We start from the raw sequence: 56,591 nt of genomic DNA, 5'->3' as shown, positions 1-56,591 counted from the left end.
GCACCGGCCGATCTCGATGTACTCGACGATCCCGACTCCCTCGCATCGCATCCACCCCTCGATGCAATCGTCGACGACTTCGCCCGCTATCACCTGGCGATGGCGGTGATCGCCGGCATACTCACCGTCGCGATGGTCGTCATCACGATCGTGTGGTGGCGCATCCTGGGCCCCGGCACCGAAGGCCTTCGACGGCGTGACCGGCTCATCGGTCTCGCGGCGGCCGTGGTGATGATCGGCTGCCTACTCGTCGTCACCATCGCCAACGTCAGCACCGCCGTCGCACCGGCCGGAGCACTCGCATCCTTCTTCGGAGCGGGCTGACAAGGACCGTAGCCTGCTCAGCATGCGCTCGCTCTCCCGCGGCATGGCGCTCCCTGCGCATACGAGGTCCGGTGCGAGCGCGGAGACGAAGTAGGTCGGCGCGTCACGGTCGTACCGGATGTCGACCACATTGGCGAATCGTTGTGCCGCTTCGGTATCCATGTCCGAGAATGCGGGGATACCCGTGACCACCCACGTCGGGTAACGGTCGGTCAGCCACAGATAGTCGCTCGGCGCGGTCGCGGCCGTGCACAGGTCGGCGAAGTCGATCCAGAGGCGACCGTCACGGTGCCACGCCACGACCTCGTGCGTGGACGGTCGCAATGACACCCGGTCCGACGCACTCGGGCGCGGTATACCCAGATGCGCCAACTGAGTACACGTACCGGGCGCGATCCAGGCGCCTGCGGTGAATCCGGGTTCCGTCCGACGCGGGTCGGAGGACTGGCGGTAATCCCGTGGGCCGTTCACGGCGACCACCCGCATCGATGCCTCGATCTTCGCGATGGTCGGCAGGAAACCACTGTGGAACAACGGATTCGGCATGAGCTCCGACGGCGGATGATTCGATGTCACGATCAGTCGGCACGGGCGCGCGAACAATGTCGTGAGCACGCGGTCGATGAAGATCCCGTCGGCCGGATCGTGCACGTGGAACTCGTCGAAGCAGATGACCTCGGCGTCCCCGAGCAGATCGTCGAGCGCAGCGTGCAGATCGGCCCGGTGGACGATGATCGCGTCATGGAGGTCACGGAAGAATTCGTGGAAATGCGTCCGGACCTTCCGGCGGGTCGGCACCGCGTCGAAATACGTTGCCATGAGCCAACTCTTGCCGCGGCCGACCGGTCCCCACAGGTAGAGGTGATCGACACCGTGGGCGAGAAGGTCCGCCGCGGCGGCCTGGGCGTCGTCCAGCACGAAACCGTCAGACGCCGCGGCGTCGTCGAAGACCGGGCGTTCGACCCGGCAGCTTGCGCGTCGCCTCCTCAACATGACTTGACTCTAACATCGTAGAGGGATGATGATTGCCGGTGTGACCGGACGAACATCGCGACGCGAGGTGATCTGCGACGCCGCCATCGAGTTGGCGTCGGAGGGAGGCAATCATGCGATCACCCATCAGGCCATCGATGCGCGTCTCGGACTGGCCCGTGGGTCCACCTCGTACTACTACCGAACCCGCCGGGCGTTGCTGTCGGCCGCGATTCGGCGACTGACCGAGAGATCTCGCGCAGCCCTCATGGGCGCCCTACCCGATCCCGAAGCGCCGCCCGCCACGGTGGCCGATGCCGCAGACATCATTGCGGGTCAGGTGGAACTGCTCCTTGGCGCCCGTCGCGCCGACGTGCGAGCACGCTACGCACTCATAGCGGACACCGGGGACGACGATGAACTCCGCAAAGGTCTCGCCACCTGCCTCTTCTCACTGCCGCTGGCAGGCGATCTGATGACATCGCTCGGTGCCGACGAACCCGCCACGGCCGCAGCCGATCTGATCAGTCTCCTGGAAGGGCTGGTGTTCGATCACACCTACGGACACCGGTCGCTGACCGAAGATCCCGCGGTGCGGGAAGCCGACCTTCGGCGGACCATCGAACGATGGCTGGACTCCGTCATCTCGCAGAGACCCTGATCAGGCGAGGCGGGTGATCTCCACGACGACGTCGAGATCCGTTGCGCCACCGCCGGTATAGATGCCCTTCAGCGGCGACACGTCCGAGTAGTCACGCCCCACACCCACGGACACATGTTGTTCGGTGATGTCGGTGGCGTTCGTCGGGTCATATCCCCACCAACTGCCCGTCCAGACCTCGATCCACGCGTGGCTCTGCCCCTCGACCACTGCATCGACCTCGGCATCCGGTCGCGGATGAAGATAGCCGGACACGTACCGGGCCGGAATCCCCAAGCTGCGCAACATGAGCAACGACAGATGCGCGTAGTCCTGACAGACGCCCTTGCGCTCATTCCAGGCGTCCACGGCCGTCGTGTGCACGCCGGTCGTGCCGGGCACGTAGTGCATCTCGTCGTGCACATAGCTGCACACCGCGTCCACCGCCTCGACCGGCGACAGATCCTTCGACAGCCGTCGTGCGGTGGCGGCGAGCTGACGATTCCTCGGCACGTACTCGGTCCGCGACAGCATCTCGTCGTAGCGGTCCTCGACGTACTCGCTCCGCAATTCGTCCCAGCTCAGCTGTTCCTCGGGCTCGGGGCGCGCACCGGCCTCGGTCTCCACCACCGACATACCGGTCACCTCGAGTTCTTCATGCGGCGCATGTAGATCGAAGGCGGTCACCGCCGTGCCCCAGTAGTCGGTGTACCGATACGAACGGGTCGCCGGGATGGTCTCCACACGATTCACGATGACGTTCTGCCGTGCATCGCTGCGCGGCGTCAGCCGGGCCTCGTTGTAGGAGGAGGTGACCGGACTCTTGTAGGCGAAGCCCGTGGAATGCACGACCCGCAATCGCCAGCTCACAGTTCACTCTCCTCGATCACGTGGTCTTCGGCATCGCTCACCCGGGCGTCCGCCCACGAAACATACGGCGACACATGGAAATACTGAGCTGTGACGGCCTCGTTCACGGCCCGGCAGGTGTCCTGCAGATCGAGCAGACGGTCCTGCAGGCCGTCGAGCAGGGTGCCCGGCTCCAGGAACTCCAGCGAGGATCGTGCCCGGCCCAGCAACAGTGGCGCCTCCGCACGCAGACCGACGCGGCTCGGCCGGTTCTCCAGGTCGGCGAGATTCGCCTCCGCGACACTCAACGCATGGAAGACCGATCGCGGGAACAGCCGGTCGAGCAGCATGAACTCGACGATGTTCTCCGCGTTCAGGACGCCGCGGTAGGTACGCAGGAACGTGTCGTGCGCACCCGCCGACACCAGGACATTCACCCAGGCGGGCGAGGAGACGCGATCTCCCGCGCGGGACAACAGCATCCGGATGGTCATGTCCACCCGCTCCACCGAGCGGCCCACGAGCAGATACCGGTATCCGTCATCGTGACTCAACGTGGCGTCGGCGAGGCCGGCGAACATCGCCGCACGATTCTTCACGAAGGACAGGAACTCGTGGGGTCCGAGCCGCCGGGCGCGGCGTTCGGCATCGGCGAGCCCGTTGTAGGTGGCGTTGAGACACTCCCACATCTCACTGGACGTGACCTCGCGCGCACCGCGGGCGTTCTCCCGCGCCGAGCGGACCAGGTCGACGATCGATCCGACCGAATCCTTGTCGTAGGCAACACGTTCGGTGAGCGACCAGACATCCATCTCCTCGTCGGGATCCGGCGCCTCGAGCCCGAGGACCTGGATGACGAGCCGTGCCTGACGGTCGACGTCGACGGTCGCGTCCTCCAGCAATTGGTGGATCGCGACATCCAGGATGCGTGCCATGTCGTCGGCGCGCTCGACGTAGCGACCGATCCAATACAGCGATTCCGCGTTACGGGCGAGCATCATCGCGCGTCACCCCCACTCTGCTGTTGCTGCTCCTGTTGTTGGGTCTGACTGTGCAACAACGTGTCCGGCGCATTCTCCGCGGGCCGCGCCGCCGCGACCCCCGATGCATCGACGACCTCGTCGCCAGCGAGCTCACGATCCTCCTCCGACGCCCGGGAGGCCAGCACCCAGGTGTCCTTGGAGCCGCCGCCCTGGCTGGAGTTCACCACCAGCGAACCCTCCGGCAGCGCGACGCGGGTCAGTCCGCCGGGCAGCACCCACACCGACTCACCGTCATTGACCGCGAACGGCCGGAGATCGACATGTCGCGGACGCACCGCCTCACCGATCTTCGTGGGCACCGTGGAGAGCTGAACCACGGGCTGCGCAATCCATCCGCGCGGATCGTGGCGCACCTTGCGCATCAGCGTGTCGAGTTCGGCCTTGGTGGCCTCCGGACCGAACACGATGCCGTAACCACCCGATCCCTCAACGGGTTTCACCACCAGCTCGTCGATGCGGTCGAGCACCTCTTCGCACTCGTCGTCGAGCCAGCAGCGCAGGGTGTCCACATTCTGCAGGGTCGGCTTCTCACCGAGGTAGTACTTGATGATCTCCGGAACGTAGGTGTAGATCAGCTTGTCGTCGCCGACGCCGTTGCCCACGGCACTGGAGATCACCACGTTGCCCGCACGTGCGGCGTTCAGCAGCCCGGCGACGCCGAGCATCGAATCCGGCCGGAACTGCATGGGATCCAGGTAGTCGTCGTCGATGCGCCGGTAGATCACGTCGACGCGTTGCTCACCCTCCGTGGTGCGCATGTAGACCACGTTGTCACGACAGAACAGGTCGCGTCCCTCGACAAGCTCGACACCCATCTGTCGGGCCAGCAACGAATGCTCGAAGTACGCGGAGTTCGCCACACCCGGGGTGAGCACGACGATCGTCGGGTCGGCCTCGTTGAAGGCGGCCGAGGCCCGCAGTGCGCGCAACAGATGGCTCGGATAGTCGCCGACGGCGCGAACGCGGTGCGAGGAGAACAGATCCGGGAACACCCGGGCCATCGTCCGACGGTTCTCCATGACGTACGACACACCGGAGGGCGACCTGAGGTTGTCCTCGAGGACCCGGAAGTCGCCCTTCTCGTCGCGGATCAGGTCGATGCCCGCGACATGGATCCGGACACCGTTGGGCGGCCGGATATGTGCGGCCTGACGATGAAAATGCTCGCAGGAGTGGACAAGTCGCTTCGGCAGCACACCGTCGCGGAGGATCTCCTGTTCGCCGTAGATGTCGTCGAGAAACATCTCGAGGGCCTGAACACGTTGTGTGATACCGGCTTCGAGCTTGCTCCACTCGCTCGCGGAGATCACGCGGGGCACGACATCGAGCGGGAACGGGCGTTCGGTGCCGGACAGGGAGAATGTCACACCCTGATCGATGAACGCACGGCCGAGCGCGTCCACGCGCACATCGAGATCGGCGCGATCGTAGGTGGACATCGCCTTGAAGATGCCCCGGTACGCGGGCCGCACCTCACCGTCGGTGTCGAACATCTCGTCGAAGGCGTTGCGGTAGCGGCCCTTCGAGTACCCACCGAAGATCGTGTCGTCGATCGACGGGCCGCGCGCAGCGGGCTTGCGCGACCGTGTCTGCCGCTGCGACTGCGTCTGCCTGGTCGTCTTGGCGGCGCCCTTCGCCGGGTTCTTGCTCGCCGCAGACTTCTTCGCCGCCCCCTGTTTGGTGGGACTTCGTTTACCGGCTGCGGAGGATGTCGACGCGGGTGTCATAAGTGAACATGGTGCTACAAAAAGAGGAAGTCGGCAGATGGAATGTCATCGCGAGAGTCGCAAACCGAGAAGCCGGCGACGAGCGCGGCGCACATAGTTCATGCCGCGGGTACGCCATCGCGGGCCGACCTTCGGCAGCGGCGCTGCCTGCACCATCGCCGCCATCGTGTCGAGCGCGACGTCGAGCACGTCGCTCTCCGTCGGCGGCTGCGCGTCGCTGCTCGCGGTACGGATCACGGCCAGATCGTCGAGGTCGCCGGAGACCCGATATCCGGCGTGTCGCACGGCCTCCACCATCTCGGCGGCCTTGTCCGCAGCCCACTCACGATGTGCTGTGGACAGTCCCTGCGGAACACCCGACGGCGCCTCGAAGAGGATCTCGCCGATGATCTGTCCCTTGATGATGCGTTCGTATCGTCGCCATTCGATGTCATCCGGCTGCAGACGGGTGTTGAGGCGCCGCAGGAATTCGGTCTGGGCCGCCGAGAGCGACGAGTTGAGACTGGGGACCGGAACGGTGAGCCGCGATGCATCGACCTCGAGCACCCGCAGGAATCGCTCCCACAACGAGTCGCCGTCCACGGTGTCGTGCCGTCGGGGCACCGGCACCACGTGGACGCGGTCGGGGCCCACGACCTGCGCCCAGTTGTCGAGGATCCGGACGTAGTCCTGGAATTCCCAGAACGGCTCCTCCTCCATCGCCGGCTCGGCTCCCGGAGTGCTGTGCGCATGCACCGAGTCGACGAACTCGTCGAGGCTGGCGCGGCGCTGGTTCTTCACGTTCTCCTGCCACACCGACGGCAGCTGGCGGGCAAGGTCCCGCACGGTGGCGACCACATGCACCTCGTCGGCGAAGGACAGATCGGCCATCAACCGGGAGATGTGCTCGGGAGTCGCGGTGCTGAACAGCTCGTGCGAGACCAGTGACTTCTGCGGCCAGGCCCTCATCTGCGCGACCATCGTCGGCCACGTCGCGGCGAAGGCCGGATCCACCCAGTCCAGGTACCGCTCGGGCTGCAGATGCACGGCGGCGTGGAAATGGTCGGAGATCACGTTGCCCGGGTACAGCAGACCCGACGACCGTAAGGCCAGGTCACGGTTACGCCAGAGGCGATCCTGCAGGTGGGTGGTCCCGGATTTGGGCAGGCCGATATGCACGTAAACGACAGACATGATGGGATCGAGCCTAGTTGTCCGTTCTCAGCGGCTTCCGGCTCATTGCGCGATTTGGGACGCACGCGGGCCCACTGGTAAAGTGGACCGCTGTTGCAGTCGGCTCGATCCTGTCGGAGCCGATCGCCCCAGACCACTGGATATTCCAGACCAGCCGAGATCACGAGCAAGAGGTAGACACGCGTGGCAAACATCAAGTCGCAGATCAAGCGGATTCGCACCAACGAGGCGGCCCGTCGTCGTAACCAGTCGGTGAAGTCGGCTCTGCGTACCTCCATCCGCAGCTTCCGTGAGGCCGTCGACGCCGGCGACAAGGACAAGGCTGCCGAGCTGGGCAAGGCCGCGAGCCAGAAGCTCGACAAGGCTGCCAGCAAGGGTGTCATCCACCGCAATCAGGCCGCCAACAAGAAGTCGGCCATCTCCATCGCGGTCAACAAGCTCTGATCTGATTCTTTCCGCTTCACCCCGGTGACGACCACGCGGTCACCGGGGTGACGTGCGTTCAGCCGCGCGACGGACGCAGGTCCGCCACCCGGCCCACGGCGTATTCGAGACTGAAGTCGGCGTCGGCCGCCTGCCCTTTCACATCCCCGTTCAGCTGCGCGACGATCTGTACCGCGCGCGCGATGGAATCCGAATCCCATGCCCGGGCCTGCGCCTGCACCTTCTTGACGCGGCGCGGCGGCATCCCGAGTTCGGAGGCTGCCGCGTACTGATCAGCTCCACCCATGGCCCGCACCCGCGCGATGGCGTGCACTGCCTCGGCGAGCGCATCGGCCAGCAGGACGCGGGGCACGCCGTGGTGCTCGGCCCATGCCAGCGACTCGAGTGCCCCGGCACGATCACCGGTGACCGCCTTGTCGGCGACCTCGAATCCGGTGACCTCCGGGCGTCCCTGGTAGTACATCGCCACCGCGTCACGCGTGATGGTGCCGCCCGTGTCGGCGACCAATTGATGGCACGCCGCGGCGAGCTCGCGCAGTTCGGAGCCGACCGATTCGACGACCTGCTCCACCACATCGTTGCCCACCTTGACCTTGAGGCGACGGAACTCCTTGCGCACGAAGTCGATTCGCTCCGAGGGCCACTTCGGTGCGGCACAATCGTGTTCGATCGCGCCGGCCTTCTTGAGGGCAGGCACCAACGACTTCGCGCGACCGCCGCCGGTGTGCACCACCATGAGCGTGATGCCGTCGGGCAGTGACTTCGCGGCCTCGCCGATCAGTGCCACGGGATCCTTGCCGGCATCGGCCGCCGACTCGACGACGACGATCCGGTCTTCGGCGAACAGCGACGGGCTGAGGAGTTCGGCGAGTTCGGGTCCGGTGACGTCACCGGCGCGCACACGGGTGACCGGGACGTCGGTGCCGGACGCCGCCGATTGCTCGGCCACCACCGCGGAGATCACCCGCCCGGTCAGGAAGTCATCGTCCCCGAGTAGCAGATGCAGGCGTTCGCTCACGGCGACCATGCTGCCAGACGGCACCGACGGCGACTCGCCGACCGCCCGGTGCGAGGCACACGACGACTCGGCGTGCGGAGAATGGTCAGCGAACCTCCTGTCCCGCCACCGGTGAATCTTCGGCCCGAGAGTGGTCGTACCAGGTACGACCACTACTAGGTACGACGGCATCGAGCCGCCTGCCTCGACCACCCGACGCAGAACCCGACGAAGGAGCGACGATCATGACCGAGCCAACACCACTGGACATCACCTTCACTGCCCGGCTGGGGAAAGTCCGCCCCGGCGACACCTGGACCTGTGTGCAGTTGCCGGACTCGGCCGGCATCTTCGGCACCAAAGGGCTGGTGAAGGTCTCGGGAACCGTCGACGGGCATCCGTTCACCGGCGCGTTCATGGCGCTCGGCGACGGCACCCACAAGCTGCCCGTCGCCGCAGCCACCCGCAAGGCCATCGGCAAGACCGACGGCGACGATGTCGAAGTGCACCTCGACCGCCGCCTCAACTGAGCGGTTCGGCGGGTGATCGGCGCGGAACGGGTCCGCCGCCGGGCCGCTCCCTCCCGGCAAGGACGACGGCGAGCGCGACGGTCGGTACTGCGACCACAACCGCACCCCACAACCCGGACGGCACGGGCAACGCGGCCCATGTCAGCCCGCCGAGGTGATCGGCACACGTCAGCATCCACCACAGTTCCGGCCCGAGAGCGCGCAGGATCAACTCCGCACACGCGACGCCAGGGCCGTCATCGCCGCCCCAGCCCCCGACCAACGCCGCGACCGTGCCCGCCACCGCGATCACGCCGACAACCGGCGCCACGAGCACATTCGCGAGCACCGCGATCAGACTGAACCGCCCACTCAGCACCGCGATCAACGGCGCCGTCACCAACTGTGCCGCGATCGCCATCGCCAGCACCTCCGCGAGCCCGGCCGGAACACGATGTGCCCGAAGCCAGTCCCGCAACCCACCGGACCAGAGCACCAGCCCGGCAGTCGCAATAACAGACAGCGCGAACCCCGGTGACACCGACAGCTCCGGCCACACCAGCACACCGATCATCGTTGCCGCACCCAGCGCGGGCATCGCCTGCGAACGCCGCGACGTCGCCAGCGCCAACAACCCGACCGCGCCCATCATCGCCGCACGCACCACGCTCGGCGACGGCCGGACCAGCACCACGAACACCGCGAGCAGGACCATCCCGACGGCCACGGTCACCCGTGGGGAGCCACCGAGCAACTGCACCAACAGAATTCCGGCACCGCACACCAGCGCGATGTTGGCGCCGGACACTGCGGTGAGGTGTGTCAGCCCGGCGGCCGTGAAGTCGTCACGCACCTCGTCATCGAGCATGCTGGTGTCACCGAGCACGAGGCCGGGCAACAATCCTGCCGCCCGGGGCCCGAGTGCCCGCGCCGCCGACTCCCGTAGGCGCGCTCGCACCACACCAGCAAACCGCTGATGCGGCGGCGGACGCCCGAGGAGCGTCGGGTCGCCGACCGAGGTGAGGCGCGCGACGGCCAGATCCCCTCCACGCGGTGCGCGCACCCGCACCAGGGTGGAAACCTTCTGTCCGGGAAGCAGTTCCGACCAGTCCGCCGCGGTACCGACGAGTTCCGCCACGCCACCGGACACTCCCACCCGAACACGCACCTGGCCGCGTTCGGCGGGTCCGAGCCGCACGGGATCGTCGCGCACCGACACGACGATTCGTGTCTTGCCGCTCCGTTGCGCCAGCGGATGGGCGTCACGAGCCTCCATCCGGAACGCCAATGCGGCAACAGCGGGCACCGCCACCGACATCGCGACGGCAACGGTCATCGCCCTGGTGGCCACGGCACCCTCCCCCAGCTTTCGTTTCGCCCCGAACGCGACGGCGCCCACGAGCGCGGCCCCGACGATTACCGGTATGCCGACCACGACCGGATGCCACAGGCCGAGCGCCGTCACCAGCCACACCGAGATCGCCGGAACCACCAGCCGATAGTCACCGGCCGGAATCAGTGCACCGACAATCCGTTTCGTCCGCATGCGACTACACCGAGACGAGTGGCCGCAGCCGTGCCAGGCGTGCCGGCCCGATACCGTCCACCTCACCGAGCTGGTCGACCGAGGCGAACCTTCCGTGCTGGTCCCGCCACGCGATGATGGCTTTCGCGGTGACCGGTCCGACGCCCGGAAGTTCGTCGAGTTGCGCCTCGGTCGCCGTGTTGAGATTGACCGTCGACGACGCACCGCCAGCCGCGCTCGTCGGACCACCGGGCGCCTGCCTACCGGAGCCCGGATCGCCTGCGGGTGCACCACTCGCACCGACGATCGCGCTGCGCAGCGCCGGCCTGCCGCCACCACCGGCGTAGCCGACGAGTATCTGATCGCCGTCGTTGAGTCTCTGTGCCATGTTGAGCGACAACAGGTCCGCGCCCTCGCGGGCACCGCCGGCGCGATCCAGGGCATCGGCGACACGTGACTGCTCCGGCAGCCGCACCAGTCCCGGTTTGCGCACCAGGCCGACCACACTCACGACCAACTCCGATGCGCCCTTCGGAGCCGCCTGCGACGACGCGCCGGTCGTTCCGGATTCCCCGGCCGTTGCTTCTCCAGCTGTCGTCGGCCCCGCGGACTCCGGAAACGCCACCGGCGTGGTCGGCTCCGAGTTGCCGTGCAGCACCGAGATTCCCGCGATGACGACCGCGATCACCCCGACGAGAATCAGCGCGATGGCGGCCGGCGGTGCCACCGCGATCCGACGCCGCGGCTCAGGTTCGTCCTCGGGTTCCTCCTCCCCGAAACGTTCGCTGATCCACGTCGGCACACCGGTGACGCCCCAGCCATCGGATATGTCGTTACCGACAGGGTCCGGCGGCACCCGGGGACGATCCGGCGGTTGTGGTTCCGGTGGCGCGGCAAGGCGATCCAGCGATGTGGCGGCGGCGGGACGACTCCTCATGTCCGCAGACCCTACGAACGCGAAACGACCCGATCAGTCGTCAGCGCTCGCCGGAGCGCGAATCTGTGGATGGACATCGGGTTGTGTACAACCCAGGCATCACTCCGAAGGTTCGGCTCCCTCGATCGGTTCCAGATGTGTGGCGATGACCGTGCCGATCGCTCCGGGGCCGACATGTGAGCCGAGGATCGGGCCGAGGTCGACGATCAGTTCCGACGTCACCACTCGCAGTCGGCTCGTCAGTTGATCGGCCAGTTCGCGCGCCAGATCCGGTGCGGCACAGTGCTGTATGCCGACGGTCACGGGGCGTCCGGCGGCGCTGTCGACGGCGGCGTCCACCATCTTGGCAACAGCCTTCGAGAAGGTCCGGTGGCGTTCCTTGAGGGTGAGTAAACCGTCGGACATGTGCAGGATCGGCTTGATCGACAGCGCCGAGCCGAGCAGTTTTCCTGTCGCGCTGATACGACCGCTGTTCCGCAGGTTCTCCAGATTTTGCACGCAGATCATGGAGTCGACGGTGGCGGCCTGTCGTATCGCGGACTCGTAGACACGATCGCGGTCGGCCCCGGAGGCGGCGGCCTGCGCGGCACCGATGGCGGTGAAGCCGACGGCCAGCCCGACCGAGCGGGAATCGACGATGCGAACCTGCCCCGGAAAGTTCTCGGCGGCCAGGCGCGCGGCACCCCACGTTCCGGACAGCCTGCGCGACATCAGTACCGCGACGACCCCGTCGCCGTCGCTGGCGGCCACCGCCTCCTCGAAGGCCGCACTCAGCTCGTGCGGGTTCGCACCCGAGGTGGTGACTCCGGGCCGGGAGACGACGTCCTCGGGGATGTCGTCGACGCCCTCGCGATAGTCCGTGCCGTCCAGGTTGAGATGCAACGGGATCTGGCGGATGCCGTAGTGATCGGCAATCGACCCCGGCAACCGCGACGACGAATCTGTGACGACGACGACAGGCACGGCGTCTACGTTAGCGGGTCACCGTTGACGGGCCGACGCGCCCGGCAACACACTGTCGACGACGGGTGCGGTAACCGTGGCGATCGCGGTGTGACAGTCGAACCCCCAGTGGATGCCGTCGGGATTCATCTCGCCCGGTGTCTCGGTGAAGGCATGCGCGGTCGCCGGATAGAAGTCGACGGTGGGGACGTCGTGCGCACGCGCCCATCGCGCCATCGCGGCGGTCGTCGGTATGCGTCCGGCGTGCACGTAGCCGTAGTACGGGCTGGCATGCGTCGGCGGCAGGCACAGCACGATCGGGAGGTCCGGACGCAGCTGCACCAGCGCATCCCGGATCTTGTCCAGGTACTCGACCGTCACCGACGGCGGCAGAGCCATCGGCCAGCCGGTCCTCGACAGCCGCGGCTGCAGCCACGAGTACGAATCCCGGACGACCTGCCGGAGGCGGTTGGGACGGAGGTACCGGATCTGTTCGCGCAGGGCGGTGGGCAGCGGCGACGGCAGGCTGTCCATGCCGCCGAACGCCAGCACCACGACCTCCGCGTCGGGTACGGCCGCCCAGATGTTCGGATCCTGGGTGAGCGCCCACCAGACGTCGCGGCTCGTCCAGCCGATGCGACCGAACAGCCGGACGTCCCGGTCGACGAGTTCGCCGAGCTGATTGGGCCAGATCCGCGGATCGTCGGCGGCCAGCCCACCGGCCGGCCCGTAGTATGCGAGCGAATCCGACAGGATCAGGATCGTCATTGGACACCCGCGTCGGCGCTCTCCGCCGACGCGTTCCACACATCGAGCCGCCAGCGCGGCGCATCGCCGGGCATGCCGTGCCCGGACAACTGCACCCAGCTGGTGTTCGCCAGGCCACCGAAGACCGTCCACGACTGCTCGGGCAGGCCGAGCAGCGCGGCCGTCAGCGCCGCGATCACCCCGCCGTGCGCGACGAGCACCACGGGCGCCTCCGGACGGTCACCGCTGCCCCACTCGTCCAGGCCCGCGACCAGGTCGTCGACGACCGGCAGCGCACGCCGTGCCACATCGATCCGGCTCTCGCCGTTCGGCGGCGCCCACGACGGGTCGTCCCGCCAGATCCGGCGTGCATCCGGCATCAGGTCGTCGACCTCGTGGTGCGTGAGTCCCTGCCAGTCCCCGAGATGGGTCTCCCGCAGGCGCGGATCGGTGTCGACCGTCAAGCCGGTGCGGTCGGCCAGGGCCTGTGCGGTGTCGAAAGCGCGCCGGAGGTCCGACGACCGCAAATACATCGGCACCCGGCGTGCGAGCGCGGACGCCGCGGTGACCGCCTGACGTTCACCCACCGGCGACAGATCGGTGTCGAGCTGACCCTGCATGCGACTGGCCGCGTTGTACTCGGTCTGGCCGTGCCGCAACAGGATCAGGCGGCGCACCACAGGGGTGAGACGTTCGACGCTCGTGTCGTGATCGTCCGGGGTGTCATGCGGAAAAGCATTGTCGCGCTGGTCGGACGGTGCGGTCACGTGAGTCCGTCCACCTCGACGATCGGGCAGTCCTTCCACAGACGCTCGAGTGCGTAGTACTCCCGCTCCTCGCCGTGCAGGATGTGCACCACGATGTCCGCGTAGTCGAGGAGCGCCCAGCGTCCCTCACGCGTGCCCTCCCGCCGCACCGGCTTGTATCCGGCGTCGCGCAGCTTGTCCTCCACCTCGTCGACGATCGAGTTGACCTGCCGCTCGTTGTCCGCGGACGCGATCACGAACACATCGGTGATCACCAACTGCTCGGACACGTCGATGACCGTGACGTCATGGGCGAGCTTGTCGGCGGCGGCCTGGGCCGCGATGGTGGCCATCTGCAGCGCTTCGGCTGAGGCAGTCACAGGAAAGTCCTTCCGTCAGGAGGTCGCCTCGACCACCGGGGCCGAGACACCGGGCGAGGATGCGCGGGGCGCGCGATACAGCTTGCGTTTGGCGATGTACTGCACGACGCCGTCGGGTACCAGGTACCAGACCGGCCGGCCGCGCGCCGCTCGCGTTCGGCATTCCGTGGAGGATATGGCCAGGGCCGGGATCTCCAACATCTGCAGGGTATCCGGCGGCAGCGTTTCCAGCCTCTTGGCCAGATGGGTGGCGTCGAGTTCGTATCCCGGCCTGCTCACGCCGACGAAATTGGCGAGTTCGAACAATTCCTCCCAATCCTGCCAGGACAGGATGGAATCGAGGGCGTCGGCGCCGGTGATGAAGTACAGCTCGGCGTCGGGCAGGATCTTTCGCAGGTCACGCAGGGTGTCCACGGTGTAGGTGTTGCCCTCGCGCTCGATGTCGACCCGACTCACCGAGAACCGCGGATTGGATGCCGTCGCGATGACGGTCATCAGATAGCGGTCCTCGGCCGGGCTCACCGACGGTTTCGCGGCCGCACCGGGTTTGTGCTCGTCGTCCTCGACCTTCTGCCAGGGCCGGCCCGTCGGCACGAAGATCACCTCGTCGAGGCCGAATCGATGGGCCACCTCGCTCGCGGCCACCAGGTGCCCGTTGTGGATCGGGTCGAATGTGCCGCCCATGATGCCGATTCGGCGCGCACGGGGTTCCCGTGCGGGGCGCTCGGAGGTCGGCGTGGGGTCGGTGGCCATGACGGGTCAGTGTACGCCTGGTCACACGGGCAGCAGATCGGCGATGGCCTTCGCCAGCTGGGTCGCGTTGCGGCACTCGAACATCTCGATGGCCTCGGCATACGAGGTGGCCGCGGAGTCGCCGGTCCCCCACACCTGTTCGGCCTCCGGATTCAGCCAGTAGGCGTGCCGCGCGCGATCGACCAGTTCCCGCAACGCATCGACACGGGGATCGTGATAATTCGTGCGGCCGTCACCGAGAATCAGCAGTGCGCCGCGATGAGTCAGGGTGTCGGAGTACTCCTCCACGAACCCTTTCAGCATGTGACCGTAATCCGAATGTCCGTCCCGGGTGATAACGCGGGCCTCCATGATCATCCGGTGCATCGCGGCCCCGAAGTCCTCCTCGTCGGAACCGGTGTCGAAGTAGTCGGTGACCTCGTCCACGGTGTCGACGAACGCGAACACCCGGACCTTCGAGAACTGTTGGCGCAGCGCGTACACCAATCGCAGGGTGAACTGTGAGAACCCCGCGACCGATCCGGAGACATCGCAGATGATGATCAGTTCCGGACGACCCGGCCGCGGTTTGCGACGCTTCAGTTCGATGGGCACCCCGCCCGTGGACATCGAGGTGCGCAACGTCTGCCGCACGTCCACCGCACCGTGATGCGCACGGCGCCGCCGGGTCTCGAGCTTGGAGGCGAGCAGACGCGCCAAAGGCTCGACGGTGCGGCGGATCTCGGCCAGCTCACTCGCACCCGCGGTGAGGAAGTTGATGTTCTCCGGCAACGTGGGAACCGCGTACTCCGCCACCCGCTCCCGGCCGTTGCGAGCGGCCATCCGACGCTGGGTTTCCGCCTCGATCCCCGCGCGTAGGTCCGCGGCACGCGCCCGCGCGGCCTGGCGGTAGAGCGGTTCGGTGCCCGGACGATTGCCCAGACCACCCGCGCCGTCACCACCGGCGCCCGCACCGGCCATGGCCGCCGCGATACTCGCGATCAGGGTTTGCGGATTCACCGAACTCATCGCCTGATACGCGGAAAAGGCCTCGCCCCTGGTGGATTCGTATCGGCCCAGCTGATCGACGATCATCGCGATCAGTTGGTCGAGCCGTCCGTCGGTCGCCGCCGAATCGTCGGCCAGCAGTTCGGCCGTCAACTCACGGAGCGCCTCCACGTCGACCTCGCCGTCGGGATCGCGCGGCAGTTCGGTCACCGAACTGCGCGCGCCGTCACCGAGCGGGAACCACAGATCGAAGACGGAATCGAACACCCCGCGGTGGAGCTGATCGTCGATCAGGGTGGCGGCCAACCCTTCTCGGAGACTCCGGCGATCGAGCAGATCGAGTACTTCGACGGCGCGCGCCGCGTCGATCAACTCCGACGGGCCGACGACGATACCTCGGCGCCGGAGCTCGTCGACGAAGCTCGTCAGGTGATCGACGAACGGCATCCGGTCGACCGACCCGGCACTCGGGCGCGCCGCCATCAGCCCAGTTTGAGTTCTTTGAGTGCGGTCTTCACGTCGGGGCGGTGTTTGAGCACCACACCGAGCGTGCGGGCGATCAGACCGTCGTCGAGAGTGCCCTTCTTGCCGCCCGACTCCTCCCCCGCGCCGAGCGCCAGAAGGGTATTGGCCCAGTCGATGGTCTCGGCGACCGACGGCTTCTTGCGGATGTCGAGCGTACGCAGCACACCGACGACCCGAACCAGTTCGGCGGCAAGGGCATCCGGCAGCTCGGGCACGCGCGATTCCAGGATCTCCCGCTCGCGCACGGCATCCGGGAAATCGATGTAGAGGTAGAGGCAGCGCCGCTTGAGCGCCTCCGACAGCTCCCGGGTGGCGTTGGAGGTCAGGATCACGATCGGACGCCGCGGGGCGACCACGGTGCCCATCTCGGGGATGGTGATCGCGAAGTCGCTCAGGACCTCCAGGAGCAGACCTTCGATGTCGACGTCGGCCTTGTCCACCTCGTCGATCAGCAGCACCGTCGGCTCGGACCGCGAGATCGCCTTGAGAAGCGGACGCGGAAGCAGGAATTCGTCGGAGAAGATGTCGCTCTTGGCCTCGGCCCAGTCCCGGGTGCCGGTGGACTGGATGTGCAGGATCTGCTTCGCGTGATTCCACTCGTACAGAGCGCGTGCCTCGTCGATGCCCTCGTAGCACTGCAGCCGGATCAGTTCGGCTCCGGTGGCGGTTGCGATGGATCGCGACAGCTCGGTCTTGCCGACACCCGCGGGGCCCTCCACGAGAAGCGGCTTGCCGAGCCGGTCCGCCAGGTAGGTGGACGTCGCGGTGGCATCGTCGGCGAGGTAGCCGGTATCGCGCAGGCGCGCAACGACATCCGGCACGCTCTCGAAGGACGGCACGGTCGCGGGTCCGCGCGTTTCGGTGTTCGGTGTGGTCATCTCGTTCTCGTCGTGTCGTCGGTGGTGTCAGGCAGGCCGGATGTGGCCGTCGCCCCACACGGTCCACTTGGTGGACGTGAGTTCGGGCAGTCCCATCGGCCCGCGCGCGTGCAGTTTCTGGGTGGAAATACCGATCTCGGCTCCGAAGCCGAACTGTTCCCCGTCGGTGAAGGCGGTCGAGGCGTTCACCATGACCGCGGCCGCGTCGACTCGCGTCGTGAACTCCCGCGCGGCTGCGAGGTCCGTAGTGACGATGGCCTCGGTATGACCGGTGCCGTATGTATCGATATGGGCGACCGCGGCATCGAGGTCGTCGACGATCTTCATCGCGATGTCCAGGGACAGATATTCGTCCGACCAGTCGGCCTCGGTGGCCGGCTCCATGCCGGACTCGTCGCCGTGGATCACCACGCCCTGCGCCTGCAGGGCCTGCATGATCTTCGGCATCGCATCGGCAGCGACCGCACGATCGATGAGCACCGTCTCGACGGTGTTGCAGACACTCGGCCTGCGCGTCTTCGAATTGAGGATGACCCGGGTCGCGATGTCGACATCGGCGAGCGCGTGGACGTAGACGTGGCAGTTGCCCGTGCCGGTCTCGATGGTCGGCACCGTCGCATCTGCCACCACGGCGTTGATCAGGCCCGCGCCGCCGCGCGGAATGACGACATCGACGAGCCCGCGGGCACGGATGAGTGCGGTCACGCTGGACCGGTCGTCACTCGGCAGGAGTGCGACGGCATCGGGGTTGACCTTCTTGTCCTCGAGGACCTCGCGCAGCACGCGGACGAGTTCGGCATTGGAACTCGCTGCCGACGACGATCCACGCAGCAGGACCGCGTTGCCCGACTTGAAGGCGATGCCGAAGGCGTCGACCGTGACGTTGGGCCTGGCCTCGTAGACCATGCCGATCACGCCGAGCGGTACCCGCAACTGCCGCAGTTCCAGCCCGTTCGGAAGCGTCTTGCCCGAGACCACCTCACCGATCGGATCCGGTAGGGCGGCCACCTGACGAAGCCCTCCCGCGATCCCGGCCACCCGCTCGGGCGTCAGACGCAGACGGTCGATCAGACTCGCCTCCGTCCCGTCGGCATCGGCGCGCTGCACATCCTCGGCATTGGCCGCGAGGATCGAGTCCGCGGCGGCCTCGACGGCATCGGCGGCGGCCAGCAACGTCTCGTTCTTGGTGGCCGTCGTCATTTGGGCGAGCGCTCTCGACGCGACGCGTGCCGACGTGGCGAGACCGGCGACTACCTGCTCGATCTCGGCGGTGGGTGCACTCATGGATCCTCGCTTCACCTCGGTGCTGATGATCCCAGGGTAACGGTGGGCAGGAGACGGTCTCCGAGGTCGGTGGCCATTCGGTCAGCAGCGCGTCAACGCCCGGCGCAGCACGTCTCGGGATGCCCTGTCGATGTCGAGACGGTAGGTGCGGACCACGATCACGAATTGCGCGGCATATTGACAGTGGAAACCACGGTCCGGAGGCATCCACCGTGCGGGTTCTTTGTCTCCTTTGTCCTGGTTGGAACCGCCGTCCACGGCGACCAGATTGGCCGGGTCGTTCGCGAATTGTGTGCGGGTCGTCGGCGACCAGTGCCACGCCCCCATGTCCCAGGCATACGCCAGCGGAACAATGTGATCGATCTGCACGGACGCCGCGCGGCGATCCCGCCGGAAGACGATGAATCGCCCGGTATAGGGACTGTGGAGTTCGCCCGACATGACGGCGTGCGGACATGACGCGATCGCCGCCGGACGGACATCGACGAGATCACGAGTGAGGATGTCGTTCCGGGTGTCACAGCCGTTTCCGCCGCCGTGCACGGACACGCCGTCCGTCCACGGCGAACCGAATGCCGAACGCTCGTAGTCCTGCCGCGAAAGTCGTTGCGGCACCGTGTGAATTGTCGGCAGGGTGGACATCGCGACGCGCACCCGGGTCGGGACTGGCCCGTCTCGCCCCCGCGGAACGATCACAACTCCGACGGCGACGATCACCGCGCTGCCCACACACAGCATCGTCACCAGCCACCACCGCAGCGGCCAATCGCCCAGCATCCGGATCACCCCCGTCCCCGTCGGATATCCATCGGATCAATGATTCGACGCCCGACGAGCACCGCCGGTTCCCCCGACAACCGATGTGCACCTCGGTGAATAGCGACGACAAATGTCGTCCGAATTGCGGACACAAATGACGGATGTGGCTGATGTAATATCCGGCGCACACACCTGGCAACCGTTGGATACCCTCACCACCGGAACCCATCTGTTACGTTTAGCCGGCGGCGTCTGCCACTATGACGTAATACCCGGGGGGATACGAATGTGAGTTCGGTTTTTCGGCTGATACTCCGGACCTCTCCGGTCATTGTCCTGTTGTGGCTCATTGCCGCGGCCGCAGGCACACTGATGGTTCCTCAGCTCGAAACCGTCGCCCACGACCACTCACAGGGTTTCCTCCCGGCGCGCGCGTCGGTAAATGACGCGAGCAAACAAATCGGCCGGCTCTTCGGCGACGGCAACGGCGCCAATCTGAACTACCTCGTCCTCGAGAGCGATCGTCCTCTCGGCCCCGCGGACAAGGCCTACCACGAGAACCTGGTCACCAAGATCCGCGACGACCGCGCACATGTCGAGTCGGTCGTCGATCTCTGGGCCGATCCGCTGACCGCCCCCGGCGCCATCAGCGCCGACGGCAAGGCCGCGCACACCATGCTCCGTCTGAACGGCGAACTCGGCGCGGCGACGGCCAATTCCGCACTCACCTCGGTCCGGTCGATCGTCGACGGGCAGCCGCGCCCGGACGGCCTGCACGTCTACGTCACCGGCCCCGGGGCGATCATCGCCGACGAATTCACCGCCATCGACCGGCAGATGCTCGTCATCACCGGCATCACGGTCGCCTTGATCGCGGCACTGCTGTTCCTCGTCTACCGGCGACTCGCCACGGTCGCGATCACCCTCATGACCGTCGGCCTCACCCTTGCCGTCGCTCGCGCGCTGGTCGCCGTCGGCGGCCGCGACGAGTTGTTCGAGGTGTCCCTGTTCTAGGTCACCCTGCTGGCTGCCATGATCCTCGGCGCGGTCACCGACTACGCCATCTTCATGCTCGGCCGCTATCACGAGCAACGCCGAGCAGGTGTCGATCATCGTGCGGCACTCCGAGCCGCCTACCGATCCGTGGCGCCGGTCATCGTCGCATCCGCGCTGACCATCGCGGTGGCGCTGGCCTGCCTGTCGTTCGCCGAGGTCGGACTCTTCCGCAGCGCCGGATTGCCGTGTGCCATCGGCATCCTCACCGGAATGGTGGCATCGCTGACCCTGCTGCCCTCCCTGATCCATCTCGCGGGCAGCCGGGGGCTGGCACAGCCGCGTCCCCGGCGCAGACATCCTCGCGGATGGCGGACCATCGGCCTCACCGTGACCCGCTGGCCGGGTATCGTGCTGGCGGCGAGCATCTGCGTTCTGCTGGTCTGTGCACTACCTGCGGCGACCACCCGGATCGGTTTCGACGAGCTGGCCGCGCAACCCGAATCCACGCAGGCGGTCCAGGGTTTCGCGGCGGCCGACCGGCATTTCCCGCCCAACCAATTGCTGCCCGAGACCGTGGTGGTGGAGGCCGATCACGACATGCGGAATCCGGCAGGCGTCATCGCCATCGAACGGGTCACGCAGCAGCTCATGACGATTCCGGGAGTCCGCATGGTGCAATCGGTCTCGCGTCCGGCGGGTACGGTGCCCGAGCAGGCCACCCTCGCGGGGCAGTCCGGCACGATCGGCGATCAACTCGATGCCGGCATCGCCACCCTCACCGATCGTCTCGGCGCGGTCGACCGCCTCTCGCCCACCATCGACCAGTTCGCCACAGCCATCGCCGAACTCCAGTCCGGGCTCGCCCGCGGTGCCCGGGGCTTCGATCGGCTCGGTGGTTCCGCCGAACAGATGCGGGCGGGCATGCAGCAACTCTCGGCGCAGGCCCAGCAGGTCGCCGGTTACGTCGACCCTCTTCGGACCATTGCCCGGACGACCCCCGGGTGCGCGCAGAACCCGGCCTGCTCGGTGATCAAACAGATCGTCGATCCCGTCGACTCCATCGTCGCCGCAACACAATCGCTGACCGCGGGGGCCAGTGGCCTGGGTCCGGCGACCACTGACGCAGCGGCCACTTTTGCCGGTGCGCAACAGTCGATCTCGTTGATGAACGGGGCCCTGACACAACTGCGCACGGTGACGGGCACCCTCGGTGGTGCCATCTCGGAGACCCGAACCATGTTCGCGGGGCTGACCGAATATCTGCGCGGCATCCGCACCGACTTCCGCGGCAGCGGTTCCGGTGGCTTCTACATGCCGCTGCAGGCCTGGGAAAACCCGGACTTCCAGCGCGCCACCGACAACTACTTCTCCCGCGACGGGCGCGCCACCCGGCTCATCGTGTACGGGACCGGCAGTGCGTTCGGCTCCGACGGCGCGGACCGTTCCGCCGCCCTCCGGTCCGCCGTCACCGAGGCCACCAAGGAGGGCACGCTCACGCCCCGGAACATTCTCGTGGCCGGGTTCGGCACCGGCACCGCCGAATTGCGCGATTATGTCCGCGACGACTTCATCCTGCTCGTGTCGCTGGCCTTGACGATGGTCTTCCTCATCGTCCACATCATGGTGCGCAGTCCGATCGCGGCGATCGTCGTCGTCGGCACGGTCATCGTCTCGTACGTGTCCGCGATCGGCGTCAGCACACTGATCTGGCAGCATCTGCTCGGCATCGACCTGCACTGGGCGGTCCCCTCGATCTCGCTGATCGCCCTGGTCGCGGTCGGCGCCGACTACAACCTGCTGTTCACCCTCCGGCTCCGGGAAGAACGTGCAGTGTCGCCGGGCCCCAACACCGCACTCATCCGGACCTTCGCCGGCACCGGTGGAGTGGTGACCACCGCCGGAATCGTCTTCGGTATCACCATGTTCGCGATGCTCAGCAGCAGCGTGCTCAGCGTCGCACAGGTCGGCTGCACCATCGGCATCGGTCTGATGATCGACACAGTGATCATCCGGGCGCTCGTGGTGCCGAGCATCGCACAACTACTGGGCCGATGGTTCTGGTGGAATCCCGCGCATTATGTCCGGGCTGTCCGCCGGACCGTCACACGCTGATGGCCGCACCGTCGATCAGGCGACGGTCTCCTCGTCCGTGACGGTCTCGGCTGAGCGGTAGGTCACGTCGTAGGCCGCCACGTCGAATCTCCGGAGGCGCCTGCGATACCGGAAACTGAAGTCGGGCCACAGCGCTATGTTCCGGCCAAAGCTGTCGAGAAACCAACTGCGGCAACCGCTGACCCACACGCTTCCCGCGGTCATGCGCTCGATCTCCCGGTTGTATTCCTCGACCACCTGCGTCCGGACCTCCACGGTCGCCAACTCGAGTTTCTCGAAGGTCGCAATGCCGTCGGCGATGTAATTGACCTGGGACTCGATCATGTACAACGCCGAGGAGGATCCCAATGCCGAATTCGGGCCGAGGAATATGAAGAGGTTCGGGAAGTTGGGGAGTACCGACCCTTTGTATCCGAACGCCCCTTTATTCGCGATCATGTCCTCCCGGATCGTCGTGCCGCCGCGCCCGCGAAAGATATCGTTCCGGCGTGAGGTCTCGAAAAGGAAACCGGTGCACAGGATGATGGCATCGACGTCACGCTCGGTGCCGTCGGTCGTGACGATCGAGTTCTTCCGGACCTCCGCGATACCGTCGGTGATGACCTCGACGTTGTCGCGGCCGAGCGCCGGGTAATAGGTGTTCGAGGGCAACATTCGTTTGCAGCCTGCCTTGTCGCGCGGCCTGACCTTGTCACGCAGTTCCCGGTCCCGCACCTCCCACCAGAGTTTCACGCGCCCCGAGATGGTGAAGAGCGCCATGGCGGGGTGGAACTTGGTGTGCCCGACGATCCACCCTTCGCGTGCGAGGTAGACCACGGCTCGCAGAACTCGTTGCAGCCACGGCACGTATCGGTAGGCCAGCCGCTCCGGACGGGTATGTGGCCGGTCGAGTTTCGGCATCACCCACGGGGCCGAGCGCTGATAGACGTCGAGCCGTGCGACATCCGGCGCGATACCCGGCACTATCTGCACCGCCGACGCCCCGGTTCCGATGACGGCCACTCGTTTGTTCGTCAGGTCCGTATCGTGATCCCAACGGGCGGAGTGAAATTGCGGGCCGTCAAAGTCTCCGAGTCCCGGGATGTCCGGGTACTTCGGTTCGCAGAGACCGCCGGTGGCGCACACCACGAGATCGGCGGTGAACGACCCCTTGGAGGTCATCAGTTCCCACTGGGACTCCGACTCGTTCCAGCGCGCGTCGGTCAGTTCGCAGCCGAAGATGTGATTCTCCCGGACGCCGTGCCGGTCGGCCACGTCGAAGATGTACCGCAGGATCTCCGGCTGGGTGGCGAAGGCCCGCGACCAGTCCGGGTTCGGCTCGGCAGCAAAGGAATACAGATTCGACGGAACATCACATCCGGCGCCCGGATAGGTGTTGTCGAGCCAGGTGCCACCGATGTCGTGGTTACGTTCGATGATGACGAAGTCGTCGTGGCCCTGCTGTTTCAAACGAATGGCGAGACCCAGCCCGGAAAACCCCGAACCAACGATCACCACCCGCCATCGCCGTTTGATGGGGTCGGCGTCCTCGGTGGTCTGTGGGGCCGCAGCCGATGTGCGCGTCATCATCAGACGTCCGCTTCCACCGCGACGCGTTCGTACTGGCGGCGGTCGGCGTCGACCCCGGCCAACCGATAACCCAGCCGCGCCGTTCGCTCGTCGATCTTCACCGACGAACCGTCGACCGGCAGCGCGAATCGATGCAGACGCCGGTACTCGTCGTGATCGATGGCACGACGCCCGTCGAGCATGCGCAGGGTCGCCTCCTTCGACAGTCGTGACCGATACCCGGCAACGACTGTGCCCGACCAGAATTCGCCGACGCTGCCGGAGCCGTAGCTGAACATTCCGACACGGGCATCGGCGAGGTCGTCCTCCGTCGTCTCGAGGAGACTCAACAGCGCCACATAGATCGACGCGGTGTAGGTGTTGCCGATCCGCCGGTTGTAGACCTGGGTGGGCGCCATCAGATCGGCGATCCGGTCCTTCGATGTCACGTCGCCGTTGAGTTCCGCCAGGTGGTGATGCGCCTTGTTCGCCATCTTGGTGAATGGCTGGTGGTAACAGAACCGGTCGATGTCGTCGTAGGCGAATCCGCCGTGCGCGCGGTAGTCCGACCAGGCGCCTTCCAGCGACGTCATGTACGCCTCGATGGAGAACTTCCCGTCGACGAGTGCCGTCGTCCGATGGTTCGGCCGCCAAAAGTCCATGACGTCCTCGGTGTGCACCCCCGACGGCCGGTCGAACCGGAGGATCGATGGGTCCGCCGAGATCAGCATGGCGACGGCCCCCGCCCCCTGTGTGGGTTCCCCTCCGGAACCCTCCTCGTACTTCGCGACGTCGCCGGCCACCACCAGGACCTTCTCGTCCGGGTCGGCCCGCACCATCGCACCCGCCATCATCACCGCCGCGGTACCGGCATAGCAGGCCTGCTTCAGCTCGACGACCCGGATGTTCGCGGGAAGACCCAGCACACCGTGCACGAAGACGCCGGCCGCCTTCGACTGGTCGACGCCGGTCTCGGTGGCCAGCAACAACGTTCGCACGGCGGTGATGTCGCTGCGCTCGGCGATGGCGCCGACGGCAGCTGCGGCCAGCGACACGATGTCCTCGTCCTCGCCCGCGATACTCATCTCGGACTGTCCGATACCCGCGTAGTACTTCTCCGGATCCACCGAGTGTGCCGCTGCGAGAACCCCGAGGTCCAGAGCGAGACCGGTGGTCGCGAGTGTGATGTCCTCGATTCCTATGTGCTCGATCATGTGGCCGACTTCCTTTCCATCGAAAGATGCGATTGCATGAGTTCACCCGGATTCGTTTGTGCGGCAAGCAGAGACAGCTCCCCGCAGAGCACCGTCGCCGCGCACAATCGCGCCAGACGGCGGGCGCTCTCGCCCGCAGAGCCGGAATCCGGCGCGCATCCCATCGCGGCCAGGTTCGCGCGGACGAAACCGGACGTCTTGCCATTGCCGACCGTGCCGACGATGAGGTTGGGCAGGCTGCAGGAGAAGTACAGGTCGCCGTCCCGATCCTCCGCGTAGGTGATGCCCTGAGAGCCCTCGACGATGTTCGCGGCATCCTGCCCGGTGGCCAGGTAGAAGGCCAGCAACATGTTGGCGTAGTGGGCATTCGCGGTACGCACGCCTCCCGACAGCACCGATCCGACGAGGTTCTTCTCGGTATTCAGGGCCGCCACCCGGGCAGCCGTAGTGCGCAGCTGCGACTCGATGATCGATCGCGGCACCAGGATGTCGGCGACCACCGATTTGCCCCGGCCGAGAATGCCGTTGATCGACGAATTCTTCTTGTCCACACAGAGATTTCCCGAGATCGAACTGTAGGACACGGGGTAGGTCGCCACCATCCGGTCGATCAGTTTCTCCGCCGCCAGTGTCACCATGTTGTGCCCCGACGCGTCGCCCGTCAGGAAGGAGAAGCGCAGGTAGAGAAGACTTCCCACGACCTCGGTGTGGACGGACTCGAGTTCGGCATATGCGCTGCAGGCGTTGACCACGGCCTGCCACGGAGTGAGATCGGATCTGATGGCCTCGGCCACCTCCACGGCGGTGCGCCCGTCGGCTGTCCGCATCGACACCGACCGGGTCATGCAGTCGCGGGCCACGGTGACCGCGATGCCGCCGTCGACCTGCCGCGAGATCCGGGCACCGCGCCCGACGGACGGCCAGAGCGGCGACTCGAAGGTCGCGAGCGGCACCAGAACCTCGTCGACACCCTCGGCACCCGAGATCCGCACCGGCCCGATCCAGCGCATGGGCACCGGGGCAACCAGATCGCGGTCCTGCTCGGCCACCGGCTCAGTCATCGTCATCGGCTCTCTCCTTTGTGATCGGTGACATCACGTGCGACATATCCACTGAGGTCGAAGCCGCGGGCCAGACATTCCTCCCGCACCCTTCCGGTGATCACCAGATCGGTGTGGAGAAGTCCGGAAGTCCTGGTCGCGCCGAGCAATCCGTACAGCGCGCGCAACTGGGTCTGCCATCGGATGATCTCGTCGTGCAGTTCGTCGACGCCGCGGCTGATCAGGGTGTGCAAGAAATGTCCGGACACACCAACGGCTTTCGCGCCGAGGGCAAGCGACCGGATCACATCGAGCGGGTTGGTCACTCCCCCCGAGGCGATGATCGGTACGCCCGGATCGGCCTGATCGAGTTCGATCAGCGCGACGGGCGTGCTCTGCCCCCAGGAGTGCAGGTAGCCGAACATCCCTCCGGCCTCGCGGCGCGCATCTTCGATCGCCGCGAAATTCGTGCCTCCGGACCCGCCGGCATCGACGGCGGAGACGCCCACATCCCGCAGGAGCCGTGCGGTCTTCGCACTGATCCCGAATCCGACCTCTTTGACGATCACCGGGACGTCCAGTGTTCCGGTGATGGATTCGATACTCGACAGCCAGTGCCCGAACCTGGTGTCCCCCTCGGCCATCACGATCTCCTGCACCGCGTTGAGATGAATCTGCAGGGCATCGGCCTCGATCAGATCGACGACGCGACGAGCGTCCGTGGGACCGTAATTGGCACTCAGGTTGGCGAACAGGAAGCCGGAGGGATGGTGATCGCGGAGGGTACGGAATGTCGGCGCGGTCGAGGGGTCCTTGAGATACGCGCTCATGGAGCCGCCGGCGATCGACAGCCCGGTGGCGGCGGCGACCTCGGCCAGCGCCGCGTTGATCCAGCCCGTTCGGGGTGATCCGCCGGTCATGGCGTTGATGTAGAACGGCTGCCCCCAGCCGGCTCCCAGCACGTCGGTTGCGAGATCGACGCTGTCGAGATCGACTGCGGCACAGGCATGATGAACAAATCCGACGTCATCGAACGGACGATCGATCCGGTCGACGGTGTGTTGCGCGTCCGCGAGCCGGACGTGGTCGTCCTTCCGGGAGCCCGATGTCACGGTCATGACATCGCCCGTCCGCCCGACGACCGGAGAGGCAGCACCGTATAGCCCAGGTCCCGCCATACATCGGCGACCGTCGCGCGCGCCTCGGCATTGTCCGCCAGGGCGATACAACAGTCGCCGCCACCCGCGCCGGACACCTTCGCCGCGACACCACACCGGCTCGCGCTGTCGATCAATGCGCACAGCTCCGGGGTGACGATCCCCGCACGATGTCCGTCGTCGCCGCGGTCCACGGCCTCCAGCAGACACTGTGCCCGGTTCACCATGCCGGCGATCGCCCGGCGGTCATCACGGTCCAGAGCCCCTCGGAACCCGGACACCATCCGATCACTCTGTGCGAGAAGCCCATCGGACAGCCGCCCGGACGCCACGGCGGCGAGTCGCGGTGTCGAGGCCGGTCGTCCGGACCAGCCGACGACGAGTCCGGCGTCGTCCGGCGGTGTGCTGATCCGTTCGATCCTCAGGCACGGCCATCTCTGCGCGATCAGCGCTGCGACATCGGTGTCACGCGCACGCTCGTCGAGCCAGACGCGGTCGGGAGACCGGTAGTCGACCCAGCCTCCGAACGATGCCGCGGCGAGGTCCGCGCCCGAAGCACGTGGATTCACCTGCACGGTCGCGAGATACGCGAGTTTCCACTGTTCAGCGGCCGTGAGTCCGAGACCCAGAAGGTCGTCCAGGGCGCCGATCACCGCAACCGTCACCGCGGCCGAACCTCCCAGACCGTATTTCGCCCCGGTCACCGGATCGTCGAGGTCACCCGAGATGACGATCTCCACACCCGTCGATTCGCCGACACCGCATGCGGTCCCACCGATGGCCAGAACCTTCGACACCGCCGCGCCGACGTAGTCACGCCGTGAGCCCGTCGTGGCGTGCGGAAGCATCAGATCGGCGATGGCATGCCGGGCCGTGAACTCGACACGGGAGCTCAGCACCACGACCGACGCGGGATCGTCGGTGCGGCGCGCCCTGACGTCGATGGTGCGGTCGACGGCCATGACGATCGCCCGGCGTCCGGGTCTGGTGACCGCGTATTCGCCTGCGATCATCAGTTTCCCGAAACCCGATGCGGTGGCGGTCGACGTCATCGTGTGGCTTCCTGCCGCTGGTCCCTCGGCAATGACGCGGGGCCGCGCCGGATCTCCACCGGCGGACCCGCATGGGCCACGACGACGGACAGTCCCGGGACCCGATATCGCAGACGGTCGGCGATCCGATCAGCGTGGTCCGCGGGGCACAGCACTTTCACGTTCGGGCCTGCGTCGACGGTGGCGTACGCGGGCAGGCCGTCGCGGCGCATCTCACGGACCTGTTCGAGGACCTCGAGCGTGCGGGGACGGAAATAGAGAATCGGCGGCCGGGTCGCCATCATCGACGCGTGCATCGCCAGGGCATTGTGTTCGGCGATCTCTCCAAGGTCTCCGAAGTCGTTGCGCGACAGAGCATCGAGGGCCATTTCGAGGTCGCGTGCGCTCGATTCCACCCAGGCCGGATGATAGGGAGACGTCGCAGCGGTGGTCGCCATGCCCCGCCGGCTCGACGTCTTCTTGGGACCGCTGTCGATCATCGTGATCACGATGCCGAGTTCCAGCCCGCCGTCGTCGAGCGGCGCCGCGACCGACGTCTCGTCGGTGCCCGTCGGCCACATCGCGAGACCGCCGAACACCGATCGCGCGGCCGAACCCGATCCCCGACGCGCCAGACGGGAGAGGTCACGTGATTCCGTGGACAATCCGCATGCGGCAGAGGCGGCCGCCGCCAGCGCGGCGAAGCCGGAGGACGAGGACGCCAGCCCCGCCCCGGTCGGACCCGCATTGGCGGTCTCGACGCGCAACGGCCGGTGGACACCGGCCGTAGCCCGCACCAGGTCCAGGAAATCCGCGATACGGCCGGCGGTGTCGCCGGTGGCAGCGCGGCCGTTGAACAGGATCACGTCACGATCCCCCTGCGCGGGGCCGACGGTCGTCGTGGTCGGGAAGACGTCGACGGTGAGCGAGAGGCTCGCGGTCGCCGGCAGGTTGTACACCGCATCGGCTTTGCCCCAGTACTTGATCAGCGCGATGTTCGGATAGGCGACGGCCGTGACGTTCTCACACACGATCGCACCACCGGTCCCGTGTCAGCTGCCAGCACTGCACCGCACCGGCCGTGTGTAAGGCCTCGACGACCGATCCGGTCCGCCCGGGTTCGACGGCGGCGATCACACATCCGCCGAGCCCTCCCCCGGTGAGTTTGGCCCCATATGCTCCGGCACTCTGCGCAGCCATCACCGCGCGATCGGTGGCCACACTGCTGACCCCCAGCTCGGCGAGGCAGCGATGGGCGGCACTCATCAACCGGCCCACCATGATCGGGTCATCACGTTCCGCGGCGATCACGCCGTCGTCGGACACCCGGATCAGTTCGGTCATCCGATCGGTCAACTCGGGCGAGCGGGCGATACCGTCCGCTACCGCCTCGACGGCGACATGGGTACGGCCCGGAGTTCCGGTATCGGCAACCACCACATCACATTCCATGGCGACCACGGCCTCGGTGGCCCGCCCCCGGGTCACCAGAACCGGATGTTCGTTGGCGACCCCGTGGATGTCGATGCCACTCGACCGGCCGTGTGCGGTGGTCTCCGCGATCTGCACCAGATCGAAACGATCATTTGCGCTCAGCACCCGGTCGTACAGATCGCAGACCGCGTCGACGATCGCCAGCGCCACCGCCGCACTCGAACCGAGGCCGCGTCCCGCCGGGATCGAGTTCCGCACGTCGACATGAACACCCTCGGTCGCGCCCAGGTGACCGAGTGCCGCGACCGCGGCCATGGCGGGTGCACTCCAGGGACCGTCGGACTCGTCCCCGATGGCCCGCCGATCGAGTCGACGGCCGTTGAGGCACAGGTCGATTCCGCCGAACCTCATCGGCGCCACGCGCGCCGTCACCGTGACATCCGGGACCGGCAACACCAGTGCCGGCGCACCGTAGAGGACCGCGTGCTCGCCGAACAGCACGGCCTTGCCATGTGCGGCGCCCATCCCCTGCTCCCCGCTCACCGACTACCCGGATTCACTCGGCGCGCGCACGGCACGCAGCCGCGCACGGGCCGCGGCTCCCAGTGGTGAGGGGAAGAAGGCGGGCACGCGCTGCGCGTATGCCCGGTAGGCCGCACCGAATCTCGCGATCAGGTCGCGCTCCTCGAGGACCGTGCCCACCACGATGTATCCGGTCATGCCGACCGCGAACAACAGATGCCCGGCGGTCATCGTGCTCGTGAACCAGAAGCACAGGAGCAGACCGGTCATCAGCGGATGCCGGACGAAGCGGTACGGGCCGTGGACCTGGAGACGGTCGGCGACAGCGTTCGGTACGCGGGTCACGTAGTGTCGGAAGGCCTGGCTGATCCCGAGCAGATAGAAGTGGTCGAGCAGCAGAGTCGCGGCATAGACCACCACGAATCCCACCCAGAAACCGGTGGCGAGAACAATGCCGACGGCGCCGTGCACCTGCCAGATCTGGTGCGGCAGAGGCTGCCATGCCAGGCAGACCGCCCACACGACGATGCACGTCATGAGCACGTACACACTGCGTTCGAGCGGCTCGGGGACGCGTCGGGTGATCCACACCTTGAACCCCGGGCGCGCCATCGCCGAGTGCTGCAGACCGAACAGGGCGATCAGCATGAGGTCGATGATCACGGCGGGCGCGGTCGCCATATGCGGACCGTCGTCGATCGTCTTGGGCAGCCACCAACCGCCGGCGAAGAGCAGCATGAGCGGGACCGTGACACCGGCGAGCGCGTAGACGGCGAGCGCCAGCAGGAACGGCACGAAACGCCGGGGATCGGTGGCCACCTCCCTGAGGCCTGCCGACCGGGTCAGATCCATGCGAACCACGGAAGCAAGCGTGAGCGGACGGTCCCCTGCTCGATCTTGTTGTCCAGCTTTGCTTTCCACTTCTCACCGTACTTCTCGTTCAGGAAGGTCCGCGGAGCGGCCACACGCCAGGCCGAGTTGATGGTCATCCAATAGGGCACGACCACACCGGGGTCGACCTGCCTCATGAAGTCCATCTTGTCCGGGATCTCGCTCCAGTGGACGCCGGGATAGCGGTGGTGAACGCTGTGGTAGCCCTGATTGAAGATGAAGAAGTTCAGCACGTTGCCCGCTGTGTTGAGCGACTTGCTCGGGTCGTCGGTGAAGCCGCGCGCCGGAGCGTGTGTGAGCCAGGCGAAGTAGCCGGAGTTCACCGAGATGATCACCAGCGGAACGAAGTAGAACAACAGGAACGGCAGGCCGACGAAGAACCACGTCACGGCCGCAAGCACGACGACCAGACCGAGGTCGATGACGAACTGGCGCCTGCGCTTACGCCGCCCCGGTGACACATCGGCCGCGAAGAGCATCCGGATGGTGTGGCCTTTCACGATGTACCAGTAGGTCATCCAGTACCAGACGGCCCCCAGCCCACGGTCGCGTCCTTCGGTGGAGGTGACATCCCCCGGGCCGTCGTTGAACCGATGGTGATTCAGTACGTGGACCTCCCGCATCTCGGCGGCCGTCAACGTCGACGGCATACAGCACAGGAAGTCCACCAGCCGGTTCATCCGCCGGGACACGAACAGCGGGCGATGGGTGTGCATGTGCAGCACCCCGATGGTGAGTGAGAAGTTCAGCAGGGACAGTATGACGATGAGAGGGATCGCCACATACCAGGTCCTCGCGATAGGCACGGTGAGCGCGGCGACCAGAAATCCGAGCCACAGCACGATGTGCATCAGCGGACCGACATTCGCGGGGTTCTCCAGTTTCAGCACCCGCCGGGAGAACGGCTCCCGTTCCGGAACGGCATGGTGGCCGTCCACACGTGATGACGTCGACGTCATAGCGGCACTCCTTCGGTGATGTTGTCGAGCGCGGTGTTCGAGAGTTTCGTGGCGAATTCGCCGATGGCGAGGGGATCCCGGAGAGGTAGCCGGTCCAGCGCGCCGAAGACCAGATGGTCGGCGATCATCATGCGGCGCACGTCGGCGTCGGAGAGTTCGCCTGCCAGCCGTTCCGACGGCAGTTCCCGGACCAGATGAAAGGTGGTGTCGACGATCAGCGCCCCGACCCCGCTGCTGCCCCCGACCGTGTTGCCGCGTAGTACCGGGGGCGGAGCGAAGCCCGCACCGACGCGAGTCTGCGTGTCGAGCATGCGATGGATGGCACGGTCGGCGGCATCTCCCAGCCGCCGCAACATGACGGCCCAGGCGGTCGACGATCGCGTCGCGAGGAGTGCGGCGCCGAGCTGACGGCGTCGCGGGTACGGCCCGGGTTCGTCCACCGCACCGCAGAGGAATGCGGTGGTCGTGATCGACATGTACGAGATGGCCGCTCGCGCACCACGATCGCCGACATGAGCACCGAGATGTTCGAGCAGCGCCAGGGCTCCGAGGGTCGGGGCCAGCAGCCGGAGCATCACCACCCGGGTGAGTTCCTCGCCGTCACCCACGCCGTGCGCCGCGAATTCACCGTCCCGGAGATCGTTGGCCAATTGCGCTGCGATACCGACACATCCGGCCTGCTCCCGCACATGCTCGGCGGTCGCGGAGCAGTCGGCGACGAGCATCGACGCATACAGGGTGACCCGCCCCAGCACGCCCTCGCTGTAGTCGATCCGCGACAGCGGTTCGATCAGGTTGGCCGCCATCACGTCGCCGACATCGACGAGCATGCGGCCCACTCGGTCCCGGCCGTCGGAGGGCAGCGACGCGACCAGCGTGCGGATGTCGTCGATACGGTCCGCGAGCAGGAGGTCGACCGCCTCGCTGTCCCGGGCGGCGACGGCGTCGATCGTCGGCGGAGGAGCGGATCTCCCTCCGGTCATGTACCCGGCCGCAGCTCGCACGGCCTCGACGGCGATCTCGCGAGCCGCCAGATCCTCGTATGCGTCGAGTACCCGACAGGCCAGGAGCGCGGCGGTCGCCTCCGCGTGCAGCGCCGGACGGAGCAGGCAGATCGCCACCCCGAGGTTGCGGCCCGCCGGGATCAGCGCACGCCGCGCCAGTTCCGTCGGCGATCCCGCGGACCGCAGGGCAGCCAGGTCCGCAGGCCGGCGCAACTCCCGGAGGGCTCGCACCACCGCGACGAACCGGCTCACCGGCCGACCACCCGCATCGCCAAGCGGGACAGGTAGTCCCGGGCGGATGAATCCGGGAATCCGGCCACTGCCACGCACGCCTGTTCGGATGCGTGGATCGCCGCTTCCCGTGCTCGCGCGGTCGCACCGCTGCGCACCAGATCCGCCTGCAGGTCGGAACTCTGAGTGCTCGGACTACGCCATTTCGCATGCGCGCCCGCATCCATGTCCAGCCATTCGATGACCGGCCAGGTCACCACCCGCCGGTCCAGATCACCGCAGGCGTCCTTCCCCAGCGCCGGACCGCCCTCGACGTCACGGACGTCGTCCATGATCTGGAAGGCGAGTGCCAGTTGGTCGGCGTAGTACATCAGCGAAAGCAACCCGCGGTCGTCGACGGAGCCCGCGGTACCGCCATAGGAACACGCGAGCCGGAACAGGGTGCCGGTCTTGGCGCGGGCGACGACGTCGTAATGCCTACGGAGCGCCTCGTCGTCGAGAATCGGTGGCATCGTCTCGACCAACTGGCCGAGCGACAGTTCGGACAGGGTGTTCAGGTACGTGACACCGGCGACGTCCCCGAGCCGGACGAACACCGACGGATGATCGGCCATCACCGTCGCGACGACACCGAGTGCGGTGCCGGCCATGTGGAAACCGGCATGGACGGCATTGCGCACACCGAAGACCGCGGGGACCGACGGTCGACTACGGCGACGAAGGGATCCATCACAGACGTCGTCGTGAATCAATGACGCCTCGTGGAGCATCTCCATCCCGCAGGCGACGTCGACGACCCCCAGCAGGGAAACCGACTCGGAGGACGGCACCAGCCGCGCGCAGGCGATTGCCATCGCCGATCGAATCCGTTTTCCGGGACTCGACAGAATGTGCGAGTAAACCGGGTCAAAGGCACCACCGGACACAAGAATCGCATTCATGCGTTCGGCGATCAGCGGACGGTAGTCCTCGATACGGGTTGGCCGCCCGTCGGGCAGTTCGACGTCCGGACACACGTAGGGGCCCGGCACACCTCGCGGAAAGCCGGCATCGGACGGAGCATTGTCCTTGTCGGACAACATATTCGGATAGCTGACCATCAACCGGCGCCATCCGTTCCGGATCGGGATACCTCCACGGCCGAAGACATACGAAACGTCCCCCTCCACGTCAATCGCAGCACCATCAGAGAAATGAATAAATGAGATCCGCGTCTCATTTAACCCTCATTTCGGCAGTGAACCACTGCCTCCCATCAAGTGCATACTTTCGTGGGACCGCCCTTTTACGACAGGCCGTCAAGGTGGTTGCCGACTAAGTTATCGGCGTCAATCACCGTCGAACTCGGAATATCCGCAACCCGATTCGGGCAATCATCCGGCTGTGCCACGTGACCCGAATCCGAGACGACGATTCATCGCCGCACGTTTGGTTGACCACCGATCAATGCCCGAAAACCGGCGAATCACCGGCACAGTCCTACGACTTGTCGAGGTACTTCACCTTGTTGGGCACCAGAATGGCGTCCACGAGATCAGCCAGCGCGCGATGCTCCGCCAGCGGCAGGTCAACGGACACGATCTCTTCGGCGAACTCCCGTGCGTCACCGATGACGTCCGCGTCGTCGAGCAGGGACAGGAACCGGAGCGACGACGTCCCGCCGGACTGGAGGGAACCGAGCACATCTCCCTCGCGACGCTGCTCCAGGTCGACGCGAGCGAGTTCGAAACCGTCGTTGGAGGCCTCCACCGCACGCAGGCGCTGCATCGCCTGCGACACCGGCGGGGACGCCGTCATCAGCAGGCACAACCCCGGGTGACCACCGCGCCCGACACGGCCCCGCAACTGATGCAACTGGCTGACGCCGAACCGTTCCGCATCGACGATCACCATCATCGTCGCGTTCGGGACGTCCACGCCGACCTCGATGACAGTGGTCGACACGATCAGGTCGATCTCACCGCGACCGAATGCATCCATGACGGCGTTCTTCTCCTCGGCGGGCAGCCGGCCGTGCAGCATCTCGATACGGCGATCACCGAGTGGTCCGGCGAGCAACGCCGCGTACTGGTCGATCACCGAGGTGGTCTTCGGCGCCTGATTCGCCTCCGCCGCAGCCTTTGTCGCCGATTTCTTCTCGGGCTCGTCGCCGATACGGGAGCAGACGACGTAGACCTGGCGGCCGGATGCGATCTCCTCCCCCGCGCGTGCCCACGCCCTGTCCACCCACGCCTCGTTGCCCATGGGCACCACGGATGTGGTGATCGGCTGCCGACCGCGCGGCAGCTCGGTGAGGACCGAGGTGTCGAGGTCGCCGAAGACCGTCATCGCCACCGTTCGCGGGATCGGGGTCGCGGTCATGACCAGGAAATGTGGCATGAGTCCGTCACGTCCCCTGGCGCGCAGGATATCTCGTTGCTCCACGCCGAAGCGGTGTTGTTCGTCGACGACCACCATGCCCAGGTCGAAGAACGTCACGTTCTCCTCCAGCAGCGCATGGGTGCCGACGACGATGTTCGCGGTACCGGTCACAACGTCGAGCAGCGTCTGGCGTTTGCCCGCGGTCTTCATCGAACCGGTGAGCAACACGACCTTGGCCGCGCCTTCGGCGGCGGTCAGCTCCCCGGCCTCACCGAGATCCCCGAGCATGGTGCGCATGGTCCGGTAATGCTGCGCAGCTAGGACTTCCGTCGGAGCCAGAATCGCGCACTGATGGCCGTTGTCGACGACGCGCAACATGGCGAGCAGCGATACCAGAGTCTTACCGGAGCCCACCTCGCCCTGCAGCAGACGGCTCATCGGGCTCACCCTGCCGAGATCGTCGGCGATCTCGGCGACCACCAGTCGCTGTCCCTCGGTGAGTTCGAAGGGCAGCCGGTCGAGGAGTTTGTCCTCGAGCCCGCCGGGCACATGCGGGCACACCGGCGCGGTGTCCCCGCGCCCGGCGATCCGTCGCTGTGCGAGCACCGTCTGGATCGCCAGCGCCTCATCGAATTTCAGGCGGCGTCTCGCTTCGGCGATGTCGTCCTCGGTGTCCGGCAGGTGAATGCGGTGCAGTGCGTCGTCGGTGCCGATGAGGCCGCGGTCGGCCCGCTGTTCTTCGGTGAGCGCATCCGGAATCGGACCGGATTCCTCCAGCGCCGCCAGGACACGCCGCACCGCACCCCAGATGTCCCAGGTCTGAATGTCCTTGCTCGCCGGGTACATCGGCACGATCGGCCGGTCGAAGTCCATCAGCGGACCGGTCGGGGCGTCGTCCCCCTGGTCGGTGAGTTCACGCTCCACCGCATACATCTCGGTCAGCATCGCCGATCCGACGACGGCATCCACCTCGGGATCGCCGTCGGGCAGGACCATCCATTCCGGGTGCGACAGCTGCACGGTGCCGCGGAAGACCTTGACCGTGCCCGCCATCATCACGCGCGCACCGGGTTTCAGCCGGTGCTGAATGAAGCGCGCGTTGAAGAAATTCGCCTCGTACCCGTGGTTGCCGTCGGTGACGGTCACCTTGAGGAAACTGCCGCTGCGTTTGCGCATCGGAATCATCTTCGAGGCGGTGATGCGCCCGACGATCGTCGCCCATTCGCCGTCCTGCGGCAGTTCGTCATTCGACAGCTGCCCGTGCTGGACGTAGCGGCGCGGCGCGTAACGGACCAGTTCGCCGACAGTCGACAATCCGATGCCGGACAACCGCTCTGCGACCTTGGGTTCGAGTACCTCGTCCAGCGAATCCGCCATCCGGACCACTACTCGACCCCCACTTGCAGCAATTGATCCGACTGACCGGTGCGGTAGATCGCGAGTTCGACGCCCGGGTAGCTCCGGCGCATCTGTTCGGACAGGGCGTCCAGGGCCTCCTCGTCCACGCCCTGCCCGGCCATCACGGTCACCAATTCGCCACCGGTCGCCAGCATCAGATCGGTCAGTGCCGTGATCGCACCGGTCTGCTCGGGCGAGATCACCAGCACGTCGGAACCGATGAGTCCCAGGACGTCGCCGACCTCGCAGGTGCCGGCGAGCGTCATCATCCGTGTGTCGGCCCGCACCAGCGAGCCCCAGCGCGCGCCCGCCGCCGCCTCGGCCATCGCGTAGGCGTCGGTGTCGGGCTCCTCGGCGGGATCATGCACCGCGAGAGCCGAAAGGCATTGCACCATCGACGATGTGGGCAGATAGACCACGGTCCGGCCGCTCGATCTCACCTGACTGGTGACCGCGACCAGGTCCTGGGATGCCAATTTGCCGTTGGCCATCACCACCACATGCGCGCTGTCGGTGGCCCGGATCGCGGCCGCGAGTGCCTCCGGCGACAATCCGTCCTCGGCCCGCAACACCGCCGCGCCCGCCTCCGCGAAGAGTTCTTCGGCGCCGTCACCACTGACCACGGCCACCACCGCGCGCTTGTTCCGGGGCGGCGGCTCGGTCGGATCGGACTGTGCACGAATGGCATCCAGCGTGAAGCAGCTGATCCGGATGTCGGACAACGCACCGCGCTCCACACCCGCCTCGACGGCCTTGCCCGGATCGTCGGTGTGCACGTGTACCGAGAATCGTTCGCCGTCGCCACCCGAGCTGTCGCCGACGATGACGACGGCGTCCCCGAGGTCGTCGAGGGCGGACCGCAGGGACGAGATCTGGTCGCCCGCGGCACCCTGGAGCAGGTACATCACCTCGAAGTCCATGTCACTGCCACCGCAGGTTCCGCTCTCCTGATGACCGGGTTGCCCCCCGCCGCTCAGAATCCCGCGGTAGCGGCGCCGTCGATGACTCACTCCGGTGATCACCGCGACCATGGCGTCGGCCAGGACCAGGAAGCCACGTCCGCCGGCATCCACCACTCCGGCGGACGCCAATTCCGGCAACTGTTCGGGGGTGTGCTCGAGCGCCTCGGCGCAGTCATCGGCGACGGCCCGGACCAGATCACCGGGAGTCTCCCCGACATGTTCGGCCGCCGATTTCGCCGCCATGCGCAGAACCGTGAGCACCGTGCCCTCCCGCGGCTCGCTCACCGCGCGCACCGCCGCCAGTGACCCGAGCCGTAGGCCGGTGTTCCACAGCTGGTTGAACGTCCCGGGATCGGCCGTCGGGGCGTCCTCGGCCCCTGCCCCGTCGTCGTCACCCGCGATGAGCTCCGCGGCATCGGCCAGCCCGACGAGGATCTGGGAAAGGATCACACCCGAGTTGCCGCGCGCCTGCGCGACCGCCCCGTCGGCCATGGCCCGCGCCACCACGCTCACCGCCGAACCCTCCGGCACCTGCTCGGCAGCCGTGGCCGCCGCACGCATGGTGAACAGCATGTTGCTGCCCGTATCGGAGTCCGGAATGGGGAACACGTTGAGATCGTTGATCTCCCCGCGCAGCACGTCCAGGCCCTCGACCGAGGCGTCGACCCAATCCCGGAGCAGCTGCGGATTCAACGTCCGGGCGCGCGCCGCGCCGAATGCCGACTCCATACCCCGAGAGATTACCCGGCTGCACGGACACCGATTTGGCCACCTCGGCCCCGTCCGGCTACTCTTGCAGGGTTGCCTTGTGGGTGACGCGGCATCTGTCGACGTCCTCTCCCGCAGGCACGACCTGACCACTAGATCAAACCAAGGAGTTCGAGATGGCTGCCGTCTGCGATATCTGCGGCAAGGGACCGGGCTTCGGCAAGACGGTTTCGCACTCGCACCGGCGCACGAACCGCCGGTGGAACCCGAACATTCAGTCGGTGCGCGTCGAGGTCGCACCCGGGAACCGCAAGCGTAAGAACGTGTGCACCTCCTGCCTGAAGGCCGGTAAGACCGCACTGGTCTGACCGACCACGCACAACACCCGATCCCCGAGCGATCACTCTGTCGCCGAGGGGGTCGGGTTTTTGTGTTGTCCGGGGCCGCTCTAGAGTTCGCGTCATGAGCCCCGAAGCAGCCTCCACCCCGTCGCGCGTCACCCAGGACGGCGACGTCCTGACCATCGCCGTCTCCTCTCCCGCCGCCGGGACGTCCCTCGACGACACCGCACTCATCGAGGGAGCCGCGGTGCTCCGCGCCGTCGCGCGCGGCGACCGGGAGGTAGGAGCAGTCCTGCTGGTGGGCACCGGCGCCAACTTCTGCGCGGGCGGCAATGTGCGCGCCTTCGCCGCCGCCGACGATCGTCCCGAATACCTGCGTGGCCTCGCCGACGACTTCCACGCCTTCGTCAACGCCCTGTACGAGGCCGACCGCCCGGTCGTCGCCGCGGTGAAGGGCTGGGCGGCGGGTGCGGGAATGAGTCTCGTCTTGCACGCCGACGTCGCGGTCGCCGGTACCGGCACGAAAATGCGACCGGCATACCGTGGCATCGGACTCTCCCCCGACGGCGGTCTGACCTGGACTCTCCCCCGGATCGTCGGGCCCGCCCGTGCCCGCCGGATCATCCTCACCGACCAGGTCATCGACGCACAGCAGGCACTCGACCTGGGCCTCGTGTCCGAGATCGTCGCCGACGACGCCGTGGACGCCACCGCCCGGGACGCCGCCGTCGCACTCGCGGCCGGCCCACGCGGTTCCGACAGCGCGACGCGCGGCCTGTTGGCCCGGTCCGCGACGAACTCACTGGCCGAACACCTCGCCGCCGAGGCCGCCTCCATCTCGTCGCTGTCCGGCACCCCGGAGGGGATCGAGGGCGTCGACGCGTTCATCGCCAAGCGCACACCCGATTTCGCGGCGGCGCGCCGGAGCGATCCCCGCTAGGGCAGACGCCAATCCACCGGGTCGGCGCCGAGATCCTCGAGAGCCTCGTTGGCGCGACTGAACGGTTTGGAGCCGAAGAATCCGCGGCTGGCCGACAGCGGTGAGGGGTGCACGGAGAGGATGGCCGGGACATCGGTGAGCCACTGCTGCACACCGGCCGCGTCGCGGCCCCAGAGGATGGCCACGAGAGGTGCCGCCTCGCGGGCGACGAGTGCCTTGATGGCGCACTCGGTCACCTCCTCCCAGCCCTTGCCGCGGTGCGAGCCGGGTGTTCCCGGCGATACCGTCAGGACGCGATTGAGCAGCAGGACACCGGCGTCGGCCCACGGTGTCAGGTCACCGGTGCGCGGCATCGGATACCCGAGGTCCTCGCAGTACTCGCGGTAGATGTTCGACAGCGACCGGGGAATCGGCGAGACCTCCGGCGCCACCGAGAAGCTCAGGCCGACGGCGTGACCGGGCGTCGGATACGGATCCTGGCCGACGATCAGCACCCGGACGTCGTCGAACGGCTGGGTGAAGGCGCGCAGCACGTTGGCCCCCGACGGCAGATAACCGCGGCCGGCCGAGTTCTCCTCGCGCAGGAACACCCCCATCGACGAGATCACGTCCTCGACCGGCGCCAGGGCCTGCGCCCATCCCGGATCGATCAGCTCGGACAACGGTTTGGCGCTCATCCGCGCTCTCCTCCACCGTCGACATCGATGCGCCGCAGCGCCTCCCGGTAGTACTTGCCGTTCTGGTGATACATCTCGACATTCAGTTCGACGTGACCTTCGGGGACCTCGTATCCCTCGCGGATCTTCGCCGGCACGCCGAGCGCCATGGCGCGGGCGGGCACGGCGAACCGGAAGGGCACCACCGCGCCCGCACCGACGATCGCGCCGTCGGCCACCGTCGCACCGTTGAGCACCACCGAACCGGAGGCGATCAGACACCCGTCACCGATGGTCGCTCCCTCGACGTGGGCGTTGTGGCCGATCACGCAGCGCGCGCCGATCACGGTGGGGTCCACCGGCGTGCAGTGGATGACGGTTCCGTCCTGGATGTTCGTGTGGGCGCCGACGGTGATGGTTCCGTAGTCGCCACGCAGGACCGCCCCGGGCCACACCGAGACGCCGTCGCCCAGCGTGACGGCACCGATCACCGTCGCATCGGGGTGGATGTACACGTCCTGTCCGAGGGTCGGTTCCCTGTCACCGAGTGCATAGATGGCCATGGCACACGAATCTATACGCCCCGGTTCGCTACCCGAACGACTGCCAACCGTGCAGATCGCCCGCGGGCTCCCCGTCGATCCACACGCCCTCTCCCGCGACGACCTCGCCGATGACCGTCCATCCCCGCGGGACCCCATCGGGCGCGAAGGCCGCGAGCAGCTCGTGGTCCTCGCCGCCGGTGAGCGCCCAGTGCCGGCAGTCGGCCCCGAGTGCGTCTGCGGCAGAACGCATGTCATCACTCACCGGTATCGCCGACGACCTGACCTCCAGCCTCACGCCCGCCGCGGCGGACATGGTGATGAGTTCTTCGATGAGCCCGTCGGAGATGTCGGTCATCGCGTGCACACCGGACCTGGCCGCATCCGGCCCCCGCCCCAGATCGGGTGCGGGCAACCGGAATGCGCTCACCGGGCCCGGGAGACGCCGCACCAGTTCGTCGGTGTCCCGGGCCTGTTCGTCGGCGAGCAGGGCGTATCCGGCGGCCGCGGCACCCAGCGCGGTCCCGGTCACGGCGAGCACGTCGCCGGGGCGGGCGCCGCGGATCTCCACCGGCCGCTGCCCGTCGAGTGCGCCGATCACGGTCACCCCGATCACCATCTGGGTCGCGGCGACGAGGTCACCCCCGAGCACTCGCCCGCCCAAACCATGTGTGGCACTGATGATTCCGTCGTTCACGTCGAGAAGGACCCCGACCGCCGTGCTGAGCGGGCACGCGATGGAGACGACGACACCGGAGATGCGGCCGCCCATCGCGGCGACGTCGGCGGCGCTCTGCACCACCGCACGGGCACCGATCGTCCGTGGTTCCGACCAGTCGAACCGGAAGTGCCTGCCCTCGACCGCCGTGTCGGTGCTGATCACCGCGGGTCCGCCGGTGTCGAGGACCGCGGCGTCGTCGCCGGAGCCGATGACGACGTCGGGGCCGCCGGCAGCCGGGCCGTATTCGGCCGCCGCCCTGGTGAGTTCCGCGATGAGTCGCCGTTCACCGATCTCGCCGACCGTGCGGTCGCGATCCCGCTCCCCAGCGCTGCCCTGACCCACGTCGCTCCTCGGATACCCGTCTCGCGGCCCGATGACCGGACCATCGAGCGACAGTCTATGTCCGCCCGCACGCCGCGCCGGACCGCGCGGAGCGATCACTAGGCTGGGATGCGTGAGCGATGACGAGGCGACCACTGACGATGCGAACACGAAGGACACCGACGGGTCCTCGGTGGAGACCCGATACGGCAGGGGCCCGACGCTCAGTCCGGCACTGATCGCGACGCTGGTCACCATCCCGGTGATGGTGATCGCAGGATTCATCGCGTACGCCGCGCTGCGGCCCGAGACCACCACCCCGATCGAGTCGTATGCGGCGGAATCGGTGACGACGAAGGACTGCGCCCAGCTCATCGCGGCGCTACCGGACGGATTCGACGGGTTCGGCACCAAGGAGGTCTCGGGCAACACGGTCAAATGGCCCGCTGCAGGCGACGGCGACGCGGTCACCCTCCGGTGCGGGGTGTCACGGCCGAGTGAGCTCTCCGCGTCGTCGTACCTCCAGGTGATCAATCCGGTGCAGTGGTTCATCACCGACACCGTCGAGGGCGCGGGACAGGCCTACGTGTGCGTCGACCATCGTCCCTATGTGGCGATGTGGATACCGTCCAACGCGGGCAACGCACCCATCTCCGACGTGTCCGCGATCATCGAACGCACGCTGCCGCGGGGGCCGCTGGACTTCGGCTGACCCGTACGGGCGGCTCAGTCGTAGATCTCCGGTTTCGTGCTGCGGCCCAGGAGCGACGCGATCGCGTCGTCCACCGACAATCCCTGGTGACACACCTGATGCACGGCATCGGTGAGTGGCATCTCCACCCCGGATCGCTCGGCGAGAGCCCGCACGGAGGTACACGACTTGACCCCTTCGGCCACCTGACCGTTGGTGGCCTCCTGCGCCTGCGCCATGGTCGCCCCCTCGCCCAGGCGCGCACCGAAGGTCCGGTTCCTCGACAGCGGCGACGAGCACGTGGCGACCAGGTCGCCGATGCCCGCGAGCCCGGCGATGGTCTCGATCTGCGCACCGACGGCCGCGCCGAGACGGATCGTCTCCGCCAGACCACGCGTGATGATCGTCGCGAGGGTGTTCTGTCCGAAGCCGACCCCGCTGGCCATGCCGCAGGCCAGCGCGATGACGTTCTTCACGGCACCACCGATCTCGCATCCGACGACGTCGGTGTTGGTGTACGGCCGGAAGTAGCCGGTATTGAATCCGGCCTGCAGTTCCCGGGCACGGTCCTCGTCGGCGCAGGCGATGACGGTGGCGGCGGGCTGCCCCTCGGCGATCTCCCGAGCGAGATTGGGGCCGGACAGAACCGCCACGCGGTCCGCGGGCGCGCCGGACACCTCGGCGATCACCTCGCTCATGCGCATGAGGGTGCTCGTCTCGATCCCCTTCGCCAGGGACACGAAGGTGGCATCCGGCGCGACGTGCGGCATCCAGTCGTTCAGGTTGGCCCGCAACGACTGTGACGGCACCGCGCACACCACCACCTCGGCGGTGGCGAGGGCCTCGGCGACGTCGCTCGTCGCCCGCAGCCCCTCGGGCAGTGCGATACCCGACAGATAGTCGGAGTTCTCGTGTGTCGCGTTGATCCGGTCCGCGAGGTCGGGACGTCGCGCCCAGATCGTCGTCTCGGTGCCCGCATCGACGAGCACCTTGGCCGTCGCCGTCCCCCAGGAACCCGCCCCCATCACCACCGCGCGCACGGCGCCTCCTCCACCCGAAGTCCGTCAGTCCTCTCACCCTAGTGTGTGCGCGGGCCCCGACGGTCGGCATCATGGAACCCATGGACCCGACCTCGCATCCGGCGGACACGGTCGCCGCGGTGCTGGCGGTCAAACGCCTCGACGATGCCAAGACCCGGCTGGCCGCCACGCGCACCACCGGGACGCCGCACCGGTCGCTGGTGCTGTCGATGCTGCTCGACACGATGGCGGCGGTGTCGCGGGCCGGCGTCGGCCACATCGTGGTCATCAGTCCCGATGACGCGGTGCGCTCGGCGGCGACGGGTGCGGGGGCGCTCGCCGTCGACGAGGAGTTCGTCGCGGCGCGGGGGCCGCACGGGCGCCTGAACGCCGCCTTCACGCAGGCGAGCGCGACGGCCCGCGAACAGTGGCCCTCGATCCGGACGATCCTGCTGGTGCAGGCCGATCTACCGGCCGCGACGCCCGAGAGCATCCGTCAGGTGATCGCCGCGACCGCACCGCACCGGCAGACACTGGTGACCGACCGGGACGGCCGCGGCACCACGGTGCTCGCGAGGTCCGCCGACATTGTCGACGAGCCACGCTTCGGGCCGGAATCCGCTGCCGCACACCGGATGGCGGGTGCCGTTGATCTCGACCCGGACGGCCTGCGCTGGCCGGATCTGCGGACCGACGTGGACACCATGGCCGACCTCGTCGCGGCCACCCGACTGGGGCTCGGCGCACACACCGCGGCCGCGTTGGCCGATAGTCCGCGACCGGATGTCTGCAAGTCGTCGTGAATGCGTCATTATTGAGACGTGAGCCCTGCCGACTCCAGCGACACCGCCAGCCAACCCGTCACCGCGATCCCCGGGGCGCCACCCGCGGCGACCGTGCTGCCCGAGGATTCCGCTCCCGACCTGCCCGATGATCGCTACCTCAACCGCGAACTGAGCTGGCTCGACTTCAACGCCCGGGTTCTCGCGCTTGCCGAGGACACCTCGATGCCTCTGCTCGAGCGGGCGAAGTTCCTGGCGATCTTCGCCTCGAACCTCGACGAGTTCTTCATGGTGCGCGTGGCCGGTCTCAAACGGCGCGACGAGACCGGATTGTCGGTTCGCTCCGCCGACGGACTGTCCCCCCGCGAACAACTGCTCCGCATCGCGGGCCGCACCCAGACGCTGGCCGACCGTCACGCCCACGTCTTCCTGGACTCGGTCCGACCGGCGCTCGCGGAGAATGACATTCATGTCGTCACGTGGTCCGATCTGACCGACGATCAGCGCGCACGCCTCGTCGACTACTTCCATGAGGACGTGTTCCCGGTCCTCACCCCGCTCGCCGTCGACCCGGCGCACCCCTTTCCGTACATCAGCGGCCTGAGCATGAATCTCGCCGTCACGGTGAAGGACACCACCGAGGGCGGCGAACACTTCGCCCGCGTCAAGGTGCCCGACAATGTGAATCGCTTTGTCCGCGTGGACAAGTTGCTGCCGCGCGATCCGTCCGCCGAGCCGAGTCGGCAGGTCATCCTGCTGCCCTTGGAGAATCTCATCGCAGCCAACCTCGGGCAGTTGTTCCCCGGCATGGAAATCGTTGAGCACCATGTCTTCCGGATCACCCGCAACGCCGACTTCGAGGTCGAGGAGGACCGCGACGAGGACCTCCTGCAGGCGCTCGAACGCGAGCTCGCCCGCCGCCGTTTCGGTTCGCCGGTCCGCCTCGAGGTGGCCGACGACATGACCGAGCACATGCTCGAACTGCTGCTCCGCGAACTCGACGTCGACCCCGCCGACGTCATCCAGGTGCCCGGACTGCTCGACCTCTCCTGCCTTTTCGAGGCCTACGGGCTCGATCGCCCCAGCCTCAAAGAGCGTCCGTTCGTGCCCGCGACGCACCCGGCCTTCGGCGAGCGGGAGACACCGAAGAGCGTCTTCTCGACGCTCCGCGAGGGCGACGTCCTGGTGCATCACCCCTACGACTCGTTCTCCACGAGCGTGCAGCGGTTCATCGAACAGGCCGCGGCCGATCCCCAGGTGCTCGCCATCAAGCAGACGCTCTACCGCACCTCCGGTGACTCACCGATCGTCAACGCCCTCATCGCCGCCGCCGAGGCCGGCAAGCAGGTGGTGGCGCTCGTGGAGATCAAGGCCCGCTTCGACGAGCAGGCGAACATCAAGTGGGCCAGGCAACTCGAACAGGCCGGCGTCCACGTGGTCTACGGACTCGTCGGACTGAAGACGCACTGCAAGACGTGTCTCGTGGTCCGTCGCGAGGGTTCGCGCATCCGCCGCTACTGCCACATCGGCACCGGCAACTACAACCCGAAGACCGCACGACTGTACGAGGACGTGGGCCTGTTCACCGCCGCACCCGATGTCGGCGCCGACCTGACGGACCTGTTCAACACGCTGACCGGTTATTCGCGGAAGACCGAGTACCGCAACCTGTTGGTGGCGCCGACGGGTATCCGTTCCGGGATCATCGCCCGCATCGACGCCGAGATCGAGCGTCACCGGCAGGGCGATGAACGTGCCCGAGTCCAGCTGAAAGCCAATGCGCTGGTGGATGAACAGGTCATCGACGCGCTGTACCGGGCGTCCCAGAACGGTGTGCCGGTGGAAATCGTGGTGCGCGGCATCTGCGCACTGCGTCCGGGGGTGCCCGGCATGAGCGAGAACATCGTCGTGCGTTCGATTCTCGGTCAGTTCCTGGAGCATTCACGAATCTTCCACTTCGGCGCACAGAATGAATACTGGATCGGCAGCGCCGACATGATGCACCGCAATCTGGACCGGCGGATCGAGGTGATGGTGCAGGTGCGCGATGATCGATTGACCGCCGAACTCGCCGATATCTTCGCGTCGTCACTGGACCCGCGGACCAGGTGCTGGAGTCTCCAGTCGGACGGCAGCTGGCGGGCGTCCCCCGCGGCCGGCGAAGAGGTGCGCGATCATCAGCGACAGATGTTGCGGCGCAACCGTCGCCATCCGGACTCCTCGTCGTAACCAGCAGGCCCGACAAGGATCGTAGGATCACCCGATGCCCAAGTCCGTGAAGACCGTGTGGGCCGCCGGAGGCGTGCTCTGGCGCCCCACCGCCGACGACCGAATCGAGATCGGGCTGGTGCACCGGCCCGAATACGATGACTGGACACTGCCGAAAGGCAAGGCCGAGCCGGGCGAAACACTGGCCGTCACCGCTGCTCGTGAGCTCGAGGAGGAAACCGGCCAGCGCACGGTACTGGGTCGGCAACTCGGAGACGTCGCGTACACGTTGCCCAATGGGAACCGAAAACGCGTGCGGTACTGGTCGGCTCGCGCCGTCGGCGGCGATTTCGCGGCCAATCATGAGGTCGACGAGTTGCGGTGGATGGATCCCGTTGCTGCCGCCGACACCCTGAGCTTCCGGCTGGACAGACGAATCCTGGCGGAATTCGTTCGCCTGCCCGCAGATCTGCACACCCTCCTGCTCGTGCGGCACGCTCGGGCCGGCAGGCGTTCGCGGTACCACGGCGACGATCGCGACCGGCCGCTCGACCGACTCGGACGTGAGCAGGCCGATGCACTCGGCGATCTGCTGCAGGTGTTCGGTGCACAACGGGTGCACTCCGCCGACCGTGTGCGCTGCGTGCAGACGGTGGTACCGCTGGCCGAGGCGCTCGCCGTGCCGATCATCGGCGAGCCGACACTGTCGGAGGAGGCCTACCGGGCGGATCCCCAAGCGGCACATGCCCGGATGCGGGCGGTGGCCGCCGATACGTCGGCCGTGCACGCGGTGTGCAGTCAGGGCAAGGTGATTCCCCCGTTGATGCGCTGGTGGGCCGATGAGGACGAGATCGCGTTGCCGTCCAAACGGAATCGCAAGGCCAGCGTGTGGGTACTCGGCACCCGCGACGGCCGGCTCGTGACGGCCGACCACATCGACAGCCCGCTACCGGGTCACGAACTCAGCGACACCTGACGACATTGTCCGGACATGAATCAGCCCCGGCGGGGGAAGAACGCCGGGGCTGATTTGTGAGGATTGATAAGGACTTTCAGCGGCGCGCGGTGCGCTTCGCCGCGGTCTTCTTGGCCGGAGCCTTCTTGGCCGCGGTCTTCTTGGCCGGTGCCGCCTTCTTGGCCGGAGCCTTCTTGGCCGCGGTCTTCTTGGCCGGAGCCGCCTTCTTGGCCGCGGTCTTCTTGGCCACGGTCTTCTTCGCCGGAGCCGCCTTCTTGGCCGGAGCCGCCTTCTTCGCCGCGGTCTTCTTGGCCGGTGCCGCCTTCTTGGCAGCGGTCTTCTTGGCGGCCTTCTTGGCCGGTGCGGCGGTGCCGGTGCTGCCGCGCTTCACGGCGGGACCACTGGAGGCCAGCTTCTGCTTGCCGGCCACGACAGCCTTGAACTGAGCACCCGGGCGGAACGCCGGAACCGAAGTGGCACGGACCTTCACGGTCTCGCCGGTGCGCGGGTTGCGGGCGACGCGCGGAGCGCGACGACGCTTCTCGAAGACACCGAAGCCGGTGATGGTGACGCTCTCGCCCTTGTTCACCGCGCGAACGATCGTGTCGACGATGTGCTCAACGGCGGCGGTCGCAGTCTTGCGATCCGCATCGAGCTTCTTGGTCAGCTCATCGATGAGCTCTGCCTTGTTCATTGATTACCTCCGCAAGCTGAATCTGGCCTATCGGTTGGGCCAGCTATCAGACACGGTAAACGCCGAACGCGAAAACGTCCATCTTCCACGCCAATTAGCCGGGCATGTCGCGAAATCGACAGCGGCAATCAGCTTCTGCGAGCTATCGCGAAATCCCGGTGAGCTGAACTTCGGCGATTCAGCTGTCGAGGGTCACCGGCTTGAAGGCCGGCCGGGTCTTCTCGAACTCGGAAATCGCTTCTACCTGGCGCAATGTCAGCCCGATATCGTCGAGACCCTCCATCAGCCGCCACCGTGTGTAGTCATCAATTGCCAACGGCACCACGAGGTCTCCCGCCGTCACCGTCCGATCTTCAAGGCTCACCGTCAGTTCCAGACCGGGTTGTTCCTCCAAGCGCTTCCACAGCAACTCGACGTCGGACTGCTCGACCTGAGCGGCAACCAAACCCGCTTTTCCGGCATTGCCCCGGAAGATATCCGCGAACCGGGACGAGATGACGACCCGAAAACCGAAGTCCGACAGGGCCCAGACGGCATGCTCCCGGGACGACCCGGTACCGAAGTCGGGGCCCGCGACGAGCACCGAACCACGGCTCCACGGTTCGTTGTTGAGAATGAAGTCCGGATCGGTCCGCCAGCTCGCGAACAACCCGTCCTCGAAGCCGGTGCGGGTCACGCGCTTGAGGTAGACGGCCGGGATGATCTGGTCGGTGTCGACGTTGCTGCGGCGGAACGGCACGCCGATTCCGGTGTGGTTGATGAAGGGTTCCATGGGATGTCCGATCGAATTGCGGTGGTGGATAGGGGGTTGCGGGGCGCTCAGGCGAGATCCGCGGGGGCCGAGAGGGTGCCGCGCACCGCAGTGGCAGCCGCCACAGCCGGCGACACCAGGTGGGTACGCCCACCCTTGCCCTGCCTGCCCTCGAAATTGCGGTTCGACGTCGAGGCGCATCGCTCACCGGGAGCGAGCTGATCCGGGTTCATGCCCAGGCACATCGAGCATCCGGCCTGCCGCCATTCCGCGCCCGCGGCCTCGAAGATCTCACCCAGGCCCTCGGCGTCGGCCTGCGCACGCACCCGCATGGAGCCGGGCACCACGAGCATCCGCATGCCATCGGCCACCTTGCGCCCCTTGAGGACATCGGCGACCGCGCGCAGGTCCTCGATGCGCCCGTTGGTGCACGATCCGACGAACACGGTGTCCACCTTCACATCCCGCAGTGCCATGCCCGGCTCGAGATCCATGTACTCCAGGGCCCGGGTGGCCGCCAGTGATTCGTTCTCGTCGACGATCTCGGCCGGATCGGGCACCCGATCGCCCAGCGGTGCACCCTGTCCCGGGTTGGTGCCCCAGGTGACGAACGGCGTCAGCGCGCTCGCGTCGATGTGCACCTCGGCGTCGAATTCCGCGCCCGGATCGGTGCGCAGACTGTCCCAATACGCCACTGCCGCATCCCACTCCGCCCCCTCCGGCGCATGCGGCCGGCCCTTCAGGAACTCGTAGGTCACCTCGTCGGGTGCGATCATCCCGGCACGGGCGCCCGCCTCGATCGACATGTTGCAGATGGTCATTCGGGCTTCCATCGACAGTTTCTCGATGGCCGGGCCTCGATATTCCAGCACGTAGCCCTGTCCCCCGCCGGTACCGATCTTCGCGATGACCGCGAGAATCAGATCCTTGGACGTGACACCCGGCGGCAATTCGCCGTCCACGGTGATGGCCATGGTCTTGAAGGGCCGCAACGACAATGTCTGCGTGGCGAGCACATGCTCGACCTCGGAGGTGCCGATCCCCATGGCCAGTGCGCCGAATGCGCCGTGCGTCGAGGTGTGCGAATCACCGCACACCACGGTCATCCCCGGCTGGGTGAGTCCGAGCTGCGGGCCGACCACGTGCACGATCCCCTGCTCCAGATCGCCCATCGGGTACAGGCGGACGCCGAATTCCTCGCAGTTGCGACGCAGCGTCTCCACCTGCGTCCGCGAGACCTCGTCGGCGATCGGCTTGTCGATGTCGATCGTGGGGACGTTGTGGTCCTCGGTGGCGATGGTCAGATCGGTACGCCGCACCGGCCGCCCGGCCATCCGGAGGCCGTCGAAGGCCTGCGGACTGGTCACCTCGTGGACGAGATGGAGGTCGATGTAGATGAGATCGGGATTCTTGTTGCCGTCGGCGTCGATGTCGCCGGACACGACGACGTGGTCGTCCCACACCTTCTCGGCAAGAGTCCGCGGTGTGCTGTGGCTGGAACTCATGGGCGTGCCTCGCATTTCTCGGTGGTGCGGCTCTGGGCTGGGCCACACGCACGGCGCTTCATGTGCATCTCAACATGTAGGACGCTAATATCGTCCTATGGGACAGGATAGCGCACCGGCCATCAGTAGCGGAATCGGTGTTCTGGACAAATCCGTGGTGGTTCTGCGAGCGGTCGCCGAAGCCCCCGCGAATCTGACCGAACTCTGCGAACGCACGGGGCTGCCCCGTGCAACGGCACACCGCCTCGCGGTCGGCCTGGAAACCCATCGCCTGCTGGCCCGGAACAGCTCGGGCCGTTGGCATCCCGGGCCCGCGCTGGGCGAGTTGGCGACATCGGCCCACGATCCGGTTCGCGAGGCCGCGCTCATGGTGCTGCCCCGCCTCCGGGAGATCACCGGGGAGTCGGTCCAGGTGTATCGGCGCGAGGGCGCCGAACGCGTCTGTATCGCTGCCCTGGAACCTCCGACGGGACTGCGGGACACCGTTCCGGTCGGCACGCGACTGCCGATGACGGCCGGTTCCGCGGCGAAGGTCCTGCTCGCCTGGTCCGGCCCGGCAACCCAGCGTGCGCTGTTGCAGGACAGCGTCTTCAGCGAACGCACACTCCACGAGATCCGGCGCCGCGGATGGGCGCAGAGCGCCGGGGAACGTGCGGCAGGAGTGGCGAGCGTGTCGGCTCCCGTCCGCGACTCCGGCGGCGAGGTCGTCGCCGCCATCTCCGTGTCGGGCCCCATCGACCGCATGGGGAGGCGTCCGGGCGCACGCTGGGCGGCGGATCTCCTGGCGGCCGCCGACGCCATCCACAAGCGTTTGCAGACCGGCCGCGGATGACCTGCCGGGTCGGCTAGCGTCGAGACATGGGAACGAATCAGCGAAGTCAGATCGTCATGTCCGAGAACGAGATCACCGATTTCGTCGATCGCAGCCGTACCGCGACGCTGGCCACCACCGGCCCCGACGGCGGCATCCACCTCGTCGCGATGTGGTACGGGGTCATCGACGGAGAGATCTGGTTCGAGACCAAGGCCAAATCGCAGAAGGCGGTGAATCTCCGCCGCAACGCCCGGTGTTCGGTGCTCATCGAGGACGGCGACACCTACGACACCTTGCGCGGCGTGGCCTTCGAGGGCACCGCGGAGATCCTCGACGATCCGGAATCCTGCCTCCGGGTGGGCATCTCGGTGTGGGAGCGCTACACCGGCCCCTACTCCGAGGAGATGAAGCCGTTCGTCGATCAGATGATGCACAAGCGCGTGGCCGTACGGATGGTCGCCGACCGTGTCCGGTCGTGGGATCACCGCAAACTCGGACTCGACCCCATGCCCGTCGCCGGTTCCACAGCCGACCCGGTCTAAGCTTCCCGCTCACCAACGAAAGCGTCCCCTCCGCGTGATGCGGAGGGGACGCTCGCGTTACGTAGCCCCGACGGGATTCGAACCCGCGCTACCGCCTTGAGAGGGCGGCGTCCTAGGCCGCTAGACGACGGGGCCCTAGAACCGTATTCGGTTAGAACTTACGAGGTGGTGATCCTCGACAGCTCGCTGGGGTACCAGGACTCGAACCTAGAATGGCGGTACCAGAAACCGCTGTGTTGCCAATTACACCATACCCCAATGGGTACCCTCTTCTGGTCGCTCACCGCTCGCCGGGCTCGCGGTGGTCGCTTCGAAAAGGACCGAGGAGAAGAGTACCAGGGAGATACCCGGCAACTACAAATCGCCTGGTCAGGACTCCATTTCCGGCACGGTCGCGCGTGCGGCGACCATTCTCGACAGGCTCTTCTCGCGGCCCAGCAGCTCCATCGACTCGAACAACGGCGGGCTCACCTGCGAGCCCGTGACCGCCACTCGCACCGGCCCGAAGGCCTTGCGCGGCTTGAGCCCCAGATTGTCGACGAGAGCGGCTTTGAGCGCCTCCTCGATGTCGGCGGCCCGCCACTGCGGAAGTGCGTTGAGCGCGTCGATGGCGGCGTCCAGGGTCGCCCCGGAGTCGGCACCGAGGTTCTTCGACGCGGACTTCTCGTCGATGACGAACTGGTCGTCGGTGACGTACAGGAAGGACATGAGTGGCCACGCGTCGCCGAGTACCTGGATCCGGGTCTGTACGAGTCCGGCCAGTTCGGCGAATGCTGCCTCGTCGACGGAGTCGGTGATCGAGCCGTGCTCGACCAGATAAGCCTTGAGGCGGCCGGCGAAATCGGCGGGCTCGAGCAACCGGATGTGCTCGGCGTTGATCGCATCGGCCTTCTTCTGATCGAATCGCGCCGGATTCGAATTCACCTCGCGCACATCGAAAGCGGCGACCATCTCGTCGAGGGAGAAGACGTCCTCCTTGGCCGAGTAGCCCCAGCCGAGCAGGGCGAGATAGTTGATCAGGCCCTCGGGGATGAAGCCGCGGTCGCGATGGTGGAACAGATTCGACTCCGGGTCGCGCTTGGAGAGCTTCTTGTTGCCCTCCCCCATCACGAATGGCAGGTGCCCGAAGACCGGCACGAAGTCGGTGACGCCGATCCGGATCAGCGCGTCGTAGAGAGCGAGCTGCCGCGGCGTCGAGGACAGCAGGTCCTCCCCGCGCAGTACATGGGTGATCTTCATCATCGCGTCGTCGACGGGATTGACCAGGGTGTACAGCGGATCGCCGTTCGCGCGGGTCAGCGCGAAGTCCGGCACCGTCCCCGCCTTGATGGTCGTGGTGCCGCGCACCAGGTCGTCCCAGGACAGGTCATGGTCCGGCATCCGTAGCCGCACAACGGGTTTGCGCCCCTCGGCCTTATATGCCTCGCGCTGTTCGTCGGTGAGGTCGCGATCGAAGTTGTCGTAGCCGAGTTTCGGATCGCGTCCCGCTGCACGATGGCGCGCCTCCACCTCCTCGGGCGTGGAGAATGCCTCGTAGGCCTCCCCCGCCGCGAGCAGCCGCGACACCACGTCGAGGTGGATGTCCTTGCGCTCCGACTGACGGTAGGGGCCGTAGGGTCCGCCCACCTCGGGCCCCTCGTCCCAGTCCAGTCCGAGCCAGCGCAGCGCGTCCAGGATCGCCGAGTACGACTCCTCGCTGTCACGGGCGGCGTCGGTGTCCTCGATCCGGAAGACGAAGGTGCCCTTGTCGTGGCGCGCCTGCGCGAAGTTGAACAGCGCGGTGCGCACCATCCCGACATGCGGGGTGCCGGTGGGCGACGGGCAGAAACGGACGCGGATGTCGGACGCACTCATGACTCCGAGGATATCGCGACACCTCGCGGCAGCCGCCGCGGTCTCCTACTGCCGCGCGGCCAGGAACTCCAGCAGCAGCCGGTTCACTTCCTCGGGTTGCTCCAGATAGCCGAAGTGCCCCGCTCGGGCGACCTCGGCGTACGTCGACCCCGGGATCGCGTCGGCGACCTCGCGGGCCAGCTTCACCGGCAGCGTCCGGTCGTCGGCGAATCCGATCACCATGGCCGGCCGGGTGATACCGCGGTAGGCCGACAGCCGATCGCTCTCCCCGTTGTGCAGCTCGAGCTGTGCGCGGACACCCGGCGTGACCGTCTGGGGCGAGAACCCGATGACGTCGAGCCAATCGCGGACGGCGCGGTCGTCGTCGAGGGTGTGCACCGACAGGTTCAGGTGCGCGGTGATCGCGGCCTGATACTCGGGCGGCAACGTGATGCCCTGGTCGTAGAGTGCTCGCTCGCCCTCGGAAATGGCTTGTTGCAGAGGGGTGTTGCGCCCGTAGGTGGCGATCATGACGGCGGCGCGCACCAGATCCGGCCGCGCCAGCGTCAATTCCTGCGTGATACGCGCGCCCAGCGATGTGCCGACGACGAATGCCGGTCCGCCGCCGACGTGTTCGATGAGGGCTGCCGTGTCGGCGACCATGTCGTCGAGCGAGAAACCCTCGGCACACTCCGACGTCGGCGCAATGCCCCGATTGTCGAAGGTGACGACGCGATAGCCGGCCTTCACCAGCGCCGGTTGCTGATGCGCCTTCCACACGCGACCGGGACTGCCGGTACCCATCACCATGACGACCAGCGGGCCGGAGCCGGATTCCTCGTAGGAGATCTCGATGCCGTTGAGCCGGGCGGTTTGCGGGCCCGTCACGGTTTGTCCACGATCGGGTTGGTCAGCGTGCCGATGCCCTCGATGGAGACCGAGACACGCTGACCCGCGACCATCGGACCGACCCCTTCCGGGGTGCCGGTCAGGATGACGTCACCGGGCAGCAGAGTCATCACCCGGGACACCCATTCGACGATGGCACCGACATCGTGCAGCATCAGCGAGGTCCTCGACCGCTGCTTGACCACACCGTCGAGTTCCGTGGTGATCTCGGCGTCCGACGGATCGAAGTCGGTGACGATCCACGGTCCGAGCGGGCAGAAGGTGTCGTACCCCTTGGCACGCGTCCACTGACCGTCGATCTTCTGCTGATCGCGTGCGGTGACATCGTTGGCGATGGTGTAGCCGAGGATCGCACTCTTGGCCTGCGCGGCGGACACGTCCTTGCAGGGACGACCGATCACCACCGCGAGTTCACCCTCGAAGTCAACCTGCTCCGACGACGGCGGCCGCACGATCGGGACCTCGGGGCCGATGATCGAGGTATTGGGCTTGAGGAAGATGACCGGATCCGCCGGCGCCTCCCCTCCCATCTCGGCGGCGTGGGCGGCGTAGTTCTTGCCGATGCAGATCACCTTGGACGCCAGGATGGGCGCGAGAAGCCGCACATCGGCAAGTGCCCAGGAGCGTCCGGTGAAGGTGGGTTCTCCGAAGGGATGCTCGGCGATCTCCCGCGCGCGGGTCCCGTCGTCGGAGTCTTCGATGGCCACGAAAGCCACGCCGTCGGGGCTGGCAACTCGTCCTAAACGCATGGCACGACACTATCGCACCGACGATCCCAACCCGCGAGACGCCGCTTTGGTGCGACGGCCATCGCGGTTCTAACATATGGAACGCGCATACCACTATTTGAGATTCGATCGCGGATCGAGTCCCGCACCGCGAGGAGGACCGTTGACCACAGCGAATCCGACACCGCGGCAACGCTGGGCGATGCTGGTGTGCGCACTGATCGCCGCGATGACGGCGACCTGCGCGGTCAGCGGCTTCGCCTATCTGATCCCGGCCCTGCACACCGAGCGCGGGCTGTCGCTCACCCAGGCATCGGTACTCGCCACGGTGCCGACCGTCGGGCTGATGATCCTGATCATCCCCTGGGGAATCGCGCTCGACCGCTTCGGCGAGCGACGGATCCTGATCTTGTCGCTGAGCATCACGCTGGCCGGTACGGTCGCGTCGGTCCTTGCGGCCGCATGGGATGCGCCGTATTGGGCTCTGGGCGTCGCCCTGTTCGTCGGCGGCCTGGGCGCGGGTGCGGCCAACGGCGCGAGCGGACGAATCGTCGTCGGCTGGTTCCCCGCCGACCTCCGCGGCACCGCGATGGGGATCCGGCAGATGGCCCAGCCCCTGGGCATCGGATTCTGCGCCTTGACCATGCCGGCCATCGCTCACGTCTACGGGATCACCGCGGCACTGGCCGTGCCCGCGACGGTGACGGCCCTCGGTCTACTCGTATGCGTCGTCGGGATCGTCGACCCGCCCCGGACGGCGGTACGGACCGCCACCGCCGAGCTCCGACACGAGAATCCGTACCGCCGAGGATCATTCCTCGCCCGGGTCCATACGGTGAGTGCCCTGCTGGTGATTCCGCAGTCGATGCTGTGGACCTTCGTGCCCACGTGGCTGATCGTCGCGCATCACTGGTCGCCGTTCGCCGCGGG

Annotated in this window: 53 protein-coding genes, 2 tRNA genes and 1 pseudogene (2 of these 56 cut by a window edge); 14 read left to right on the top strand and 42 right to left on the bottom strand. The window is 67.0% G+C overall.

The window, feature by feature from the left end; all coding sequences use genetic code 11:
• On the top strand, window positions 1-324 hold the 3' portion of the coding sequence (locus tag AC4JJG_RS06665; protein ID WP_495400142.1) for a hypothetical protein. 459 nt of this gene lie to the left of the window's left edge; the window shows 324 of its 783 coding nt (coding positions 460-783); its start codon lies beyond the left edge, outside the window; its stop codon occupies window positions 322-324.
• Here AC4JJG_RS06665 and zapE read toward each other — a convergent pair.
• Window positions 244-1,317, bottom strand: coding sequence for a cell division protein ZapE (gene zapE / locus AC4JJG_RS06660; protein ID WP_495400141.1), 1,074 nt, complete (start codon window positions 1,315-1,317; stop codon window positions 244-246). The two genes, AC4JJG_RS06665 and zapE, sit on opposite strands and share 81 nt — an antisense overlap.
• Before the next feature lie 40 nt (window positions 1,318-1,357).
• On the opposite strand from zapE, the gene AC4JJG_RS06655 reads away from it, so the two are divergent.
• On the top strand, window positions 1,358-1,957 hold the full coding sequence (locus tag AC4JJG_RS06655; protein ID WP_495400140.1) for a TetR/AcrR family transcriptional regulator: 600 nt from the start codon (window positions 1,358-1,360) through the stop codon (window positions 1,955-1,957).
• Here the strand turns inward: AC4JJG_RS06655 and AC4JJG_RS06650 are convergent, their stop codons facing one another.
• From AC4JJG_RS06650 to AC4JJG_RS06635, 4 genes are read right to left on the bottom strand one after another with little or no spacing between them, the layout of a single operon-like run.
• Entirely contained in the window at window positions 1,958-2,806 is an 849-nt protein-coding gene (locus AC4JJG_RS06650; RefSeq protein ID WP_495400139.1) for a transglutaminase family protein, read from the bottom strand.
• Window positions 2,803-3,786 carry an alpha-E domain-containing protein gene (locus AC4JJG_RS06645; RefSeq protein WP_495400138.1) on the bottom strand — a complete coding sequence of 328 codons (984 nt, stop codon included), beginning with the start codon at window positions 3,784-3,786 and terminating at the stop codon, window positions 2,803-2,805. The genes AC4JJG_RS06650 and AC4JJG_RS06645 overlap by 4 nt, the downstream gene beginning before the upstream one ends.
• Window positions 3,783-5,555 (bottom strand): circularly permuted type 2 ATP-grasp protein, encoded by a 1,773-nt coding sequence (locus tag AC4JJG_RS06640; protein WP_495400137.1) that lies wholly within the window; start codon window positions 5,553-5,555, stop codon window positions 3,783-3,785. The genes AC4JJG_RS06645 and AC4JJG_RS06640 overlap by 4 nt, the downstream gene beginning before the upstream one ends.
• Window positions 5,556-5,600: 45 nt before the next feature.
• Window positions 5,601-6,728: a sulfotransferase family protein gene (locus AC4JJG_RS06635; RefSeq protein WP_495400136.1), complete on the bottom strand. Its 1,128-nt coding sequence runs from the start codon at window positions 6,726-6,728 to the stop codon at window positions 5,601-5,603.
• A 183-nt stretch (window positions 6,729-6,911) separates the two neighbouring features.
• Between AC4JJG_RS06635 and rpsT the strand changes: the two genes are divergently transcribed.
• Entirely contained in the window at window positions 6,912-7,172 is a 261-nt protein-coding gene (gene rpsT, locus AC4JJG_RS06630; protein WP_495400135.1) for a 30S ribosomal protein S20, read from the top strand.
• A gap of 58 nt (window positions 7,173-7,230) precedes the next feature.
• Here rpsT and holA read toward each other — a convergent pair whose 3' ends face one another.
• The gene (gene holA / locus AC4JJG_RS06625; protein WP_495400134.1) at window positions 7,231-8,199 is read right to left on the bottom strand and encodes a DNA polymerase III subunit delta; all 969 of its coding nucleotides are present in this window, start codon (window positions 8,197-8,199) and stop codon (window positions 7,231-7,233) included.
• Between the two features lie 215 nt (window positions 8,200-8,414).
• On the opposite strand from holA, the gene AC4JJG_RS06620 reads away from it, so the two are divergent.
• Window positions 8,415-8,699: a DUF1905 domain-containing protein gene (locus AC4JJG_RS06620; RefSeq protein WP_495400133.1), complete on the top strand. Its 285-nt coding sequence runs from the start codon at window positions 8,415-8,417 to the stop codon at window positions 8,697-8,699.
• Here AC4JJG_RS06620 and AC4JJG_RS06615 read toward each other — a convergent pair.
• The 11 genes from AC4JJG_RS06615 to AC4JJG_RS06565 all read right to left on the bottom strand — a co-directional run bounded on the left by AC4JJG_RS06615 (window position 8,692) and on the right by AC4JJG_RS06565 (window position 19,159).
• Window positions 8,692-10,224 carry a ComEC/Rec2 family competence protein gene (locus AC4JJG_RS06615; RefSeq protein ID WP_495400132.1) on the bottom strand — a complete coding sequence of 511 codons (1,533 nt, stop codon included), beginning with the start codon at window positions 10,222-10,224 and terminating at the stop codon, window positions 8,692-8,694. The genes AC4JJG_RS06620 and AC4JJG_RS06615 overlap by 8 nt on opposite strands.
• Window positions 10,225-10,228: 4 nt before the next feature.
• A complete protein-coding gene (locus AC4JJG_RS06610) occupies window positions 10,229-11,140 on the bottom strand; it encodes a ComEA family DNA-binding protein (RefSeq protein ID WP_495400131.1) in 912 nt (303 codons plus the stop codon).
• 99 nt (window positions 11,141-11,239) lie between these two features.
• Entirely contained in the window at window positions 11,240-12,103 is an 864-nt protein-coding gene (locus AC4JJG_RS06605; RefSeq protein ID WP_495400130.1) for a DegV family protein, read from the bottom strand.
• 18 nt (window positions 12,104-12,121) lie between these two features.
• Complete coding sequence (octT, locus tag AC4JJG_RS06600) at window positions 12,122-12,850, bottom strand: diglucosylglycerate octanoyltransferase (protein WP_495400129.1); 729 nt, start codon at window positions 12,848-12,850, stop codon at window positions 12,122-12,124.
• Entirely contained in the window at window positions 12,847-13,596 is a 750-nt protein-coding gene (locus AC4JJG_RS06595; protein WP_495400128.1) for a histidine phosphatase family protein, read from the bottom strand. Before AC4JJG_RS06595 ends, octT begins: the two co-directional genes overlap by 4 nt.
• A complete protein-coding gene (gene rsfS / locus AC4JJG_RS06590; RefSeq protein ID WP_495400127.1) occupies window positions 13,593-13,955 on the bottom strand; it encodes a ribosome silencing factor in 363 nt (120 codons plus the stop codon). The genes AC4JJG_RS06595 and rsfS overlap by 4 nt, the downstream gene beginning before the upstream one ends.
• A gap of 15 nt (window positions 13,956-13,970) precedes the next feature.
• Complete coding sequence (gene nadD, locus AC4JJG_RS06585) at window positions 13,971-14,708, bottom strand: nicotinate-nucleotide adenylyltransferase (protein WP_495400126.1); 738 nt, start codon at window positions 14,706-14,708, stop codon at window positions 13,971-13,973.
• A 21-nt stretch (window positions 14,709-14,729) separates the two neighbouring features.
• Window positions 14,730-16,178, bottom strand: a complete 1,449-nt coding sequence (locus AC4JJG_RS06580) for a vWA domain-containing protein (RefSeq protein WP_495400125.1) — start codon at window positions 16,176-16,178, stop codon at window positions 14,730-14,732.
• Window positions 16,178-17,098: an AAA family ATPase gene (locus AC4JJG_RS06575; RefSeq protein WP_495400124.1), complete on the bottom strand. Its 921-nt coding sequence runs from the start codon at window positions 17,096-17,098 to the stop codon at window positions 16,178-16,180. The genes AC4JJG_RS06580 and AC4JJG_RS06575 overlap by 1 nt, the downstream gene beginning before the upstream one ends.
• A 27-nt stretch (window positions 17,099-17,125) precedes the next feature.
• A complete protein-coding gene (locus AC4JJG_RS06570) occupies window positions 17,126-18,382 on the bottom strand; it encodes a glutamate-5-semialdehyde dehydrogenase (protein WP_495400123.1) in 1,257 nt (418 codons plus the stop codon).
• A gap of 81 nt (window positions 18,383-18,463) precedes the next feature.
• Window positions 18,464-19,159 carry an HNH endonuclease family protein gene (locus AC4JJG_RS06565; protein WP_495400122.1) on the bottom strand — a complete coding sequence of 232 codons (696 nt, stop codon included), beginning with the start codon at window positions 19,157-19,159 and terminating at the stop codon, window positions 18,464-18,466.
• A gap of 354 nt (window positions 19,160-19,513) precedes the next feature.
• On the opposite strand from AC4JJG_RS06565, the pseudogene AC4JJG_RS06560 reads away from it, so the two are divergent.
• Window positions 19,514-22,249 (top strand): annotated as a pseudogene (locus AC4JJG_RS06560) (MMPL/RND family transporter).
• A gap of 15 nt (window positions 22,250-22,264) precedes the next feature.
• Here the strand turns inward: AC4JJG_RS06560 and AC4JJG_RS06555 are convergent.
• From AC4JJG_RS06555 to AC4JJG_RS06495, 13 genes are all read right to left on the bottom strand, one after another.
• Window positions 22,265-23,818 (bottom strand): flavin-containing monooxygenase, encoded by a 1,554-nt coding sequence (locus AC4JJG_RS06555; RefSeq protein ID WP_495400121.1) that lies wholly within the window; start codon window positions 23,816-23,818, stop codon window positions 22,265-22,267.
• Window positions 23,818-25,011, bottom strand: coding sequence for a hydroxymethylglutaryl-CoA synthase (locus tag AC4JJG_RS06550; protein ID WP_495400120.1), 1,194 nt, complete (start codon window positions 25,009-25,011; stop codon window positions 23,818-23,820). The genes AC4JJG_RS06555 and AC4JJG_RS06550 overlap by 1 nt, the downstream gene beginning before the upstream one ends.
• Window positions 25,008-26,078 carry a hydroxymethylglutaryl-coenzyme A reductase family protein gene (locus AC4JJG_RS06545; protein WP_495400119.1) on the bottom strand — a complete coding sequence of 357 codons (1,071 nt, stop codon included), beginning with the start codon at window positions 26,076-26,078 and terminating at the stop codon, window positions 25,008-25,010. Before AC4JJG_RS06545 ends, AC4JJG_RS06550 begins: the two co-directional genes overlap by 4 nt.
• Window positions 26,075-27,169, bottom strand: coding sequence for a type 2 isopentenyl-diphosphate Delta-isomerase (gene fni, locus AC4JJG_RS06540; protein ID WP_495400118.1), 1,095 nt, complete (start codon window positions 27,167-27,169; stop codon window positions 26,075-26,077). The genes AC4JJG_RS06545 and fni overlap by 4 nt, the downstream gene beginning before the upstream one ends.
• Window positions 27,166-28,260: a phosphomevalonate kinase gene (locus tag AC4JJG_RS06535; RefSeq protein ID WP_495400117.1), complete on the bottom strand. Its 1,095-nt coding sequence runs from the start codon at window positions 28,258-28,260 to the stop codon at window positions 27,166-27,168. Before AC4JJG_RS06535 ends, fni begins: the two co-directional genes overlap by 4 nt.
• Entirely contained in the window at window positions 28,257-29,270 is a 1,014-nt protein-coding gene (gene mvaD / locus AC4JJG_RS06530) for a diphosphomevalonate decarboxylase (RefSeq protein WP_495400116.1), read from the bottom strand. Before mvaD ends, AC4JJG_RS06535 begins: the two co-directional genes overlap by 4 nt.
• A complete protein-coding gene (mvk, locus tag AC4JJG_RS06525) occupies window positions 29,263-30,198 on the bottom strand; it encodes a mevalonate kinase (RefSeq protein WP_495400115.1) in 936 nt (311 codons plus the stop codon). Before mvk ends, mvaD begins: the two co-directional genes overlap by 8 nt.
• 21 nt (window positions 30,199-30,219) lie before the next feature.
• Window positions 30,220-31,047, bottom strand: coding sequence for a methyltransferase family protein (locus AC4JJG_RS06520; protein ID WP_495400114.1), 828 nt, complete (start codon window positions 31,045-31,047; stop codon window positions 30,220-30,222).
• A complete protein-coding gene (locus tag AC4JJG_RS06515; RefSeq protein WP_495400113.1) occupies window positions 31,038-32,045 on the bottom strand; it encodes a fatty acid desaturase in 1,008 nt (335 codons plus the stop codon). The genes AC4JJG_RS06520 and AC4JJG_RS06515 overlap by 10 nt, the downstream gene beginning before the upstream one ends.
• Complete coding sequence (locus AC4JJG_RS06510) at window positions 32,042-33,301, bottom strand: hypothetical protein (RefSeq protein WP_495400112.1); 1,260 nt, start codon at window positions 33,299-33,301, stop codon at window positions 32,042-32,044. The genes AC4JJG_RS06515 and AC4JJG_RS06510 overlap by 4 nt, the downstream gene beginning before the upstream one ends.
• Entirely contained in the window at window positions 33,298-34,449 is a 1,152-nt protein-coding gene (locus AC4JJG_RS06505; protein ID WP_495400111.1) for a polyprenyl synthetase family protein, read from the bottom strand. The genes AC4JJG_RS06510 and AC4JJG_RS06505 overlap by 4 nt, the downstream gene beginning before the upstream one ends.
• Window positions 34,450-34,759: 310 nt before the next feature.
• The gene (gene recG / locus AC4JJG_RS06500; protein ID WP_495400110.1) at window positions 34,760-37,018 is read right to left on the bottom strand and encodes an ATP-dependent DNA helicase RecG; all 2,259 of its coding nucleotides are present in this window, start codon (window positions 37,016-37,018) and stop codon (window positions 34,760-34,762) included.
• An 8-nt stretch (window positions 37,019-37,026) separates the two neighbouring features.
• Window positions 37,027-38,730, bottom strand: a complete 1,704-nt coding sequence (locus AC4JJG_RS06495) for a DAK2 domain-containing protein (protein ID WP_495400109.1) — start codon at window positions 38,728-38,730, stop codon at window positions 37,027-37,029.
• Window positions 38,731-38,885: 155 nt separating this feature from the next.
• Here AC4JJG_RS06495 and rpmB point away from each other — a divergent pair, with 155 nt between their 5' ends.
• Window positions 38,886-39,077, top strand: coding sequence for a 50S ribosomal protein L28 (rpmB, locus tag AC4JJG_RS06490; protein WP_495400108.1), 192 nt, complete (start codon window positions 38,886-38,888; stop codon window positions 39,075-39,077).
• Window positions 39,078-39,171: 94 nt separating this feature from the next.
• Complete coding sequence (locus AC4JJG_RS06485; protein WP_495400107.1) at window positions 39,172-39,990, top strand: enoyl-CoA hydratase/isomerase family protein; 819 nt, start codon at window positions 39,172-39,174, stop codon at window positions 39,988-39,990.
• On the opposite strand, the gene AC4JJG_RS06480 is transcribed toward AC4JJG_RS06485, so the two are convergent.
• From AC4JJG_RS06480 to thiL, 3 genes are read right to left on the bottom strand one after another with little or no spacing between them, the layout of a single operon-like run.
• On the bottom strand, window positions 39,987-40,667 hold the full coding sequence (locus tag AC4JJG_RS06480) for a uracil-DNA glycosylase (protein WP_495400106.1): 681 nt from the start codon (window positions 40,665-40,667) through the stop codon (window positions 39,987-39,989). The two genes, AC4JJG_RS06485 and AC4JJG_RS06480, sit on opposite strands and share 4 nt — an antisense overlap.
• Window positions 40,664-41,209 (bottom strand): gamma carbonic anhydrase family protein, encoded by a 546-nt coding sequence (locus AC4JJG_RS06475; protein WP_495400105.1) that lies wholly within the window; start codon window positions 41,207-41,209, stop codon window positions 40,664-40,666. The genes AC4JJG_RS06480 and AC4JJG_RS06475 overlap by 4 nt, the downstream gene beginning before the upstream one ends.
• 28 nt (window positions 41,210-41,237) lie before the next feature.
• Window positions 41,238-42,251 carry a thiamine-phosphate kinase gene (thiL, locus tag AC4JJG_RS06470; protein ID WP_495400104.1) on the bottom strand — a complete coding sequence of 338 codons (1,014 nt, stop codon included), beginning with the start codon at window positions 42,249-42,251 and terminating at the stop codon, window positions 41,238-41,240.
• 103 nt (window positions 42,252-42,354) lie between these two features.
• Between thiL and AC4JJG_RS06465 the strand changes: the two genes are divergently transcribed.
• Window positions 42,355-42,942 carry a DUF3515 domain-containing protein gene (locus AC4JJG_RS06465; RefSeq protein ID WP_495400500.1) on the top strand — a complete coding sequence of 196 codons (588 nt, stop codon included), beginning with the start codon at window positions 42,355-42,357 and terminating at the stop codon, window positions 42,940-42,942.
• 14 nt (window positions 42,943-42,956) lie between these two features.
• Here AC4JJG_RS06465 and AC4JJG_RS06460 read toward each other — a convergent pair whose 3' ends face one another.
• A complete protein-coding gene (locus AC4JJG_RS06460) occupies window positions 42,957-43,961 on the bottom strand; it encodes an NAD(P)H-dependent glycerol-3-phosphate dehydrogenase (RefSeq protein WP_495400103.1) in 1,005 nt (334 codons plus the stop codon).
• A gap of 80 nt (window positions 43,962-44,041) precedes the next feature.
• Between AC4JJG_RS06460 and cofC the strand changes: the two genes are divergently transcribed.
• From cofC to AC4JJG_RS06445, 3 genes are read left to right on the top strand one after another with little or no spacing between them, the layout of a single operon-like run.
• Entirely contained in the window at window positions 44,042-44,743 is a 702-nt protein-coding gene (gene cofC, locus AC4JJG_RS06455) for a 2-phospho-L-lactate guanylyltransferase (protein WP_495400102.1), read from the top strand.
• Between the two features lie 18 nt (window positions 44,744-44,761).
• The gene (locus AC4JJG_RS06450; protein WP_495400101.1) at window positions 44,762-46,951 is read left to right on the top strand and encodes an RNA degradosome polyphosphate kinase; all 2,190 of its coding nucleotides are present in this window, start codon (window positions 44,762-44,764) and stop codon (window positions 46,949-46,951) included.
• 34 nt (window positions 46,952-46,985) lie between these two features.
• On the top strand, window positions 46,986-47,906 hold the full coding sequence (locus AC4JJG_RS06445) for an NUDIX hydrolase (protein WP_495400100.1): 921 nt from the start codon (window positions 46,986-46,988) through the stop codon (window positions 47,904-47,906).
• 76 nt (window positions 47,907-47,982) lie between these two features.
• Here AC4JJG_RS06445 and AC4JJG_RS06440 read toward each other — a convergent pair whose 3' ends face one another.
• The 3 genes from AC4JJG_RS06440 to leuC all read right to left on the bottom strand — a co-directional run bounded on the left by AC4JJG_RS06440 (window position 47,983) and on the right by leuC (window position 50,835).
• A complete protein-coding gene (locus AC4JJG_RS06440) occupies window positions 47,983-48,579 on the bottom strand; it encodes an HU family DNA-binding protein (RefSeq protein WP_495400099.1) in 597 nt (198 codons plus the stop codon).
• A gap of 178 nt (window positions 48,580-48,757) precedes the next feature.
• Window positions 48,758-49,351, bottom strand: a complete 594-nt coding sequence (gene leuD, locus AC4JJG_RS06435; protein WP_495400098.1) for a 3-isopropylmalate dehydratase small subunit — start codon at window positions 49,349-49,351, stop codon at window positions 48,758-48,760.
• 47 nt (window positions 49,352-49,398) lie between these two features.
• Window positions 49,399-50,835: a 3-isopropylmalate dehydratase large subunit gene (gene leuC / locus AC4JJG_RS06430; protein ID WP_495400097.1), complete on the bottom strand. Its 1,437-nt coding sequence runs from the start codon at window positions 50,833-50,835 to the stop codon at window positions 49,399-49,401.
• A 97-nt stretch (window positions 50,836-50,932) separates the two neighbouring features.
• On the opposite strand from leuC, the gene AC4JJG_RS06425 reads away from it, so the two are divergent.
• Both AC4JJG_RS06425 and AC4JJG_RS06420 read left to right on the top strand, forming a co-directional pair.
• A complete protein-coding gene (locus AC4JJG_RS06425; RefSeq protein ID WP_495400096.1) occupies window positions 50,933-51,667 on the top strand; it encodes an IclR family transcriptional regulator in 735 nt (244 codons plus the stop codon).
• A 26-nt stretch (window positions 51,668-51,693) separates the two neighbouring features.
• Window positions 51,694-52,191: a PPOX class F420-dependent oxidoreductase gene (locus tag AC4JJG_RS06420; RefSeq protein WP_495400095.1), complete on the top strand. Its 498-nt coding sequence runs from the start codon at window positions 51,694-51,696 to the stop codon at window positions 52,189-52,191.
• A 62-nt stretch (window positions 52,192-52,253) separates the two neighbouring features.
• Here AC4JJG_RS06420 and AC4JJG_RS06415 read toward each other — a convergent pair.
• The 5 genes from AC4JJG_RS06415 to AC4JJG_RS06395 all read right to left on the bottom strand — a co-directional run bounded on the left by AC4JJG_RS06415 (window position 52,254) and on the right by AC4JJG_RS06395 (window position 55,682).
• A tRNA-Glu gene (locus AC4JJG_RS06415) sits at window positions 52,254-52,326 on the bottom strand.
• A 51-nt stretch (window positions 52,327-52,377) separates the two neighbouring features.
• Window positions 52,378-52,449: transfer RNA gene (locus AC4JJG_RS06410), tRNA-Gln, on the bottom strand.
• A 111-nt stretch (window positions 52,450-52,560) separates the two neighbouring features.
• Window positions 52,561-54,045 (bottom strand): glutamate--tRNA ligase, encoded by a 1,485-nt coding sequence (gene gltX, locus AC4JJG_RS06405; protein WP_495400094.1) that lies wholly within the window; start codon window positions 54,043-54,045, stop codon window positions 52,561-52,563.
• A gap of 45 nt (window positions 54,046-54,090) precedes the next feature.
• Window positions 54,091-54,912 (bottom strand): alpha/beta fold hydrolase, encoded by an 822-nt coding sequence (locus tag AC4JJG_RS06400; protein ID WP_495400093.1) that lies wholly within the window; start codon window positions 54,910-54,912, stop codon window positions 54,091-54,093.
• Window positions 54,909-55,682 carry a fumarylacetoacetate hydrolase family protein gene (locus tag AC4JJG_RS06395; RefSeq protein WP_495400092.1) on the bottom strand — a complete coding sequence of 258 codons (774 nt, stop codon included), beginning with the start codon at window positions 55,680-55,682 and terminating at the stop codon, window positions 54,909-54,911. The genes AC4JJG_RS06400 and AC4JJG_RS06395 overlap by 4 nt, the downstream gene beginning before the upstream one ends.
• 142 nt (window positions 55,683-55,824) lie before the next feature.
• Between AC4JJG_RS06395 and AC4JJG_RS06390 the strand changes: the two genes are divergently transcribed.
• Window positions 55,825-56,591: the 5' portion of an MFS transporter gene (locus AC4JJG_RS06390; protein WP_495400091.1), read on the top strand. 433 nt of this gene lie beyond the right edge of the window; the window shows 767 of its 1,200 coding nt (coding positions 1-767); the start codon lies at window positions 55,825-55,827; the stop codon falls past the right edge of the window.

It is taken from the genome of Gordonia sp. B8661-1 (assembly GCF_059427765.1).
This window is presented reverse-complemented; position numbering and strand designations above follow the sequence as displayed.

What these genes read in the sequence shown, in the direction of transcription:
- zapE (WP_495400141.1), bottom strand. Translation starts at nt 1,317, where the DNA reads ATGTTGAGGAGGCGACGCGCAAGCTGCCGGGTCGAACGCCCGGTCTTC.
- AC4JJG_RS06645 (WP_495400138.1), bottom strand. Translation starts at nt 3,786, where the DNA reads ATGATGCTCGCCCGTAACGCGGAATCGCTGTATTGGATCGGTCGCTAC.
- AC4JJG_RS06640 (WP_495400137.1), bottom strand. Translation starts at nt 5,555, where the DNA reads ATGACACCCGCGTCGACATCCTCCGCAGCCGGTAAACGAAGTCCCACC.
- AC4JJG_RS06635 (WP_495400136.1), bottom strand. Translation starts at nt 6,728, where the DNA reads ATGTCTGTCGTTTACGTGCATATCGGCCTGCCCAAATCCGGGACCACC.
- holA (WP_495400134.1), bottom strand. Translation starts at nt 8,199, where the DNA reads ATGGTCGCCGTGAGCGAACGCCTGCATCTGCTACTCGGGGACGATGAC.
- AC4JJG_RS06620 (WP_495400133.1), top strand. Translation starts at nt 8,415, where the DNA reads ATGACCGAGCCAACACCACTGGACATCACCTTCACTGCCCGGCTGGGG.
- AC4JJG_RS06615 (WP_495400132.1), bottom strand. Translation starts at nt 10,224, where the DNA reads ATGCGGACGAAACGGATTGTCGGTGCACTGATTCCGGCCGGTGACTAT.
- AC4JJG_RS06610 (WP_495400131.1), bottom strand. Translation starts at nt 11,140, where the DNA reads ATGAGGAGTCGTCCCGCCGCCGCCACATCGCTGGATCGCCTTGCCGCG.
- octT (WP_495400129.1), bottom strand. Translation starts at nt 12,850, where the DNA reads ATGACGATCCTGATCCTGTCGGATTCGCTCGCATACTACGGGCCGGCC.
- nadD (WP_495400126.1), bottom strand. Translation starts at nt 14,708, where the DNA reads ATGGCCACCGACCCCACGCCGACCTCCGAGCGCCCCGCACGGGAACCC.
- AC4JJG_RS06580 (WP_495400125.1), bottom strand. Translation starts at nt 16,178, where the DNA reads ATGGCGGCGCGCCCGAGTGCCGGGTCGGTCGACCGGATGCCGTTCGTC.
- AC4JJG_RS06575 (WP_495400124.1), bottom strand. Translation starts at nt 17,098, where the DNA reads ATGACCACACCGAACACCGAAACGCGCGGACCCGCGACCGTGCCGTCC.
- AC4JJG_RS06570 (WP_495400123.1), bottom strand. Translation starts at nt 18,382, where the DNA reads ATGAGTGCACCCACCGCCGAGATCGAGCAGGTAGTCGCCGGTCTCGCC.
- AC4JJG_RS06565 (WP_495400122.1), bottom strand. Translation starts at nt 19,159, where the DNA reads ATGCTGGGCGATTGGCCGCTGCGGTGGTGGCTGGTGACGATGCTGTGT.
- AC4JJG_RS06555 (WP_495400121.1), bottom strand. Translation starts at nt 23,818, where the DNA reads ATGATGACGCGCACATCGGCTGCGGCCCCACAGACCACCGAGGACGCC.
- AC4JJG_RS06550 (WP_495400120.1), bottom strand. Translation starts at nt 25,011, where the DNA reads ATGATCGAGCACATAGGAATCGAGGACATCACACTCGCGACCACCGGT.
- AC4JJG_RS06545 (WP_495400119.1), bottom strand. Translation starts at nt 26,078, where the DNA reads ATGACGATGACTGAGCCGGTGGCCGAGCAGGACCGCGATCTGGTTGCC.
- fni (WP_495400118.1), bottom strand. Translation starts at nt 27,169, where the DNA reads ATGACCGTGACATCGGGCTCCCGGAAGGACGACCACGTCCGGCTCGCG.
- AC4JJG_RS06535 (WP_495400117.1), bottom strand. Translation starts at nt 28,260, where the DNA reads ATGACGTCGACCGCCACCGCATCGGGTTTCGGGAAACTGATGATCGCA.
- mvk (WP_495400115.1), bottom strand. Translation starts at nt 30,198, where the DNA reads ATGGGCGCCGCACATGGCAAGGCCGTGCTGTTCGGCGAGCACGCGGTC.
- AC4JJG_RS06520 (WP_495400114.1), bottom strand. Translation starts at nt 31,047, where the DNA reads ATGGATCTGACCCGGTCGGCAGGCCTCAGGGAGGTGGCCACCGATCCC.
- AC4JJG_RS06515 (WP_495400113.1), bottom strand. Translation starts at nt 32,045, where the DNA reads ATGACGTCGACGTCATCACGTGTGGACGGCCACCATGCCGTTCCGGAA.
- recG (WP_495400110.1), bottom strand. Translation starts at nt 37,018, where the DNA reads ATGGCGGATTCGCTGGACGAGGTACTCGAACCCAAGGTCGCAGAGCGG.
- AC4JJG_RS06495 (WP_495400109.1), bottom strand. Translation starts at nt 38,730, where the DNA reads ATGGAGTCGGCATTCGGCGCGGCGCGCGCCCGGACGTTGAATCCGCAG.
- rpmB (WP_495400108.1), top strand. Translation starts at nt 38,886, where the DNA reads ATGGCTGCCGTCTGCGATATCTGCGGCAAGGGACCGGGCTTCGGCAAG.
- AC4JJG_RS06485 (WP_495400107.1), top strand. Translation starts at nt 39,172, where the DNA reads ATGAGCCCCGAAGCAGCCTCCACCCCGTCGCGCGTCACCCAGGACGGC.
- AC4JJG_RS06480 (WP_495400106.1), bottom strand. Translation starts at nt 40,667, where the DNA reads ATGAGCGCCAAACCGTTGTCCGAGCTGATCGATCCGGGATGGGCGCAG.
- AC4JJG_RS06475 (WP_495400105.1), bottom strand. Translation starts at nt 41,209, where the DNA reads ATGGCCATCTATGCACTCGGTGACAGGGAACCGACCCTCGGACAGGAC.
- cofC (WP_495400102.1), top strand. Translation starts at nt 44,042, where the DNA reads ATGGACCCGACCTCGCATCCGGCGGACACGGTCGCCGCGGTGCTGGCG.
- AC4JJG_RS06445 (WP_495400100.1), top strand. Translation starts at nt 46,986, where the DNA reads ATGCCCAAGTCCGTGAAGACCGTGTGGGCCGCCGGAGGCGTGCTCTGG.
- AC4JJG_RS06440 (WP_495400099.1), bottom strand. Translation starts at nt 48,579, where the DNA reads ATGAACAAGGCAGAGCTCATCGATGAGCTGACCAAGAAGCTCGATGCG.
- leuD (WP_495400098.1), bottom strand. Translation starts at nt 49,351, where the DNA reads ATGGAACCCTTCATCAACCACACCGGAATCGGCGTGCCGTTCCGCCGC.
- leuC (WP_495400097.1), bottom strand. Translation starts at nt 50,835, where the DNA reads ATGAGTTCCAGCCACAGCACACCGCGGACTCTTGCCGAGAAGGTGTGG.
- AC4JJG_RS06425 (WP_495400096.1), top strand. Translation starts at nt 50,933, where the DNA reads ATGGGACAGGATAGCGCACCGGCCATCAGTAGCGGAATCGGTGTTCTG.
- AC4JJG_RS06420 (WP_495400095.1), top strand. Translation starts at nt 51,694, where the DNA reads ATGGGAACGAATCAGCGAAGTCAGATCGTCATGTCCGAGAACGAGATC.
- gltX (WP_495400094.1), bottom strand. Translation starts at nt 54,045, where the DNA reads ATGAGTGCGTCCGACATCCGCGTCCGTTTCTGCCCGTCGCCCACCGGC.
- AC4JJG_RS06395 (WP_495400092.1), bottom strand. Translation starts at nt 55,682, where the DNA reads ATGCGTTTAGGACGAGTTGCCAGCCCCGACGGCGTGGCTTTCGTGGCC.